We start from the raw sequence: 41,438 nt of genomic DNA on the forward strand, positions 1-41,438 counted from the left end.
ATAGAACGATCTGATACAGATGCTACAAATCGATTCGCTTCTATTTGTCGTATCTGATGTTCGTTAAAAATGATTTTACTCATGCTAATTTCTCCCGTTCTTAATTTCGTATATTTTAGTATAACGAGATTTTTTTGTGAAATGAACAAAAAACCCCGAATAGGGTCACTATTTAAAGTGTCCACTATTCGGGGTTCAGTTCATAATTTTGAGACAGGGCTTTCTTAAAACAACGAATTATTTTTTGTGCCCATGCTTTGAACATAAATCCTAATTTATATTGGGAATTAAAATTAAGTGGAATAGATCGAACTGATCTAGGATTAAATCTCCTTATATCTCAAAGAATTAATAATTTTGATACGGCCGAAAATAATACAACTTTTGTTGTTTGTGGTGGAAAACACTGGATAAACGAAATTGCTAATGCTTTAAAATAAAAAGTCACTTTAAAATGGCATCTGGAGTCAACATGTGTTTCGTTTGATACAGGTTTCCTGTTAGGTGTATCAATAATTGGAGTTGATATTGGCTTAACTTGATTTTTTTTAGCAGTGCTAACCCCACTGTTTAATGTTGTGAAAAAACCTTGGATAACCTCCATCATGTGAAACTCTTGCATGTTGTCTGCTCTTAATGTTGCATTTAACCCAGTAGGAGCGGTTAAGTTATGAAGCTATGTGGACGCTGTAACTCAAACTGAAATCTGAAAAATCCCAAGCTGCCGGTATGGGCCCAGTATGTAAGCGGAAATCGAAAGAAGAAGCGGCTGATGCGGAATTTAGGAAGATACAAATTACCATTTTCGATGTTGAGCTTACTGACGGGAGTGTGCTGAATGCAGGGACTATGCATAAATGCACCGGATAAGTCGAATCTTGTTGTAGGTGAAACATATTTCCTTTATCCGCATGGACCGGCATACCACGCTAGTCGCTTCTCGCGCCCAGGTTCACACTTCGGCACGTATCAAAAAAAATATTTTGAGATCGTCGCAGGAGTTGCCGTCGAAGCAGTGGAAGAATGGCCGCCGGAACCGGTACAACCAGCTGAGCCTCCTCGACTAGACAAAGGGAAAATATATGAAGCGGAACTGATATGGCGTCGTAATTCTTATGGCGCACAATTAGGAAATTATTTTATAACTGCTATCAATAATTGCTATTCATGTAAATCAGATTGCTACTTTTATGCTGCTGCAGCATTGCAACAACCACAGGGTCGTTACCCGCTTCATTGGTTTATCAACATCCGAGAGTACGGTATAGATGTAGCGGTAGAGCTCCCACAAGATCAGTGGCAGCAATTAAAATATATATGAGATTAGTTGAAAGATTTTGTGTACTAGGAGAATAATGCCTCTGACGGGATTCGAACCCGCACTCCTTTCGTAAGCATAGGCTAGGGGGAACACGCTTCCCTACGGACTTTCACCGGCTAGGAATTTCACCCGCCTCAGCTCATTTGCTTTTCGGTGCTTCTGAAACCCTTGCCTTGCGACCCGGCAGCTACAATGTTTTCCGGCGCTCTTCCCTTCTAAAGCTACAGAGGCTAAATATTATAATTTTATTATACAGATTTTATAAGATATTGAAATATTGAAAGAAATTGCGAAACAAAGGGAGAAAAAACGAACACCTTTAGATGTTCGTTAAAGAGTTATTATTTTTCAATTGCTGTATTCCCCATTGCAATAGAAATTCTATTCCAACTGTTGATTTGATTGATGATTAGAACAAGGTCAACATACTGTTTTTCGTTATAGTATTCACGTACTCGGTTATATAGGTCATCGGGAACTCTTTTATTAGGAATTAAAGTTATATGTTCAGATAATACTAGAGCAAGTTTCTCTTCAAGTGTATAAAAAGTACATTCATTCCAAGCATTTAAACAATAAATACGCTGTTCGGTTTCACCCATTTTACGAGCATCGGAAGTATGCATGTCTATGCAGAACGCACAGCCATTAATTTGAGAGACTCTAATTTTGATAAGTTCCCTAGTTGCTCGATTAATTGTAGACTTTTTAGTGTATTTCTCCATATCCATCATAATTTTCATAGCGTCAGGTGCAACATTATAGTAGTCAACTCTTTGACTCATAAGGCAAAACTCCTTTTGTTTTTAAGAATAAGATAATTATAGCAACATACGAACGTTTGTACTAGTTTTTAACTCTATAACATCTGAGTTATATGAAATTCATGATAAATATTGTGCAGGAAGGGTGAAAGAATTGCCAATCATAAAAAACAATGACAATACATTAACCGTTAGATTCGGTTTGGGTGACATTAACATTGGCTCTGGATTGACTAATAACGAGACAGAAGGGATTGTAACATTCCGTGAACAAGAGCCACATCCAATAGGGCATTTTGTGAAGAACGAGGAAAAACAAGTTGATTTAGTGGATTATCCAGTGCATTTAGTCTTTCAAAACGTAGCCAGTTTAGATGTTTTAATCGAGCGATTGCAAACTTCTAGAAAATATATGACAGGCGAATTAGATGTCTGGGAAGATTAATCGAAAGATATTGTTCAGAAGGAGGAGTTGCTGATTTGGAAAAAATATACATGTATAAAATCGTTTGATATAGAAATTTATGATGAACATGGTGCATCAACCGAATCTTACAAAACAATCAAAGTAGGTTCTGAATGGTATGTAGATGAAGATATTCAATACAATATGATCGCTGGAGCAGAGGCATTTCATCTAGTGGAATTAACAGGCGATCCAAACACTTTAAGCTGGATTGAAGTTTATGAGGACACAATTCAAGAGTATTTTGAAAAATTAGAGCCTTCTGCTATGGACTACTGGCATATGTTAGACCAAAAAGAACCGTTAGAAATACAAGAAGAACAAGGTGAAACCGAATGGTTAAAAGATGATATGTCTAATCTTTAATCGATAAATAGTGTTCAGAAAAATTATAGATCTTTTCGGGGTTTTATAAAGAATGAACTGAATACAACAGAAAGCCCAATAAAAATGAATATTATTGCAATAGATTTATTTGGAATAAATGAATTGTATTCGAGGGGACCAGATAATCTGCCTGTTCCGCTTACAAGCAAGAAGATACCTAAAATAAATATTATATATCCAATTTTAGAATGTGTACCGTCTGTTTTCATTGCATAACAACTCCTAATATATAGGTTAATAACTTATATAAGGATAACATAATTAGGGAATGTTTGAAAATATAGATTGATTCAATTACTGCACAATATGAGTATTAATCGAAAGATTTTGTGCAGAAAGGATGGTAATTTTGAAAGCCATTACGATAAAACAACCCTGGGCAACACTTATTGCATTAGGTGAAAAAAGATTTGAAACACGTAGCTGGCAGACAAAGTATAGCGGGCCTTTAGCAATTCATGCCGGGAAATCAGTGGATAAGGAGGCGTGTGAGGATTCATGGATTAAAGGTGTATTGAAAGAGCATGGAATTACTTCATACAAAGACCTTCCAACAGGCGTTGTACTTGCAACAACAGAATTATTAGATTGCTACAGAGTAGAGGCTACGCTAGGCTATGTATCCATACTAAGCAAAGGAAAAACAGTTGATGGTTTAGAAGTGGCATTCGGTGACTACACAGAAGGTCGTTATGCATGGGAATTAGGTAACTTGAAAGTATTAACCGAGCCAATAGCAGCTAAAGGACAACTAAGTTTATGGGAATGGAAAAATGAATAGTTGAAAAATATTGTGCAGTTGGGGAGGTAAATGAATGGATTTATTGCAACGTGCAAATGATTGGGTTCAGAAAGGTTATCAAATTAAGTATTTAATCCTTAATCAATTCGAGAATGGTTACGGTAAAGAAGTAATCGCAGGAGATATGCCTCATTTCACCTATTCTTTCGTTATTGATAAAGATGATGAAGAACTTTGGGATTATTCAGTTGATAGCTTAGAAGAAGGCTATTCGATGGCTATTGAATGGTTAGAAAATAATATTAACTGAACACGGTAATTCTTATTTGAAAGATATTGTGCAGCTAGGAGGGAAGTGAAAATGAAAACTATCGCTTGGTTTAGTGGTGGTGTAAGTAGCTTTATATCAATCTTTTTGTTGAAAGATCAAATAGACGAAATCTATTTCATTGATGTGAAAGAACAACACCCAGACACTTATAGATTTTTGAAAGATTGTGAGAAAGCAATTGGACGTAAATTCACAATAATAAAAAATGAAAAAACTCATAGTGCTGTGGAAGTTATACGAAAACGTAGATATATCAATGGACCATCTGGTGCTCCATGTACGAGTGAATTAAAGCGCAAAGTAAGACAACGGTGGGAGCAGACACAAGATGATTTATTGCGCTATGTATGGGGCTATGACAGTGAGGAAAAACATCGAGCAGAACGGCTATTACAAACAACACCAGAACATGAACATGTATTTCCTTTGATTGATGCCATGCTGACGAAAGATGAAGTACATGGGTTACTTGAACGATTGGGAATTAAACGACCTTTAATGTTGAGTTGGGCTTTCGTAATAATAACTGTGTCGGTTGTGTTAAAGGCGGTATGGGCTATTGGAATATGATTCGTAAACATTTCCCAGCAAGTTTTAACGAAATGGCTGCACTAGAAAGAGAAATAGGCGCTACGTGTATTAAAGGGATTTACTTAGACGAGTTAGACCCAGAACGAGGCAGAATTGAAGATGAAGTGATGGGAGAGTGCGGCATATTGTGCGAAATTGCTTATGCCAATGTAGTTTAGTAATCGATAAATATTGTCCAGGAGAAGGGGGATGGCAATGGCGAGAAATACTGTAAAAAAAGTGTATCAATAGCTGTTTAAACAATCTAAATCGGCCTATTAAATGCAAAACGAATGCACATAACTATAGGCATCCGTTTTTGTACCATTCAATTCTATTTTGACTTTATTTTTGCATTTTAACTACTGGAATATAGATGTCGCAAATTTTCCCTTCATCAGGCATACTACGGTCGTCGTATAGTTCAAAGTCATTACAATCTGGTGCGTACTCGTAACCAGACTTAGGAAACCATTCATTAAAAATGTAATTCCATGTGCCCTGAATTGCAGCAACAAAGTTCGGTGCATCGCTAGGTGGTGATGAAAATACTGCATAAGTTGCGGGTGGTACTTCGCAAACATGATATTCGCCAGGGATTTCTGTACCGTCTATCCGTTCAACGCCGATAACATACTCAAATTCTCCGGTCGTCGGGTCTTCCTGAAAGCATACACCGTATTCATCGTGCTTTTTGATAAAGTTTTCTGCGTGAAGTTTTTCCATCATTCCACCGCTCATATAGTCGTTCCAAAAAGCTGGGATTGTTTTGGAGTTTTCTCCAGCAGTTGAAGTCGTTTTGATGGCAAAGCCAGCAAGTTTTATAGAGGGTAGTGTAACAAATCTGGGTTCCATAATAATTCCTCCAATCAAGTATTTGTAAGTGCCGGGAAGACTTGGTGGGAACGGACGATCACAATGCGCATGTAAGCGGTAGGTTCCTGGTGAACAGCCGAAATAACGTCGAAAAGCTTTACTAAAACCAGAGTGAGTTTCAAACCCATATTCCATTGAGATATCGAGAATTCGCTTGCCAGAAGAAAGTTCATGTGCGGCAAAGGCAAGGCGGCGGTTCCGTACATAGGCCATCACCGAATATCCGGTACCCCATTGGAATACTCGGCAGAAATGCCAAGTTGAATACCCCGCGTGTGCAGCTAAAATATCTGGGTTTATATTGTCTGTAATATGTTCGTCAATAAATTCCAGAATATGTTGCAAAGTTTCCATTGTGTCCATTAAAATCCCTCCAACTGCATGGCAATTCTTGCAGTAAAACCAGTATATCAAAGTGTTAGAAAGATACTGTTCCAAAATTGCGATGTTTGGAAGTTAATTGAAGATGCTAAGAGAAGTTATTTGAGCTTTAATTTCTGAACAATATGAGCAAATCGCACGAAGTAAAGGAGTGAGAAAATGGGAGCGTTTATCGCGCAGCACCAAACGGATTATATTGTCGATTTTCAACTATTGTCGATACAGTAACACATTATAATATGACTCGTGAAGAATATTTAAACAATGTAACAGGTACAACGAAAAATCGAGCTGATGCAGAAGACACATTAGTGAATTACCTGCAGCCATTTAGTGAGGTAGTTGAGCGTTTTATTCCAAACAATATGTCACAAGAGGAATTTAATGAATTAGTGAAAATCATGAGTGGTTAGTGAACAATTTGAGTAAATTAAGGAGGAAGCCTTGAGTAAGTTTAGTAGTCGAGAGACTTACTCAAGGAATACCTAAAACAAAAGTAAACGCAATTACAGCTTAATATATTTTGATGGATATGTAAATAGAATGTTCAGATAACTTAAAAGTGTTTCAGTTTTTTGTTCCATCTTTTCTACTTCTAAATAGTAATAGTATGAATAATAAACTTGCTACCCAAAAGGAATAGAAGGTGTTTTCGAGTAAAGTCCAATTACCATTATTGAAATAATCCAAAGCCGTTGTAACTAAAAATAGTGTTACAAAAAAAGTAATATATAAGTATTTTCCGAATGTAGTCAATTAAAACACCTCAATATGCAGTGTGTACAAATTAAGGTTATTTATACATAAAAAAAGCCGCAGCGTGATCAGACGCTACAGCTGTCAAAAGTGCCTATTTGAACTTTTGCGGCTTTGCAACCTTAATTGAAGCTACTTCACCACAATTTTTACAAAAACTAAAAATGAATGGGGATCCTACAGCAAATACAGACCCTATAGGTCTAACATTACCTTGACTAGTTTCACCACCAACTTGACCGGTTGTAAAGGAATCACCACCACAAGCTTTACAAACTAGTTTAACGTTTTCCATGAAATCACCTCAATATGTGATTTGTGTAAATTGTAACATAAAAAAGCTGCAGCGTGTGGAGACGCTACAGCCTAGATTGATTTATGCCCTTTGATGGTGCATTGACAACATCATTATATCATAGGGGGCAAAACTATGAATAGACAAGGGCAAGTATTAACATTTACGCAAGATAAGTTAGATTCAATGATTACCGACTACCATTGGATGGTTAACGCCATCAAAGAAATGCGAGCAGAAATGGTCGTTGGGGCAAAAACGGCTCAGTATGGAATCGAGGCTACACTACCAAAAGCAGTAGGTGGTGTAGGCGATCCGATTATGCAGGAGGCTATTAGACGTTCGAAAAATATTAAACGTGTTGCAGATTATGAGAAGAAACTGTTAGAGGTTCAGAAGCTACTAGATAAGGTTACTGGTGCTAGAGAAGTACAAGTGTTGAACTGGATGTTAGACGGTAAATCCCAGCGCTGGATAGGTCAGCACATGGCTTTATCGGCAACTAGTATTAAACGTATTAAAGATAACATTGTAAAGCAGATTGTGGCAATAAATAAGCTTTCTATTAGGTATCTGTTAAACCTTCACGCAAATTAATAATCATTTCTAATCTGGTTTATATTGATCGTCCTCAAATACCTGTTTTATATTTAAAAATAATTTTTTCTTTTTCAAAAATAGAAGTATTCTGTTCATATTTTTTTGGATTAGATAACTTTTCAAGCTCTTGTATCAACATATCCTCTAAATCTATGGACTCTTTCATGTTTTCTTGGGTTTGTTTAACCTCCCTAACAAGTAATCTAACTAATTTTTGTCCATTCGATTTCACAAGATATGTACGTATATAACCATCTTCATATCTGGTTTCGAATTTAGGTTTGATTTTTTCCTCGTTTTCGTCTTTGTCTTTGTCTTTATGTATATTTTTAATTCCAAATAAATCTAAGAGACTTTCATTTTTTATATTTTTATTTACCTCTGTTTTCAAATAATTTAATGTATTACTGGTTTGAATTTTCATCAATAACTCTCCTTAATTACAAAATATTTCAAATCAAACACTTTAGTTAAATTTGAAATAGGTTTAATTTAGTATTTTTTATACTTTATTATAACCTTTAAAGTTAATAAATGGATATTTTATTATGAAAACTCGTTTAGTACTTTTAACATCAGTTTGCAGATCCACAAGCATTTAGTAGCATTAATGATTACACATATTGGACATGTTACAAATGTGACAGATGTTACAAACGTTATATACGTTACACATTAGGTATTTAAAAATTCATCTTGTAAACTAAAGGGGAGGTCGGACAGGTAAATGTTTCTTCCCTTGGTATTTATGAAAATACTAATTATTAGGGAAAGACAGACCGACGACCGACCAGCGCCGAGCAAGTTCGTTCGGAGCATGACATACATGGCCGGCCTATATTTTAAAAAGATTAGGTATCTTAATTAATATAAAAGGCTAAAAACAGGAAAATTGGAGTGATTTGATTTGACTAAATTTACACCCTTGCAAGAAGGTCATGCCTTCGCAGAAGCGTTTCTACTACCTACTGAGCAGTCATCTTTAAAACATCCTTATATGAAGGATAAAGGTCGATATCCTCGAGTGCGAAAATTTATCCAAAACTATTTATTAAATGGTTCAAGTGAAACATTCAATTCTTCTCCAATTCAACAAGGTGTTGGACAATTAATGATGTTCTGTGCTCAGTTCGCCCAACAAAAGGCTCAAGCTGGAGAACGTGATGCAGTTTACAAGGAAATTGTTAATACTATTATTCCAAAACTTATCGATAAAGCTTTTAATTTTCCAACGAATCCAATTGATCAACTAGCAGGCTTAATTTATCTTGGTGCAGCAATGCTTAAGAAGTTAGATGAATCTCAGAGCGATGTATCATTTTCTAATCTTGATGCATTGTTAGAGCAATACCGAGATCATTTTGCTAATGAAGTATTAAGCTCCAAAGAATACCATATTTTAATGCATTATCGAACTCCGTCTGCTTGGACATACGATGATTCAGAAAAATCGTACCGTTTTGCTACTGGTCCTTATTCCGGTCAAATTGGATACTGGATAGTTACAGCAGATTTATCAACTGATCCTCAGAAAAAATACTTAGACAACCCAACGGTTCTTGATGATTCGGGAAAAGTTACGTTTGCGGGTATTCAATCAGGTACAAGTGGTAAAGATTATATAAATCATCACGCATATTTTAATACTAAAAACGAACGATTTATTCTTAATTCTTCACTGAACGCTGTTGCTTGTTGGATGGCAGCGCATGTATATGATGTAAAGGTTAATGAGACTGAAGCTTCATTAGATCCTGCACATAACCTGAAAAATGCAATCCGAGATGTTCTTAGCTATACTCAATGGGGTTCTAATACTTCCGTGGCTAATGCTTCTAAAGGATGTTTCCAGCAAGAGCCCTATAATGATTCATTATCTGCGAAAAGAGTTCTTCCGGTTCATGGGTTTTCGGATGTAAACCTGACAAATAATATGCTACGTGCTCGATTTGATTCTCCAGCATATAATGCATTTGCAATAACATTCTTGCAAATTTATGCAAGTTTAATTGAAAATCCAACAGCATCATCATGGCACAGCCTTGTTCCGAATATAGATTCGGATTCTGGAGTAATGGTTACTCAGTTAATTAATACCTACAAGGATATTTTTGATAACTATTCAACTATTAATAATACCTTAGTTAGTAATTCGTTTAGCCAAGCTAAATATTGGGGAATGTACATTCCGGAGAATGCCATGTTAGGTTCAGCCGAGTTAATTAAAAATCCGTGGCAAATGCCTAATAAAGGTGAGGGAATTAATCAAGCTATGGTTGGATTGTTTAATGTTTACCCTGGAATTACAGGGCAAGGTTTAGCAAGTATGGATAATAAAGTATCAAAAGCAATTAAACATCAACTTGATGTTGGTCAAGCATTACATGGTCAAAGTAAGTTTCCATCGCACGGTCGTTCTGGCTTATGGGATTTAGCCCGCTTAGATATATTAGCCGATGCTTCAAATACAAGTGGAACGGTTGATTCTGCTACAGATCTTACTACTACCGATAAAGAATCTCCTAACTGTGCTGGAGCTCGTCGAGCATTCTACGCTTTAGCTATGGCGTTAGCAGTTGATGGTTCTAGGGGATTTGCATTAGATTAATAGGAACTTAGGTTGTTCTTTCAAACTTCAACGACCTGAAGAGTGAGCTATCGGCAGTTTTACCACAATAGAATAATAGACGAAAAAAGCCTTACACCTAGCACGGTAAGGCTTTTTCTTGTGCTTTGAAAACTGCATCAAATCAATGCAGAGCCCAGTACGCCATGACCTATTAAGCGAGCGACAGCTTTTTAGCCAAAGTGGCGACGACCGTATTGTACTTGGTGTGGTTTTGAGAGCAAAAAGTTAACTCCTTAAGATGATGTGGTAATATAATGTAGTTTGCTAATATTATCGAAAGTAGGGGTTATATGGAAAGCGAAAGAATTCAAATAAAAAAGGAATTTAAATTAAAAGACGCTATTACAGTGTTCACTTCATTTTCGCTTATTTGCTTAGCTGTAATTTTTATTCTTACTGTTTATGAAGTAGTAACATTTCAAGATTTTTTATCATTCGATCAACCATTGAATATGATAATGAATGTAATTATCACATCACTTGCTTTACTTTTATTTGGTGTAGTTTTAACGAAATTTACTCCCTCAAATTACATAGACGATACGAATAAGACTTATCAAAACTACTCATTTTTTAATATTTTTGTTTTTATGTTTTTAGGTGCTTTATTTGAGGAACTATTATTTAGAGGGATTATTCAAAACTTGATTTTTATTTTTATTGAAAATCAATGGTTGTCTATTATCGTAACTACTTTATTATTTTTAGCGTTTCACATTCAATACTTTAAGAAGCCTTTAATGTTGTTCAATATTAGTATTCCAAGTTTGATTTTTGGCTGGGTGTATTTTGAAACAAATAATATTCTTGTGCCTATTGTTGTTCATTTTGTTATGAATTTTGGAATAACACTATTTTTTAAATACAATATTATAAGTGTCAAATGAATGGAAAGTTAGGTTGTATTTAGATCAAGATTATCAATATGTTTAACACCCTTTTTGGGTGTTTTTATTTTGCCCTGAAAAGTGAGCATCGGTGGTCTACCCCTTACCACGAACGAACGGTGCTTGCTTTCGAGAGTGAAATAATACCTAAAATTTATAATGATGAATAGTGAGTTTTGTGCTATTTTGTTAATGGGGTGATTTTATGGCAAAAGATATTACAATAGAATTGACAAATCTCGCGAATAGAACATCGCATAGTGAGAATCTTAGACTTAACAACAGTAAAGCCATGAGCAGTACAAAAATCACTAAAGATTGTGTTGATCGATTGATTGAAGATATTGATAAAACATTGAAGGCGTCCAAGTGACGTCTTTTTTATATCAAAAACTTATTGAGGTTTTGTATAGTCTCCTTGCTCTATGATGGAGTGGGAGGTGAGGATTATGGAGTTTAAAGTGAGGATAGTTTTTAATGTAGGTCCAGCACATGATATATATGTTTCTGGTGCTAGTGAAAATGATGTTATTGAAAAAATAGGAAACATGATGAAAAATGGAGAGGTTTTTTGTTCAAACGAAGGACGTAAGAAGTGGTGCTTTAACATGGCACAAGTAATACAATTCAGTGTTTTATAAAATTAAAAGTTTTGAAGCATCCACTTAATGTGGGTGTTTTATTTTGCCCTGAAAAGTAAACATCGTGCAGTTTCCCCCTCTACTTCAGAACGACCGGTGCTTACTTTTGAGAGTGAAAGGTAATGATTAAGTTATATTTTAATGGTAAAATTAAACTGTTATCCAAAGGGGGTGTAATGATTGGAGTTTTTTATTGTAATTATATTTTTGGTCATGATGGTGGGGATTTTGACTACTTTGAAAAAGACAAGAAGTAATAACTATAGTTCTTCAAACCGAAGCCGTTCTAACTATTCGGGTAATAATACAACTGATTTTATTTCAACAGGTTCAGTATTTTCGCTACAAGACACAGACAGAAATGATTGTTCGGACACCACTTCGAGTGACAGTGATTCTGGAGGTTCTTCGTGTGATTGAGCTATTAAGTCGTTTCCGAATCGGAGATGACTTTTTTTATTTTTACAAAGCTATTAGCATAATGGGGGTAATTACAAAACAAACAAATGATGGAGGTGGTGGTTATGAGATATGGCTAGACCGAGGAATCCGAAACGTGATGAAGCGTTTCAAATGTGGCTTAAAAGCAAAGGGCAAATGTTATTGAAGGACATTTCCGAGCAACTGGAGTTATCCGATTCGCAGATACGTAAGTGGAAGAACCAAGATAAATGGGATGACCATTTGAAAGGTAACGTTACTAAATCCAATGGTAACGTTACTAAACGAAGTCGAGGGGCTCAGACTGGCAACAGCAACGCTAAGGGGCATGGAGCACCTAAGCAAAATCAGAATGTAGTAACTCATGGTTTCTTTGCTAAGTTTCTACCCGAAGAAACACTTGAAATCATGGAAGCGATGAACGAACGTTCCCCAGCTGATTTAATCTGGGATCAAATACAGATTCAGTATGCTGCTATTATTCGAGCTCAACGAATTATGCATGTTACCGATAAAGGTGAAATGATTAAGGAGCTCAAAAAAGCGAAATACGAATACTCCCCACGTTCTTAAGAAGAGGGTGGTGGCATGGAGCAAGCTACAATCGAAGAAGAATACAACTTCCAATTCGCATGGGAACGTCAGGCGCAACTACTCACTGCTCAATCAAGAGCAATTGGGGAGTTGCGTTCTTCTATTCGTCAGTTTGTTGAGATGGCGGATGCTGATGACGAGCGTCGTTTGAAATTGGAGAAAATGCAACTCGACATGGAGAAAACCAAAACAGACATCGAGCTATCTAAAATTGCTATTCGTAAAGAAAATAGCGACGATGAAGACGAGTTTGAGGATGATGGCTTCTTAGAGGCGTTGAAAGGAACGGAAGTGAATTGGAATGAGTAAGCGAAAGAAACCTGCTCTATTCAACTTCAAACCTTTTAGTCAAAAACAACTCAAAGTACTTAAATGGTGGCAAGATGATTCACCGCATAAGGACAAGGATGGTCTTATTTGCGACGGTTCTGTTCGTGCTGGTAAAACAGTTGTTATGTCACTGTCATTCGTTATATGGGGAATGGAAACGTTCGAGGATGAAAACTTGGGGATGGCCGGTAAAACAATCGGCTCATTCAGACGTAACGCGTATTTTAAATCCTGATTTGAAGTATTTGAAGGACAACAAACTGAATGGTAGCGTGTTTACGCAAACGGTCAGACGCAAGAAAAAAAGAAGAACTATTTCGAAAGGGCAGTAGGTTATGGCGTTTACTGTTGAGGAAGTAAAGAAGAGACTGCAAATTTGGCTCAATGCGGAGGAGGCTATTGCCAAAGGGCAGAGCTATTCAATTGATAATCAGCGTTTAGAACGAGCCAATCTTGCCCAAGTGCGTGAGCAGATTAAGTTTTGGCAAAGGGAGTTAGTCAAGGTAGAGGCGTCTGCAAGCGGTAGAGGGCGACGAAGAGTGACAAGAATTGTTCCGAGGGATTTATAGAATGGTGGTGAGCTAAGTTGAATGCAATTGATAAGGTAATTGCTATTGTTTCGCCAGAGCGTGCGCTAAAGCGTATTGGTGCACGTAAACGACTAGATATTTTGGATACTGGTTACTCATATAGCGGTGCTAGTAAACGTAAAAAATCCATGATTGGATGGAGCTTTAAAGGTGGCAGCACAAAAGAAAACATAGACGACAACCTCCCTACATTGCGAGAGCGTTCACGCGATCTCTACATGAATACGCCACTAGCAACAGGTTCCATAAAAACAATGAGGACCAATATTGTAGGTGAAGGATTGAAGCTAAATGCACAAATAGATTATGAATTTTTAGGGATGTCTGACGAGGAAGCGGACGAGTGGGAAACAAAAGCGGAACGTGAATTTGCATTATGGGCAGATTCACTAATGTGTGATGCGATGCAGATGCATAACTTTTATGAATTGCAGCAGCTTGCTTTTCTATCCTTTTTAATGAGCGGTGAGGTATTTACATTATTACCTTATCGTAGGCACAAACAGCATCTGTATGGTTTACGTGTTCAATTGATTGAAGCGGATCGTATCTCTTCTCCAACTGGTGCCAAAGACGACATTATTAATGGAGTGGAACTTGGGCGCTTTGGAGAGGTAGCAGCGTATCATATTGCAAAGCATCATCCACTTGGAAAATCTTCAGGTACAAAAGAATGGGCTAGGATAGAAAAGTTTGGTGCCAAGACGGGGCGGAAAAATGTTTTGCATCTAATGGAGTCCGAGCGACCTGAGCAACGTCGAGGTGTTCCAATTCTAGCGCCCGTTATAGAAAGTCTAAAGCAACTTGATCGTTATACAGAAGCGGAGTTAACAGCTGCACTTGTATCATCACTGTTCACAGTATTTATAGAATCGGCAGGTGAGAGTAACGAGAGACCGTTTGGCGAGGTCATTGCTGATGAAGATAGAGTAGATGATGAGGATGATTCAAGTTACGAACTTGCCCCGGGTGCTATTGTGGCTTTGGCAGAAGGAGAAAAAGCAAATACAACGAATCCAGGAAGAAACAATGCTGCATTTGATCCGTTTGTCGTTTCAATTTGCAGACAAATCGTTGCGGCTCTTGAATTACTGTATGAATTGTTATTGAAGCACTTTACTTCCTCATATTCTGCTTCTGCTTCAAGGGGGCACTGTTGGAGGCATGGAAGATGTTTAAGATGCGTCGTACATGGTTAGCAACCCGATTCTGTCAGCCAATATATGAAGAATTTCTAACAGAAGCAATTTTACTCGGTCGCATTGATGCACCGGGTTTTTTAGATGATCCGTTAATTCGCAAAGCTTATGCAACTGCTGAATGGAATGGACCAGCGCAAGGATTACTAAATCCTCTAAATGAGGTCAATGTGGCGATTAAGCGAGTTGATAACGGATTTAGTACACGTGCGAAAGAAACTGTTGAAATGAATGGCGGAGACTACTGGCGTAATCATCCCCAACGTGTGCGTGAGGAGCAAGCACTAGGTACAACTAATCGTAAAAGATGAAACGAAGGAGGCTACTATTGTAGCAAATACAAACTGGAATCCAGGATCACCTGCAATGCAAACGGCAGCGGAGGCATTTTTATCTCAAGCAGTACATGAGAATCTAATTCAAGAGACACATTTGAATGACTTGAAAAATCGTAGGATGACAACAGACCGTTTACTAGGTTTGTATATTACTATTCAACAACGACGAGCTACTAAATAAACAAAAGGGCCAGATTTCTCTCAAAAGGGGAAATCTGGCCCTTTTTTGTTTTGTGTAACGAGTGTTAAACAAGCATTTTCCGTTACACAAAAAAGTCACCAAAATCACGAAAAAGTCACATTTCTCCCGAAAAGGGGTAAAAACAAGCGAAAGTCGTGTCTTTGTACATTCGTGAAAAACCTTGCTATAATAGGCTCTGCGAATACATACGAAAAGGGGTAAATAGATGAACGCTTACGATGAATACATGAGACAGGTAGTTAAACCGATGCGTGAGGAGTTAGTGGAGGCTGGGTTTAGTGAGCTAACAACTGTGGATGCGGTGAATGAATTTATGGCGGAGGCTAAGGGAACGTCACTAGTTGTCATCAACTCCGTGTGTGGCTGTGCGGCAGGTCTTGCGCGTCCAGCAGCGCGTGAAGCGGTAGCAACTGTGAAACCTGATCATTTAGTAACAGTTTTTGCAGGACAAGATCCGGAAGCAACTGTTGCAATGCGCGGTTTCTTTAGCGAGGTGCCACCAAGCTCTCCATCAATGGCAATTTTAAAAGATGGCGAGTTAGCGTATTTCATTCCTCGTGAGCAAATTGAGGGCTTCCCAGTGGAGCAAATTACAGCGCATTTAACGGGCGTTTTAGAGCAAACATGCGCGAAGTAACTACGATTGTCACTACAGCGGGCAGACCAGACGACTTGTCGATGGCGCTCGCTGCTTTTGCGTGTAAACAATTGGATGCACTATTCGAGCCTAGAAAAAAGCGTTCGGTACGAAAAATATCGGAGAGCTTGCATGCAAATGTTATTGTTGCTGGGAAAAATCGTTTTGAATATTATGCATTTGGAGCGAATGAGCCGTTTTTCTTCCATCCGAATTCTGCTGCATTTCGGTTAAAGCGTGTGGCAAGAGGGGAAGCGGAGCCGTTTTTAGAGGCAACGCAACTGCAAAAGGGTGATTCCATATTAGATTGTACACTTGGACTTGCGGCGGATGCGATGCTTGCTGCATTTACGGTTGGTGGGCAGGGGAGAGTCGTTGGGATTGAAGCGAACCCAAATGTGGCGTTTATTGTGACACAGGGAATGCAAACCTATGATACGACGGAGCTACCATTAACAGCTTGTATGCGGCAAATTGAAGTTGTACAGGCTGAAGCAGTTTCGTATTTGAAATCGTTGTCAGACAATGCATTTGATGTCGTGTATATGGATCCGATGTTCGAGGAAGTCATTGAAGAGGCGACTAATTTTGAGGCGTTACGATTAGCTGGTGCGCATGTAGCGTTAACTGATGAGTGGGTGCAAGAAGCTAAACGTGTGGCGAAAGAGCGTGTTGTCTTGAAGGCACATTTCCGTTCTGAATGGTTCGACATGTACGGCTTTACACGGCTTACACGCGTAACTTCGAAGTTCCATTATGGCGTTTATGAAAAAGTATAAACGTATTAATATGAAGAAGCTGTCCAACAAGAAATTTTTTAATCTCTGGGCAGTTTTTTCATTTTTCTTCTTAATTGAAGAGATTGGATGAAGAAATGAAATAACATTATATTGAAACAAATGTAAATTCGACAAAGGATAAGAAATTTCACGATAATCTATGAAAAAACTATTGTTTTTAAACGCTATGCTTGGTACTATAAAATGCATTATAGATAAAATATTATTATATTCAAATAATTTACTATAGTCAAAACATCATGAAGGAGCATCAATTATGCAAAATAAAATACCTTTTTCTACGTATGCAGTCATTGGCACGATGCTATTTGGTCTGTTTTTTGGCGCTGGGAATTTAATCTTCCCGATTCAGCTTGGACAATTGGCAGGGACAAACTTCTGGTTTGCATTGCTTGGCTTTTTAATAACAGCGATTGGTTTGCCGTTCCTTGGAATTTTAGCGATTGGCTTATCTGGTAGTAATGGTTTACGCGATTTAGCGAGCCGCGTTCACCCAGTATATGGCGTTGTCTTCTCGTTAGCACTTTATTTGACAATTGGTCCGTTTTTTGCGATTCCACGTACAGCTACAGTGCCTTTTACTGTAGGCTTTGAACCATATATCCAACCAGAAAATCTAACGATATTTTTGGCTCTATTTAGCTTTGTTTTCTTTGCAATTGTTTATTATTTCTCATTAAACCCAGCGAAAATTATGGATTATATCGGCAAATATTTAACGCCTGCCTTTTTAATATTTTTATTTGTATTAATTGCCATAAGTATTTTTTCTCCTATGGGAGATTTCCAACAGCCTATGGGGGCATATGTGGACTCTTCATTCATGACTGGATTTAAAGAGGGGTATAATACAATGGATGCCCTCGCGTCATTAGCATTTGGGATTGTTGTTATTAATGCAATTAAAAGATCTGGCATTACAGATCGCAAGGAAATCGCAAAAGCAACTTGGAAATCGGGTATTTTTGCGATGGCGTTGATGATGCTTATTTACACTTTAATTACGTACATGGGTGCTTCAAGTATTGAAGCAATTGGCACGTATGATAATGGCGGATTAATTTTTGCGGCGGTTGCCAAACATTACTTCGGATCATTCGGAGGAATTCTACTAGCGATTATTATCGTCCTTGCTTGTTTAAAAACGAGTATAGGTTTAATCACATCTTGTAGTGAGTTTTTCCATGAAGTTTTCCCGAAAGTAAGTTATAAATGGTTTGTCTTTATTCTTTGCCTTGTTTCTTTTACAATCGCAAACTTTGGATTAACGAATATTATTAAATTTGCGATTCCAGTATTAATGTTCCTATATCCACTAGCGATTGTATTAATTTTACTAGCACTATGTTCGCCACTATTCAAAAACAAGCAAAGCGTATTTGCGACAGCTATGTTCTTTACTTTCTTTATTAGTATTATCGACGGTTACAAAGCGTTAGTAGACAGTGTGCCTGCAGCAGAGTTCGCTCTATTTGAGGCCATTGAGAAGTTTTACTCGAATATACTACCTTTATATGACATCGGCTTAGGTTGGGTGCTACCTGCTATCATTGGTACATTAATCGGCTATGCAATACCAACACGAAAAACAATAAAGTAATCTTTTAGGTTCATCACCAAGAGGTGGGGATGACATTTGGTAAAAACGCATCACAATGAAAGAATGCTCATGGATTGAAGCGATTCATCGGACTCCCCGCCTATCCGGAAAAAATTGCCCCAAAGTCATGGTGATAACTCTCTTTTTAACAGTTAATAAATCAATTATTTTACTTTCAACTAGAACTATGTTATATTGTTTTGGTGCTATTTTAGGTAGCTAATTTCTGTAATCTGGCATTCTGCTTTTTGTTTTTTAGGATACTTATTCACACTGGCGCATGCTTTGGGGCTGCAAGGACGCAAAAGAAGGTTGGGTTTGCGTTGCTTAAGTTAGAAGGCACACAGTGGAATTTTACCGCGGTAATGAAACAAATGTGTTTCAAGATATTATTCCCCAGATGATTGGGTTGAGACTTTATAAATTACAAAAATGTTACCTATTAAATACTAAAGGGGTGGCTTCGCGAAAGCGGGGTCACCCCTTGTCTAATTTTATAGCAAAAAACTCACATACCCTACTACAAATTTATTGGATATAATTACCGTTTACACTTTAGGTAAAATAAGTAATAATTAGTGATGTCAGTTATAAACCCAATAAATTCAATCTGACTCAAGAATTGTTTTTTCTGTCAATTCAATGCTTTGGCTTGGGACTTTAAACTTAATGACGTTCTAAGCATTTCTTACATTTGGCATATGGAATCGGGCTAGACGGACACTAAAATTTGTATATAGGGGTGTGGAAATTACGATGAAAAACGTAAATACTATTTCAACAAGTGTATCAGATCAATTAATCAATGTAGCTACAAAAAATGGTGAAAATTTAGATGTGTTTGCACACTATTATATCCAAGAAAGGTGGCTATACCGATTATCAATCTCTGCCTACCAAGAGAGATTTTTACTAAAAGGAGACCATTTATTATTTGCATTGACAAATGGATCAATAAAACGGTCTACAAAAATTGCTTTATCAGCAAAACAAATGACAGATGATATAAACAAGTTACAACATGTATTTGAAGAAATTTGTGCGATAGAAGTACCAGTAGATGGTGTTAGCTTTAACTTGGACGAATTAAAGATCACGGCAAAAAAAGAAGAGGTTCATATAGTTATTCCCGTTATATTTGATCAAAGGAAAACATACATAGAAATACAAGTTAGCTATAGGGATAATCATATTCTAGCACCTAAAACGGTAACAATGCCGACTCTACTTGACATGGAATCACCCAAGATATTAGGGAGCTCAACAGAGACTATACTTGCAGAAAGATTCGACGCGATGATACGTCTAGAAGACATAGAAAATAGAATGAAAGATTTTTACGAAGTATATTTGCTGTTAGAGACTCAGAATATTGAAGGAAGAGTATTGCAGGAGGCTGTGTTGGAAGTTTTTGATCTACGTAGAACACGTATAGAAAAGGATCAACTAGTGCTTTCGAAAGAATTTTATTTAAATCCGCAAAGAAATAAACAATGGAATACTTTTATAAGCGATAAGTCTTTAACTTTTGAAAAAACTATTAAGCGCTTACAGAAAGCATTTTTACCAATTTACGAAGTGATTTTGACAGAGGATGAATTCTTTGGAAATTGGGATTGCCAACTTAGGGATTGGAAATAATAGAAAAGGAAAAGCCCGCGAATCATTGTGAAATCGCGGGCTTTTTGAATAATAGAATTAGTCCGTGAAGCATAAAGATGATAAATAACCTAACATTAATAAAAATCCAATACCAAATGCTGTTGACATGCTTTGTTCCTCCTTTTTAAAAAAACACCACATTTATACAATAATATTGTACAATGAATTATAGAAATTTGAAACCTTTTAATTGGTTTGCACGTATATATTGATAGAAGTATTACTAATTTGTACATAAAGAGAAGGTGATCATTCATGAAGAAATGGATTCAAAAAAGTATAGTCATTACGGTTGCGTTTTTAACATTAGGATTAATTACCCCAACACATGAAATATGGGACGCATTCGACCAAAATCAATCGAATCGTTCTGCCATTGATCCTTTTAGTGCAAACACAGCAAGCGCCGCAGAACCAGAAGTAATAGAGGAAACTGAAATACAGCAAGAAGCAATTGACTATAGTTCCTTACTAGTCGATGCCGCTAAAGAACAATCTTACATAAAGTTCGGTACGAAAATAGGCCCGAGAATTAGCAATGAGTTCGACACAATCATCTTTCCGAAAATGGAAGAGGCTATTGCCATGACTGTGGCTAGCTTAGACAATGAGTCGCTTGCTTCATTAACAATCACAGAAAAGCCAAGTGGCAACTACGGCGAAAAGATCTTCAACATTACGAGTAGTGAAACTGGCAATGATTTAATTCGCTTCCATGTACGCACAGAAAAACGCCCACAGGAAGGCTATTATTACAATTTCCACTACCACAGTGCCGAGGACGACTTCTTGACGCACTACAACCTTGGTGATATCTACTGGGAAAAAAACACACCACCTAAGTGGATGTCATGATATATAAGGGTTTAGGGGCTGTCTCTTAGAGATTAGCCCCACTTTTAGCCCCAATTTCAATAGCGCGGTCAAAAGTGTCGATAATTTTATCTTCCATTTCCCTCAATACATGCCCGTATGTTGTATGAATCATTTCAGGCGTGTTCCCCAAACGTTCGGCAATCGCCCTTACTGGTACACCATCGTTCATTAATATAGTTGCATGAGAGTGTCTAAGAGAATGGAGTGTGCACTCTTTTAATCCGGCACGTTGAATAATCCTTTTAAATCCTTTGTGTAACGTTGTTAATGGCATTGGTATCATACTTTCCAAAGAGTGAAATACATAATCATCATCTTCTAGTTTTTTCCCGTATGATAGTAATTTTTCTTTGATTACTTTTTGATAACGATTTAACTGATCAATTACATTCGTACCAACTTTGATTTTACGTTCACTATTTTTTGTTTTAGTTGACCCCGTACCATATCTTGTTCGATTCCGCATAATACTAATTGTTTGCGTTTCAAAGTCAATATCCTTCCATTGGAGGCCTAACGCTTCACCTTTACGCATTCCTGTATAAGATAGTAACAGTAAAATTGAATAGTAAGTTTCATCTTCATGCTCTTTTGTGTATACGAGCATTGTTCGTAGTTGATCAGATGTAAGAACCGATAACTCAGCTTCTTTGTTTCGAGTAGAAGGTAAGCTTACCCCTCTAAATTTATTCCGAAGAAGTATCTCTTCTTCAACTGCTGCGTTAATAGCGATTAAAAAGATTGAGTGTATTAGTCGAATTGAGCTAGGTTCATATTTCTTTTCTAAGGCATTAATTAAACTTTTTTGGTATGTTAATCTGTCTAGTTTTTGTAACTTAAAATGGCCAATGAACGGTTTTATATTAAGCCTTAAAATGATTTCACGTTGTGTTATTGTTCCAGGTTTCCATTTCCGTTTATTGGATTCAAACCAAATATCTAGCCATTGTGTTACAGTTAGGTTATCATTTTCTATATGTTTTGTTTCACCTCGCAGCGTTGCGCCCTTAACTTCCAGGAGGGCTTTCAATGCTGCTTTTTCTGTTTTAAAACCACTTTTTTTCTTCTCTTTTCGCTTCCCAGTAGCGTCATAATACTTATGTCGAAACATCCATAGTTTTTCACCGTTTGCATTGAAATAGTGATATATTTCAGGTTCTTTTGCCGATTTATATAACTTCACCTTTACCATTCCTTTCATGCTTGGCGGCGTGTGTACAGGAATAGGTGAGTGTTATCTAGTCTTGATACTCAAATTCATCTGCTATTTCATTAATTTTTGCAAGAATTTTTTGTTTATCTGTTGGTGACAATATTCGTCCTCTATAGTTGAGCTGAATTTCTGAAAAGTTTAACAAGTATTCAATGTCAGGACTATCTTCCCATAGATTCGGTAGTGCTTTTAATTGTAATAATAGATCAATTTTATTAGCAAAAATAAATGAATTATAGATTTCCTTAGCGGAATCTATTCCAATCATCGAACCGTTTGTTAATCTCATTTTTGACTCATAAAAATCTTCAAAAGTCATTAAATTAACACATTTTACATCACTAGCTCGAAGTGGACGTAGTTGTATCAATGCATTATTTTTATGATTATCTTCAAACAATGTATCACCTTTACCTGATAATAAATATAGATAAGCAAAAGTAACATCTAAAGCTTTAGCAAGTGCCATTAATTGAACATCTGAAAGTTGAATATGTTCATCATTTTCTATCTGTTCAAGTATAGATTGCGGAATATTTGTTTCTTTAGATATATCAGATAATGTAATATTCAATTGATTACCATTAACATCATAAAAATCTTCTCTAGCCTCTCGTATAGCCTCTCCTAGTGTAGGAATCGTAGGTGGTTTTTTAAAATTATCTTCAATCATTGCCCCAAACTCTTGGAAATATCCAGCTGATATTAAAAGTTCACCTAAAGGTATATCTAATTCATTTCCTAATATTCCTAAAATCTCTGCTGGTGGCTTATTTTTTCCTAATTCCCACATTCTAACTGTACTTTCGACTTTACCTAGTTTTTGGGCTAGTTGTTTTTGTGTTAATTTTTTAGCTTTTCTAGCATCTCTAATTATTTCGCCAATTTTATTCGTGTTCAAAATCTCACCTCTGAGTAAACAGTATTAATCCAATTAAAACACCATTTTTAGAAATATACAACAAAAACAGCATTATAGATGCTTGACAGCATCTTAAATGCTGTGTTAATTTATAAGCATGTTAAATGTTGGGAGGTGCATAATTTATGGGAGTACAACTAAAGCCACTAAAGGAATTTAGACAAGGGGTAAAACTAACGCAACAAGAGATGGCAAAAAATATTGGTGTATCTATATCTATGTATGAAAAAGTAGAACGCGGTACTATCAAGGCTTCTAGAAATTTTATAGAGTCTGTTAAAAGTAAGTACCCTCACATAGATATTGATTATATTTTTTTTAATTATTAACAGCATTTTCAGTGCTGTTCGAAAGGAAGGACGGTATGTTAGAAACAAAAATTGAGTTACAACTAGATAAGCGATCTATCCAGCAACATATAGAAAAGCAGTTAGATGAAGCTATTCAATCGCAGCTATGGCTAGTTTCGGTGGAGCGGCTTGTGCAGTTAACTGACATGTCTAAACGTTGGTTAGAGGATGAAATACTTTGCGATCCGCGCATGAGGGCCATTGAACGGAAAAAGAATCGTAAACGTTGGTATTTGGCGCAACAGGCTTTTGAAGTAATTAACGAAATCACCGCAGAATGGTGAACGAATAAAACGCTTGGCGGCGTGTGTAAGGGAGTATGTATGTGAGTTTGGGAGGTGAATGTAACGACAGCTTCTGTGGAACGAAAGGAGGTTTAGTTATATGGCATTCGGTGCCTTTTTAATAAGTAGGGAGATATTCGGAAACGATGTATGGACGGATATCCCTAAGTTTAGATTATTTTTCTGCATTTTAGGTAATGCGGTATTTGCTGAAGATGGTGTTAAGAAAGGCAATATACACATCCAGCGTGGTCAATACCTAAGGTCATTAAGAAACTTGAGGGAAGATTTAGTCTACTACGAAAATAACAGTGAGAAAATGTATAGCCTTTCAACGCTTAACAGGAAGATAAGCGAGTTGGTAGAGGAAGAAAGAATTACGATTGAAAATACTAAGCTTGGAACTCTTTTTACAGTTGTTAACTACGCTAAATATCAAGGGTTTGACCATTATAAGGGTGGTAACTTGGAACAGAGTGAGAATACTGTTAGAACACCTTTGGAACACCAAAAGAACAGTAACGAAACACCAAAAGAACAGCAAGAGAACGCAGATGGAACAGTGACAGAACGGAATGAGAACAGCATTGGAACAGTAAAAGAACAGCGTTGGAACAATAATAATAAAGATAATAAAGCTATTAAGGTTAATCAAGTTAAGAAAGGGATTAATAATAATCAAGTTATTAATATTAATAATGAAAATAATTCTAATAATGCAATTAAAGAAAAGACCGACAACTCTTTTAAAGACTCTTTACCCACCTCTAGTATTACTAATAGCGTAGATAGAGAAAAAGAAGAAAAGAAAAAAGAAAAAACAGTCGTCGGTCTGTCGGTCCATTCTCTTAATGATTCTTTTGAAAATGAAAAACCGTTCGTAAACGAGGTGCTTTCTGTTCCTCAACAAATAATGGAAGTGGAAAAAGAGGTACAACGCACATTCACAAACGATAGAGATCAACTAGAGTCGATTTATAAAAATATTTCACCATGGTTAGAAGTTTATAAATTTGATTACAGACTTATAAACAGGATTTTAAAAAGTATACGTGTTCAAGAAGTAAAGCCTGAAAAACCAGTGAGTCATGTTACAGACGAATTATTTAAATGGCATAACGATGGTATAGACACACTGGAACAACTAGAAGCACACGAAAGATTACAGCGAAGAGAGCCAGTAGAAAGTGCATAGCATTTACACACGAAAGGAAGTTGCACGTGGATAAAGTGAAACTAAGCCAAAAACAGGCATCAATGCTAGAAGTAGCAAAGAGTTGGTATAGTACTGGAAAAATAATGGAGCTATACATTACCCCACAGATAAGACCAATAGGTATGAGGTTTTTAAGAGAATTAGATATTGATACTCTTGTTGCTGCTTTGATTCATGGATACGAAATTCAACTATCGGCAGAAGAAAAAGCGGTTAAGTACTACGAGGACTTAACAAAAAAATTGGAAGATGAATCTTTACCTCTTCAGGAAAAAGAATGGGCAATGATGCAAAGAATAGCAGTTAGTGAATTGCTTAATTTACTTGAAATTAAAATAAAAGGTATTAACGGATAATATTCTCAGAGCACAGCAATGCCGTAGACATGTCTTATTATTCAATTCGATAGTTTATATGGTTGGGGTCAAAACCGCTTCTACGGCTCTTAAAACAACTTTAGGAGGGATGAATATTCAAGCCATTTACAAATACACAGAAACAGAACTAAAAGCCTTATTAGCTTCTATGGTGGTGCTAGTGGATACCAGAGAACAAGAAGCTTCTCATATCACCAATTATTTTGAAAAGCAGAAAATAGCGTGGAAAAGTGCCAAACAAGACACAGGAGATTATGCTGCAATGATCCCGAAAAATGATGTGTTAGGAATACAAAGGGATACATATTTTCCTTTCATTGTTGAACGTAAGAACAGCATTGATGAATTGGCAAGCAGCATAAAAGAGGAACGGTTTGAACACGAGCTGATTAGATCGCAAAAGTCACACTTCACTCTTTTAATAGAAGGTAGTTACTACGACTTGGTTCATGGTAACTACAGGAGTCAGTACAACGCCAAAGCATTACTAGCACGAATTAAGACGTTTGAAGCACGTTACGGCTTTTCCACTACATTCATGGATAAGCAACTAAGCGGCAACTGGATATATTGGCATCTTTATTACAACGTGAGAACGGCGTTAAAGGGATAGTGTTTTATTCCCTCTAAAATACAACAACGTTCAAAAACCTTGATACTTGTAGGGTTCAAGTGAACTAAACAAAAGAACAGCCCCACTATCCAGCCCCAATGAAAGGAGGTGAAAGTATGAAACATGTACAGGCATTGCATAACGAATTTTTGGAAACGATACGACCGATCTTACAAGCTTCTGGACGAAACAACGTGTACAAAGTGGCACAGTTTGTTATTCGTAATGTTAGAGGCGGTATTGACGAGATTGAACTAGCTAATCGTATTTCTAATATGTGTGCGAAATCACGAACGATAGCTTTACAAATTTGGATCAGTGATTTAAAGAAAATTCATCAAGAACATACTCACTACCAAATTATTTTGCTGATTAAGTTTTATAAAAAGCGCGCTGCTTTAACGGAACTTGAGAAGGCTTATTATGAGCAGTTACGAAAATCAGAAGTAGAACTTAATGGTGCATAAAAAAGATAACTACAGGAGGTTAGGAAAATGGTTATTCAAACAAAAAAAGTAGCAGGAAATACAATTGTTTGGGACGACGGTTTAGTAAATATTGGGGATGCTCATTCATTCATCGAAGATGCAAAAGTAGAGTTAAATCGCGTCAAGAAAGAAGTAGTTCGTGAACATCAAGTGAAACATATTCAAGAATTGTCGAATCAAGTAAAAATGGTTGTGGCGGATTGGGATAAACAACTCGAAGCGCAGACAGCAGAAGCTAAAGCGCAGCTTAAAGTTATCCAAGAAGAAGAGGATGCTGAACGAAAAGGTGTACGTAATCTATTAGCGGATGAAGTGAGCGTACTAGCTTACCAAGCAAATATATTGAGATCAAAAATGACTCTTGTAACATCACAATTCGAATTTAAGATTTTTATCGATGAGTTATTAGGTGCCCCAGAACAAGTTCGACAAGCATTTTTAGATAATGCAACTGATATTGTCCGTATGTACGATCCTAAAATAGAGATTGCGGAGATTAAAAGTATTATGCAAAGAGTTTCGCTCTCTTTATTAAGTGAGAATGAAAAAATCATAGCAAGTGAACGAAATGAACGGAAGAGAGCGGCTGAGAATCATATCATAAGTGTTGGTGTAAAAGAACTTGCACTTAAAAAATCGATTCAGAATCTAGTTACTAATATTGACTGGGAGCTTATAGCAGCTGATCAGGCGGAGTAAAAGAATTTAATGATTTTATTGCAAGTTTTGTACTCATAAATAGGCTGTAGTCGTTGATACAACAGCATTCTTAACAGGGGGGTGGGGGTACGTGGCAAAAAGAATCAGTAAGCCGCAGCATATCCGACAAGTTTTAGGACAACAAATCAATGGATTGCTCGAAATTGAACCAGGAACCACGAAAGAGCGCATTGATATAGCTCGCGCAATAGCGTATTTAAGTAGCGTAGCGTTAACTGCTATTAACGATGGTGAGATGGAGGAACGCATTGCTGCATTGGAAGCGATGGAAGAAGAACGACACCAAATACATTGATAGGGGGGGATATTATTAAAAATTTTTTATCGAGATTAAAACAATTAGAGAAACGGTCTTTTGAGCGTGATGGGGAATGCTATATGTATTTCCCATCGTTGGATAAGGAGTATACGTTTTCAGAAAATAGATTTCATGAAATGTTTGAAAGTGCTATGAAGGACAAGCCTAATAAAGATGCGTTATTGATGCTTCAACATTTTAAAGATGGCCATGAAGATCACGCTGGATTAGTACATTTATTGAATGTAAGTTCCGAGGGTTTGTGGGGTGAAAACGATGTTTAAGAAAAGAATCCTAAAAATTGAGCAAGCGGCACGTGAACGAATGGGCAACTATAAACCAGTATTGATTTTAGACTTAGAACAGTACCAAGAAATTCAAACACAAATTGATGATCTTAAATATGATGCTCGTGGGTGTGCCGAAATTATACTTACAGATGGTTCCAAAAGATTAGTACACCGAACAACTGTTTACATCATTGATGACATACCAGAACACGAAGAAGTGCTTTATATGTAAGTTGTATGTCATAAAAATAATAATCACAAAAGTGAAATAATACTAAAGGAAGTGAAAAATATGGCAGTAAATACAACAATGACATTAACTGACCGTGTTACAAATACGCTCAATAAAATGATGAAATCCATGAACAGTACTATTCGTGCGATGGAACAGATGCATACAGCTTCTAGTAGCAGTATGGATATGCGTAGTTTACAGCGTGCTAGGCGTGACATTGAAAGTGCGAATGCTAGCTTCGATAGATTGCGAGCAAGTGCTCGCCAAGCCGGTAGTGAAGGGCAAAACGTTGGTAATCGTCTTAGGAGTGGTTTTAGTGGTGCAAGCGCAGGGGCTGATGCAGCCACCAGTAGCGTACGACGGCTACTTGTAAGTTTCACAGGTTTTGCAGCTGCGTACTTGTCAATTCAAGGTATTGCTAACGGATTTAATAAGTTTACTCAAGCGTCGGACAATTATTCTAATTCAAATGCCCGTTTAAACAATGTTAATGATGGACTACAAACACAGGCACAACTACAAGATAAAATATATAAAGCTTCACAGCGTAGTTTGAGTTCTTATAACGATACGGCCGCTAGTGTCGCGAAACTAAATCTTTTAGCTAAAGATGCTTTCGGGAGTAATGACGAAGCCATTCGCTTTACAGAGTTAATGAACAAGTCGTTTTCAGTGTCTGGTGCTTCAACACAAGAAAAGCAAGCAGGTATGTATCAATTGACGCAAGCGATGGCGGCTGGTCGACTCCAAGGTGATGAATTCCGTTCTATTATGGAGAATGCGCCATTATTAGCCCAAGCAATTGCTGATTCAACTGGGGTTGGTATGGATGGACTCAAAAAGATGAGTTCTGAAGGTACTATAACAGCAAATATTATCAAGTCAGCACTATTTGGTGCCGCAAAAGATATTGAAGACAAATTTAATAGTATGCCATTAACATTTGCAGATGCCATGACAGTTTTTAATAACTGGGCACAAAAAGCGTTTGAACCGATGTTTATTCGATTCAGACAATTTGTTAACTCGGATGCGTTTGGGGTACTTGCAGGACATGCAATGATTTTTGTGAATCTATTTATTTCAGGCCTATCATTAGTGTTTGATACTTTAGAAAAAGTTTATAACGGAGTTGCTTCTTTTGGGGATATGTTACAAAATACATGGGCTTTGATAGGTCCTGTTATTCTGACCGCGACAGCAGCATTAAGCTCCTATTTGGCAATTTTATTGGTATATAGAGGAGTAATGATGGTAGTAGCAGCTTACGAAGCAGCTAGAACTTTCGCGTTAGGTGTAATGGCTGCGGCTTCAATGCTCGCTACAGGTGCAACATTAGCTCAAACGGCAGCTGTCTGGGGGTTAAATATGGCATTGCTAGCCTTTCCAGGCACATGGATTTTAATAGCTTTTATTGCAGTGATAGCGATAGTTGTGAATGCGATGATTATGTGGGAAGAACAAACTGCTGAGGTTATAGGTGCTATTGTAGGCGGTATTTCTTGGCTCGGCGCAGCCTTCTACAATGTTTTGATTGGTGTAGCTAACTTAGCTATTACTGTGGCTGAATGGTTCGTTAACACGTGGAATCAAGCTATTTATTTTGCACAATTAGCATGGATTGCATTTAACTTGATGGTTAGAATCGTATTGGATGCTATAGGGAATAAGGTAATCACTACCGCTGAATGGATTGCAAATACCTTCAATGATGCAGTGTACGGCGTGCAGATGGCGTTCTATACGATGGGTACCATGGTGCTAAAAGTTGTGGGTGGAATAGCAGATGGAATTTTCAATACCATAAATAGTGCGCTAGGAGGAATATCAGATCTCATTAATGGCGCAATCGGTGGTGTGAATTCATTCATTGGTTTACTTAACGGTGTATTGGATACGGATCTTTCTACAATCGGTACAGTAGATTTAAAGATGAGCAATGGCGCCTCAAATTTTGCTGACAAATTTCAGAATCTAATTGATGCACCGACAAGAGCTAACAAAGTGGTTTTAGATCGAATGAATACAGCACAAGATTATATGAATAGCATAACAATGCCTTCTGCTCCAGTAAAAAAGCAATTTGAACGCTTAGAATATGAAAACTTAGGTGATGTGTATGCCAAGGGTAATAAAGCAGGACAATCGCTTTCAATGGCAGGTAGTGAAAAATTAGGCAAGTTGGTTGATAAAGCTAAAAATTTGTTTGGATTAGGAGAAAAAAGGGAGAAGAAAATCCTTTTAGTGATAAAGCTAGTTTAATGGATAACGTTATGAACACAGCACCGTCAGAGTCAGGTCTAGCTGCAGCTGGTGATCCAAATAAGGGTAAATTAAAGGGTGGTAAGTTGGATACGGTTGGAAAGATTGAAGATAAGATAAATCTAGCCGACGAATATCTAGAGCTATTCAAAGATATCGCAGAAGGTAAGGCGATTAACAACATCGTGTCACTAACACCGAATTTACAAGTTAACAACACCTTTGAGGACACTGCAGGTAGTGTGTTGAGTAAAGTTCTGAATAAGATTGGTGACTTATCAAATGTCGGGGGCTATGCAGCAAAGTTAAACGACTATGTTTCACAATCATTGAATGCACTATCTAGACATGATGTTGTTGTATCAAAAGAGGTACGCGAGAAGGTTTCAGCTTCACCTATTATGAATAGTAGTAAAACGGTTGTACAACATATTAAGAGTGAGCCAAAGTTCTACTTCACAGGCGATATAAATGAAAAAGTGGACGTTGATGATGTAATCAAAGAAATTACTCGAAGTTTAAAGAATGATCAACAATTTAGAGTGGATGGTGTTTATGGATGACAGTAAATAAAATTATTATAGAAGCACATTCCAATCCTAAAGGACTGTATCAAGTGCGTTGGCAGGTAAAAGGTATGCCGGACGGAGTAAGTGATGAAATGCTTGATATGGGGCTATTTGAAGCTTATCACGCAGCGCAAGCAGTAAAGGAGAACTTGAAAATGAAGCACAATATTGTTTTGAAACCAAAAAACATTATAGTAATAATCAATGATGTAAAGAAGCTTGCTCATCGAGATAATAACAGTATGATTTGGCTTACAGAAAAAGGGTGTATTTAGCGTATTTAAATAAAAGAAGCAGTTATATTACAAACAAATCTAGCTGCTTCTTAATTCAGTTGAAGTAGTTATGCTGAAATCGCATTAAAATAGCTGCGGTGTTTACAGCACCACATCCTAGGAATTTCCATGTACACGATAAATAAATTATAGCATATTTTACCTACCCTAAAATACAGCGAACACAAAATGTGTAGAATTATCAACGGTTTAACGAGGGTACAAAATGGACTAGCCCCACTAGGTAGCCCCAAAGAGATGAAAATTACCCATAAAACGTAGGTACTTTCATCATTTATTAAGTAACTACATTATAGTATAAGGGCTCAAAACGTTTGACAATTAATAACAACACAATAAAAAACAGTAGATAGGAGCAAAGAACATGGCAAAAACAAAAGTAGAATTCAGTTTAACAGATACAGTAGATGCATTAGCGGATATCCGAGAGATTTTAGAAAAGGCTCACTATACTCAACAGCTAGTCGAAGAAAAATTTTTCGGTCGCTACGATGTTAAAGAAGATAAGTCGGTACAAGCAGGTATCATTCATGATTACCACCGCTACTGCGTTTTCAATAGCATAGTGAGTGACAACCTTTATCATGCCGAATCGCTACTAAAAGACTTATTGCATACAGTTAAAATATCTTTGCAAGATAGCTGATTCATAACACTTTTTAAATCAGGAGAGGGGAATTGGATATGATTAAGAGTTTATTTGAAGGTGTAAAAAACGTTAAATATGTAGGTGAAGCGGAATACGACATAGTTGGCCAAAATGTAAAAATGAAAACAGTTGTTTTAGAGGAGCTTTATAAGGATCGTTGGAACTCACTGGCGGAACGCACAAATACCGCTTCATTCATTCGTATGACAGGCAAACAACCAAAAGACTATGCGGAGGTGCAAGAGTGGGTTAAGAGTTTAACTTCAGGAAAAGAAAAAAGCCGTCGCGGGAACGACAGCTTCACAATTTCAGTCGGCTAACTGAATTAATTATGGTGAAATTATAACACAAAAATAGAGGTTGTCCATAATTGGACAGCCTTTCAATTCATTATGTAGGTACTATATCCACTTGTTAAGTAACTACAGCGAAAGGAGCTATTACAATGTTTTGTGTCATTCAGAAAATACAAAAGAAAAAGCCTGATGAATACGGTTTTCCAAAGGAATTGTTAGTTGATATGGACGTTTATACAGTTGATGGCGAAGAGATAACGGTATACACCCACCACTTTGGAGAGGAACGCTTTGAACGTCCTATACTGGATGCCTACAAGATTAGTATTCATCATTCATATAGAGAAAATGGCAAGGTTAAAAAGAAACAATGGGCGATCTGTACAATGAGTTATTATGAGTTGATTGAATATAGCGTTGAGGATAAAATCATTCATTCAAAACTTGAAGCAAAAGTTTCAGAAATGGGCATTTCAAGAGGCAAGCTATTTAAAATGATTTACGATAAATTAAATCCCATTGAGGAAGCAATAAGAGCAGAGTACGGACAAGCAGAAGAATACAAGGTACACCAAGAACACATGGCTATTCTAAGTACGCATAGAAATGTTAGGAATGAGTTTGAAAAGATATATGGAAGCGGTACTTACAACCGAATTTATGATGTGTTTGGCGATGTAAGAAACAAAGAGTACCTTGAGCAGTTGATAGCTGATAAAGGTGCAGCTGATGAAGCAAGGAAGGCCCAAGAGGATTATAAAAGACGTAGCGAGGAAGAATTCTTTAAAAGATTCAATCGCGATTATGGAGGTTCTAGTAGTAGTTACTCAACAGCTTCTAATAGTAACTACAACGAAAATGAAAAAACTATGTTAAAAGAAATCTATCGCATGGCATCCAAGAAGTTTCATCCTGATGCTTGTGGCGATGATGGCAGCAAGATGAAATTTCTTACAAAGCTAAAGAATCAGTGGGGATTATAACTGGAAGGCACTTTCTACGATGTGAGTGCTTTTTTCTGTGTAAATAATTTATTTTCATGTCATAGTTGGGAGCGAAAAGCTCATGGATGTTTTATTGAAAATCGATTCTAATTTCTGTGTACTTAATGGCTACTTTGCTAAGAATGAGGTGTTTTTATATACCCAAATTTCTGTCAAGGAACATAACGTGTACCAATCATATCTTATAGTGTCAAGCTTTTGACGTGATTATTTGGGTGCGAAGTTTGAGTTAGTATTAATACTGTTCTGATTTTTAGTACTAAATTTAACAAATAGCTTATCGGTGTTTTATTAGACTTTCTCACGTTCTATATATTAAAAAAACTCATAATATTGTCGGTAACCGACAGGGATATTGTCGGTAACCGACAGGGATATTGTCGGTAACCGACAGGAATATTGTCGGTAGCCGACAGGAATATTGTCGGTTGAAATGTCGGATATTGGAAAGGTAATATTAAATTAACTCGAGTGCAAGTGTGCTATAGCAGATTTAAAGTAATAAAAATCTTTTTACACTCAACACAAAAATCTGTTCTTTCATCAAATGTCATCCACGACTTTTAGTGATGGACCACAATTTAAATATCGGTACCGGTTGCGCAAGTATAAGTAAGGTTGTTCATCTTAATTATATTAATAAACAATAAAATATATTAAAGGGGTTGTTCTAATGTTTCGAAAAACAGTTGCCATGTCGTTATTAGTAGGTTTATTATCTTCAGGTGTAGCTATAAATAATGCTTCCGCAGATTCGGATGTTATTGGACCAAGTGGAGACTCTATGGATGATGTATATATTCCGCTTGAAGAACAAAGACAAAACCTACTTAAAGATGCCACTTCTAAAGAAGATGAAATTAGAATTAATGAACGTTTTGATGAACATGAAGCTCTTGTAAAGAGAATTGAAAGCGGTATATCTTTATTTGGTTCAAATACTGAATCGGGTTCACATAGTGTGCCTTACTTTAAACAGGCGTATAGTTATTATTGCGGACCAGCGACAGTAAAACAAACACTTCAATTCATTAATGGTTCTTCAAATACCCAGGATACTATTGCTTCAGGAATAGGAACAACTACAGACGGAAGTAACCTTGCTAACATGGTAACCTATATTAATAAAAATCAGAGCAAACATTCCTATATGGTTCATAGTAGTCCGGATGAGGATCTCATTCGAGGCATTCCTGAATATGCAGTTAGAAATGGTTCTCCTGCAATTCTTAGATTAAAAATTGCTAAAGGTGGTAACTGGACATATACATCAAGTGGGCATTACATGAATATGTCAGGTTATAGTAATTATGGTAAGAGCATCCGGGTGACAGATCCCTACATTGGATGGGTTAACGCATCTAGCACTGGATCTTACTGGGTAACAAGTAATGAAATTTATACAGCTACTAATAATCACTTCGCAAAACAAATCGCATACTAGTAATTATTTGCTTTTCAAAACTAAAGAGGTCGAGCTAACTCTACTTCTTTAGTTTCTTATGTTTACTACTTAAAAGTTGCAGTGAAGAATGGAGTTTTCTTATGAAAAAAATATGCCATTTAGGAATCCTAATTTTGATATCATTTTTGCTGTCTGCGTGTTCTTCAGACAGACCTATGGATTCTACAACCGAAAGCACCGTCTTAAATATTCCGCTGAAAATAGACAACGATGCTGAAATAGTTTTTTTTAATAATGAAAATTTATATTATTTCACCGATGAAACTAATGACGAAAAACCAGACTTGGCAAAAAAGATTCTTCATGAATATAGCTTTGCAGATCAGAAGAGTAATATATTAAGTTCATATAATGATGTTTCAATTTATTCTGGCAGTAAAGTTTTAAATGGTAATAATTTATATCTATCACTTACTCAGAATAACAATAATATACTAGCAGAAATCAACTTAAAAAATAAAAGTTCTAAAATAATAAAAAAGTGGATTACTAATCCATCACTTGCTTATGTTTATACGTTGAAAAATAATGTAATTCTATTCGGTCCGAACTCATTGGATGAATCAAGCATTGAATATTCTATTGATGCATTTAATCCTGTTAATGGAAAAGAAGAAAACGTAGTAAAGAAGGAAATAAAAGACCAAAAAGGAGAGATACTTCCTAGTTTAGATGTTGACGGAGATTATATATATGCATTTTCTATTACAGCAAATGATGATGAACATGAATATAATATTATTAAATATGACTTAACTGGAAAACAAGTTAGTATTTATCCTTTTGATCTAAAGGCTTTTTTAAAGCCATCTAAAACTTTAGTTGATCAAGATGATGCTATTTTTAAAATATATAAAGAAAAAGAGTATTTTATTTTAAATACACTAAATGGAAGAGTATTCATTTTCAAACTGATTAATAATAAATTACAGCCAGTTGAGATACCAGATGCTTTTTATAAAGAAAATCCGTCAGGGTTTCGTTTTATAGAATATTATGAAGGTGAAAGTGATTTTGCATATTTTTATAATACTTTTGAAAATAATAATGTAATTACTGTTTTTAACTATCTGTCAGAAGAAATTACCACATTGAAATTCCCAAAAGAAAATAGTATTTATAATTATTTTAGAAATGCTACAGGGGATTTAATAGTTAATAAAAGAACGGAGCAAGGTTTGAATAAATTTAATTACTATGATTTTGAAACTTTATTAAAAAATTATGAAGTAGTACATTAAAGAGTGTTTTCTTGTACGACCAAGTTGTATGAGGACAATGAGGACATTTTATTCTAATTTTGGCCCTACTCCAAAATCGGTTCTTGCTAAAAAAGAATACAAAAAAACATTTGTATCGTAAGCCTTAATCAAATAATAGGTGCACCTTCTCAGTACATACGATGAATGGTCATCTATCTGAAATTTTTTCAGATAAACGGCTATTCGTTGTGCGTACCAAAAAGGTGCGCTTTTTTATATTTCGGGCTTACTGTTTATGGGGAGGCTACTTAAACTAAAGCGAAAAAAGTAAATATTTAATGAGTGATGAGTTTGAACTAGAAGAAATAACTTTGCTTTAAGTGGTGAGTTGGAAGAAGATACTTGTAAGGTACTTCGGTTTAGAAGAACCTTTAATATGATGTAGTAACCAGAATGGTGCTGACACTAAAATAAGAATGATAAAAAATTCCTCACCCATTCCTGTACACACGCTCGCCATATTTTATGTGTTTCTAACAGCCCCAACTTAGCCCCAACTCGCCCCAAATTAATACTTTATTATGCGTTGTCTTGCGTATTTGAAAAATAAACTAAACCTAATTAAACGTTGATATATTAATGTTTAACACTTCTTTTAAACTGTAGTATGCAACCTCATTAATTTACTGGGAAAAAAATACGCCGCCTAAATGGTTATCCTAATATTCACGAAACACTCATGTTAAATATGAGTGTTTTTTTATTTACAAACATTGATATATCAACGTTTGTAGCAGGTTATCTAGTCGGAATATTTACATGCCATTCTGACGGAGAAGGGTAGAGAAAAGCATGTACCCAAAAATGTACCCCAAATTCATCTTTTTTAAATTTCCTAGTATTCTTGAAATGAACTTAAAGTAATGATTTCATCCACTAAATTAGATGCTTGTATTTCATCTTTTTCAAATGAGTGTGCGTAAACTTTATAAATTGTTTCAGGCATATTACCAACCAAAGCTGCAAATGTCGAAACAGGAATGTTATTTGATAGCTGTATCGTAACAAATGTGTGCCGTAAGTAGTGAGGGGTAAAGTGTGTTATATTTTCTCGCTCACACAGTAAGTCTATGATGCGTTTCAAATAGCGTTCACCAATTGGCTCACCTACATACGTAACAATTACATATCCGTTTGGATTACGAAATTTATAAGCTTCCATGGTTTTGTCATACCACTCTTTATAATTCATTAAAATACTTTTGATATTTTCATGTATTGGGAATTTTTTGACGATATCATTTTTTTTATGATGAATTCGGCACACATTCAGTGCTTATTTTTCTTCTGCTTTTTCAAAATAAACGATTTCACGCAATCTTATGTGATGTAATTTTCCGTTTACAAGAAGAGTAACGTGATCGATAAAAACATTATCTAGAGTACCTATCAATTTGCCGACAGTTGTCGTGATGACAATCATTAACCCTTTGTGTTGAATCAAATGCTCAGTAAATTTAGGCTCAACAGCTGTCGTGAACATAACATTTTCAGGCATTACCAGAATTTCATTACTCTTTACGACTTCATTCCAATAATAATACGGGGGTGGAAATGAGACATAGGTTTGCGGATAGCCATAGAACACAAATCTATTCATATGTTGCATACTCCTTTGTCATAAGTAGAAAATCATTTTTTTAACATATGACAAATACCTATGCGGTGTTCCAGAACTAATGGATTAAATTATGTGGACTAATCGAGGGGAATTGGACAGTAAATGATGGTGAATAAGATAAATGTATTTCCAAGAGGGACTGTGAGCCAGCTAAGTAAATTGGATAAATTTTGTGCAGTGAATAGGTGATTAAGTGATCAAATTGTTATTCCTTTTCGGAGGGATTGGTGCTGATATCAAAGCCTTGAAAAATCTAGGTGTAGAAGTAAAAACGATTGATTATGTTGAGTGGAAACATAATCGAGTAAAAGCTTATATCGCAATGAATCCATTCAGATACAATCCACCAGATGTAAGAGGCTGAGACTTGAAGCCCGACATTTTAGTGCATGGCACACCTTGCAAAGATAATAGCGCAGCAAACTTAAATGATGATAAAGGCTGTTCTGAACTGATGCTCCAAACAATTCGTATTATTCGAGAAATGGGCGAATGGAGACCAAAAGTAGATATCTGGGAAAATGTGCGTTGCGCGTTATTTAAAAAGAAACGTCCGATTTTTAATGATTATTTACGTGATATGTAAGCGTTAGGATATACAAATTCTTATCAGGTATCTAATGCAATGGATAGAGGTATTCCACAAACGAGAGAACGGGTATTATGTATAAGCATACTAGGGAATAACGTTTTCGATTTCAGCAAAGTTAAAAAGAAAACGTTGAGACCAATGAGTGATTTTAAGCAGCCTGATGATGAAATTAAGAATATTGAAAAGTACGTTGTTTATATTCCATCGATGTTAAGTCGTTTAGAAGATTTAGCTACACCAGAAGAAATTGAACGTAATAAATCAAAGTTCCGTTATATAAAAACAATCACTGATGTTTGTAACACCATTACAGAACGTACAGATCGTTGCCCTAGTGTTGGTGTATTTAAAATGACTGATGGTCGTTATAGATATCCAACAGAACGAGAGTGGTGGAGATTGATGGGATTCGATGATGTGGATTATGATTTAATGCTTAAAGAGTTTCCGCAAAAAGAAAATTGTCGTAGCGCTACGCTATATGCATTGGCTGGTAACAACTTTGTTGTACAAGAGTTAGAGACAATATTTGAAGTAATCATAAATGAGGATTACGCAAAGGACTTAATTGCAGATACAACAGGGTAGCTACAGATGATTTATTAATCGATAAATATTGTTCAGTAAAGAAAGGAGAAATGAAGATGTTAAAAATGGACGACAAAGTAGAGTACGAAGGTGCTATAACAACGTGCTTAGGAGACGAATTTAAGTTTATGGGTATTGGTCCAGTAGTTGTTGAATTAGAGGGTTTTGAAAGATGGGTAAATGTAAAACTTCCTAAAATCATAATTAAATTAGAAATTTTAAATAGTATTCCAGTGCTTGATTATGACAATGATAGAGATGACCTTTATACAGTAACATGCATAGATAACAACGAAAACCGAGAAAAGATAATGCACTTAGGTTACAAAGATGAAGATGTTGACAGGTTTGTTGCAGAAGAAGGCTCTATTGAAATGACACACTTTGCATGGAAAGTTGCCAACTATGCTCAGTTAGGTGACAGCTTTAATGGTTAATCTGTAACTGAGTAATACACATCTTGAGGAACGTGTCAGATAAAATTGTGCAGTAAAAGGGGAAGATAAATGGAATTGGCTAGAACATTGCCCAATGAGAAAGTAATAATGCTATGTATCCATTGTGACCATGTTTCTCATACGTATAACTTTAAATGCCCTTGTTGTGGAGGAATAAAAGAGTACCATTTCTGAAAGAGAATAGTTTTTACAGATTTTGATGAAGTATTGTGATAGAAGTTGATTGTTCATAAAAAACAGCACCTTTACCAAGATGCCGCATGATGTACTGTAAAAACTAATCTATTATTTCAACAAATTCAAGTATGTTTTGTTCAATATATTCATTGATTTTTCTAACTGTCAGCGGAACTGTAGTTTCAAAAATGAAATGAAGTGGAGGAATAGAAGCTTGAAGTTCAATGTCTTTGTCTAGGCCCTCACGTGTGATCGTAAAGTTTTCTAATGTAATCGGATAATTATGTTGTCTAAATACGAGTTCAATCTTTTCAAATAGAGAAAGCAAGGATTCATCCTTAAAATATTTAGCACTTGATTTAAGAGCTAACCAACTTTTAGGTTGAGCATAGTAATAAGCACTCCACCAATAAAATTCAATAAGAGATTTACTTGCATGATTAAAATAGGTAGAGAATATAAATAATGCTCTTTGACCTTTAGATAATTGCTCGTAAAATTGTTCTTTAAATTGATTAAGATTCGTTTCTTTTGATATTCCGCTTTTATAAAAATCAATAAGTGGTTCAAAGCATTTTTGACTAAGATCGGGCAACGTTAACGAGTTAATATCTTGCTTTTTAAATTTCACCAGTAAAATAATATCACACTCCTTTCTTAATTATATTACATCTGGAATTAACATATGTAATTTTTAATCCATTAAGTCACAGTTCTATGGAAAAGAGAAGTAGGAGGACAAATAATGAACTAAATGTTTATTTGAGTCTTATATTATAAAATAGTTACATTCTCAACTTTCAATCAACATAAAAAATGAAATGCAAAGGCATAACGTAAAAGTTACTGAACAATATTTATCAAAATGTGTAGTTGTAAAACGAAAATTAGAAGTGAATCCAGATGTGATAGCTGATTTTGTATTGGGTCCCTTCACTTATAAAGAAGGGACCCCGTAGATATTAGTCTGCTTCTATTCGAATAGCTTGAATATCCTGACAGTCAACGATAATTGTTGAACCAGGTTCTGTCGTTGGATCATTAAAGAATGCACAACAATCTTTTGGGTCAAAGGTAATAAAAACAACATCTTCTATAACCTGACCTCCAAATAAGAAGAGATCAACTTCAGTTTGAGTTTGCAAGCGTCTTAATTGATTACAAACACAACCTTTACAGCGATTGCTGGATTGTTTTCCATGTTTATCACAGCAACCAGAATTAGGTCTATTATTTATAGTATTGCCCATAATGAATACCTCCTTTTCCATTTTATTAAGGTAACGTTTACCTTACTTTATTAATATATGAATAGAAAAAGAAATTCGATTGGTAATTTGTCTATTAAGTAATGATTTAATTTTACAAAAAAAGAAAATGGTTACTAGTCCATTTTAAGATTTCATTAATGTACGTTAGATAAAAAATGTGCAATAAAAAGAACAGCTAACAATTAAGTTAACAGTTCAAAGGGTTCTTTAGGAAGTAGCTTATTCTTATTATTTGGCGTCCATATCAACACTTTTTACTTGATAATCTTCTTCGGAAGTATCTACAACAGCAGATATTTTCTTATTCTCATTACCAACAACATGACCTTCTAAATATACTTCATGTCTTGCTAATTCACCTGAAGAGCTAACTTCATCTATTGTAACATCACTATTGTTTTCGTTTTTAATATGCTCGATAGTAACTTGTATTGCTTTTTCTTTAGTTTTTGGCCAATCTTCTTCGCTAAATTCTTTTGGTATACCACAAGCTGATAGAGCTAGGACAATAATTGCAATACCACCAAAAATAGATAAAAATTTAAATCGTTTGTCTTTCATTAAAATTCTTCCTCAATTCATGTTTCTTTTTGTTTTTCAACAATAGCAATTCTATAACTCAATATTAGTATTAACAATTGAATTTGGATTACATGAAACTTATAATTTTGTAAGTTTTGGTATTAATAATATGCAAGTAATTACTGAACGATTTGAGGATTGTCTGTAGAAAGATTTTTTGCAAAAAAAAAATGCGGTAATTGTAATCTACCGCATTAAATTCTCTTTAAATTTTATTGCTTCATTCGCAATTCCCTTACGATATAAACTTGGATTAGAAATTATTTTTTCTACAATTTCGGAGTTTTCTTTTTGATTATGAGTAAATTCTATATTTTTTATTTTAAATTCAATTGAGTTGATTTCATAATTCCGATCCCTTCGGTATCAAGGGCTTTCAAACAATAAAAAAAGGGCACCTCCCCATTTTGGTATAATTTAAGCGA

General features: G+C 35.9%; 57 protein-coding genes and 2 pseudogenes. 46 read left to right on the plus strand and 13 right to left on the minus strand.

All coding sequences use genetic code 11. From position 1 onward, the window contains the following. Positions 1-340 precede the first annotated feature (340 nt). Positions 341-622 (minus strand): hypothetical protein, encoded by a 282-nt coding sequence (locus ACIQZG_RS20735; protein WP_402757437.1) that lies wholly within the window; start codon positions 620-622, stop codon positions 341-343. A 216-nt stretch (positions 623-838) separates the two neighbouring features. On the opposite strand from ACIQZG_RS20735, the gene ACIQZG_RS20740 reads away from it, so the two are divergent. After that, positions 839-1,321, plus strand: a complete 483-nt coding sequence (locus tag ACIQZG_RS20740; RefSeq protein WP_402757439.1) for a hypothetical protein — start codon at positions 839-841, stop codon at positions 1,319-1,321. Positions 1,322-1,662: 341 nt separating this feature from the next. Here ACIQZG_RS20740 and ACIQZG_RS20745 read toward each other — a convergent pair whose 3' ends face one another. Then, positions 1,663-2,106 carry a carboxymuconolactone decarboxylase family protein gene (locus ACIQZG_RS20745; protein WP_402757441.1) on the minus strand — a complete coding sequence of 148 codons (444 nt, stop codon included), beginning with the start codon at positions 2,104-2,106 and terminating at the stop codon, positions 1,663-1,665. Positions 2,107-2,239: 133 nt separating this feature from the next. Between ACIQZG_RS20745 and ACIQZG_RS20750 the strand changes: the two genes are divergently transcribed. Beyond that, the gene (locus ACIQZG_RS20750; protein ID WP_402757443.1) at positions 2,240-2,530 is read left to right on the plus strand and encodes a hypothetical protein; all 291 of its coding nucleotides are present in this window, start codon (positions 2,240-2,242) and stop codon (positions 2,528-2,530) included. Between the two features lie 27 nt (positions 2,531-2,557). Then, on the plus strand, positions 2,558-2,917 hold the full coding sequence (locus tag ACIQZG_RS20755) for a hypothetical protein (protein ID WP_402757445.1): 360 nt from the start codon (positions 2,558-2,560) through the stop codon (positions 2,915-2,917). 23 nt (positions 2,918-2,940) lie between these two features. Here ACIQZG_RS20755 and ACIQZG_RS20760 read toward each other — a convergent pair whose 3' ends face one another. Beyond that, positions 2,941-3,147, minus strand: a complete 207-nt coding sequence (locus ACIQZG_RS20760; RefSeq protein ID WP_402757447.1) for a hypothetical protein — start codon at positions 3,145-3,147, stop codon at positions 2,941-2,943. 131 nt (positions 3,148-3,278) lie between these two features. Between ACIQZG_RS20760 and ACIQZG_RS20765 the strand changes: the two genes are divergently transcribed. The 4 genes from ACIQZG_RS20765 to ACIQZG_RS20780 are packed head-to-tail and all read left to right on the plus strand — an operon-like array spanning position 3,279 to position 4,760. Next, a complete protein-coding gene (locus tag ACIQZG_RS20765) occupies positions 3,279-3,719 on the plus strand; it encodes an ASCH domain-containing protein (protein WP_402757449.1) in 441 nt (146 codons plus the stop codon). A 34-nt stretch (positions 3,720-3,753) separates the two neighbouring features. Continuing rightward, positions 3,754-3,990 carry a hypothetical protein gene (locus ACIQZG_RS20770; protein ID WP_402757451.1) on the plus strand — a complete coding sequence of 79 codons (237 nt, stop codon included), beginning with the start codon at positions 3,754-3,756 and terminating at the stop codon, positions 3,988-3,990. Between the two features lie 51 nt (positions 3,991-4,041). Continuing rightward, positions 4,042-4,581: a phosphoadenosine phosphosulfate reductase domain-containing protein gene (locus tag ACIQZG_RS20775; RefSeq protein ID WP_402757452.1), complete on the plus strand. Its 540-nt coding sequence runs from the start codon at positions 4,042-4,044 to the stop codon at positions 4,579-4,581. Further along, positions 4,578-4,760 carry a hypothetical protein gene (locus ACIQZG_RS20780; protein ID WP_402757454.1) on the plus strand — a complete coding sequence of 61 codons (183 nt, stop codon included), beginning with the start codon at positions 4,578-4,580 and terminating at the stop codon, positions 4,758-4,760. The genes ACIQZG_RS20775 and ACIQZG_RS20780 overlap by 4 nt, the downstream gene beginning before the upstream one ends. A gap of 166 nt (positions 4,761-4,926) precedes the next feature. On the opposite strand, the gene ACIQZG_RS20785 is transcribed toward ACIQZG_RS20780, so the two are convergent. Continuing rightward, entirely contained in the window at positions 4,927-5,820 is an 894-nt protein-coding gene (locus tag ACIQZG_RS20785) for an AraC family transcriptional regulator (RefSeq protein WP_402757456.1), read from the minus strand. A 257-nt stretch (positions 5,821-6,077) separates the two neighbouring features. Here ACIQZG_RS20785 and ACIQZG_RS20790 point away from each other — a divergent pair, with 257 nt between their 5' ends. Beyond that, on the plus strand, positions 6,078-6,251 hold the full coding sequence (locus ACIQZG_RS20790; protein ID WP_402757458.1) for a hypothetical protein: 174 nt from the start codon (positions 6,078-6,080) through the stop codon (positions 6,249-6,251). Positions 6,252-6,688: 437 nt separating this feature from the next. Here the strand turns inward: ACIQZG_RS20790 and ACIQZG_RS20795 are convergent, their stop codons facing one another. Next, positions 6,689-6,889: a hypothetical protein gene (locus tag ACIQZG_RS20795; RefSeq protein ID WP_402757460.1), complete on the minus strand. Its 201-nt coding sequence runs from the start codon at positions 6,887-6,889 to the stop codon at positions 6,689-6,691. Between the two features lie 135 nt (positions 6,890-7,024). On the opposite strand from ACIQZG_RS20795, the gene ACIQZG_RS20800 reads away from it, so the two are divergent. Continuing rightward, positions 7,025-7,486 (plus strand): LuxR C-terminal-related transcriptional regulator, encoded by a 462-nt coding sequence (locus tag ACIQZG_RS20800; protein ID WP_402757462.1) that lies wholly within the window; start codon positions 7,025-7,027, stop codon positions 7,484-7,486. Between the two features lie 34 nt (positions 7,487-7,520). On the opposite strand, the gene ACIQZG_RS20805 is transcribed toward ACIQZG_RS20800, so the two are convergent. Then, entirely contained in the window at positions 7,521-7,913 is a 393-nt protein-coding gene (locus tag ACIQZG_RS20805) for a hypothetical protein (RefSeq protein WP_402757464.1), read from the minus strand. 483 nt (positions 7,914-8,396) lie between these two features. Between ACIQZG_RS20805 and ACIQZG_RS20810 the strand changes: the two genes are divergently transcribed. The 16 genes and pseudogenes from ACIQZG_RS20810 to ACIQZG_RS20885 all read left to right on the plus strand — a co-directional run bounded on the left by ACIQZG_RS20810 (position 8,397) and on the right by ACIQZG_RS20885 (position 20,894). Beyond that, on the plus strand, positions 8,397-10,097 hold the full coding sequence (locus ACIQZG_RS20810; protein ID WP_402757466.1) for a hypothetical protein: 1,701 nt from the start codon (positions 8,397-8,399) through the stop codon (positions 10,095-10,097). A gap of 311 nt (positions 10,098-10,408) precedes the next feature. Next, positions 10,409-11,005: a CPBP family intramembrane glutamic endopeptidase gene (locus ACIQZG_RS20815; protein WP_402757468.1), complete on the plus strand. Its 597-nt coding sequence runs from the start codon at positions 10,409-10,411 to the stop codon at positions 11,003-11,005. Between the two features lie 449 nt (positions 11,006-11,454). Continuing rightward, positions 11,455-11,646: a hypothetical protein gene (locus ACIQZG_RS20820; protein ID WP_402757470.1), complete on the plus strand. Its 192-nt coding sequence runs from the start codon at positions 11,455-11,457 to the stop codon at positions 11,644-11,646. 180 nt (positions 11,647-11,826) lie between these two features. Beyond that, positions 11,827-12,066, plus strand: a complete 240-nt coding sequence (locus ACIQZG_RS20825) for a hypothetical protein (protein ID WP_402757472.1) — start codon at positions 11,827-11,829, stop codon at positions 12,064-12,066. Between the two features lie 111 nt (positions 12,067-12,177). Continuing rightward, a complete protein-coding gene (gene terS / locus ACIQZG_RS20830) occupies positions 12,178-12,660 on the plus strand; it encodes a phage terminase small subunit (RefSeq protein ID WP_402757474.1) in 483 nt (160 codons plus the stop codon). Positions 12,661-12,675: 15 nt separating this feature from the next. Then, a complete protein-coding gene (locus tag ACIQZG_RS20835; protein ID WP_402757476.1) occupies positions 12,676-12,990 on the plus strand; it encodes a hypothetical protein in 315 nt (104 codons plus the stop codon). After that, positions 12,983-13,228: pseudogene (locus tag ACIQZG_RS20840) on the plus strand (PBSX family phage terminase large subunit); the annotation flags it as partial. The gene ACIQZG_RS20835 and the pseudogene ACIQZG_RS20840, both read left to right, overlap by 8 nt. 118 nt (positions 13,229-13,346) lie before the next feature. Continuing rightward, positions 13,347-13,580 carry a DUF6148 family protein gene (locus tag ACIQZG_RS20845; RefSeq protein ID WP_402757478.1) on the plus strand — a complete coding sequence of 78 codons (234 nt, stop codon included), beginning with the start codon at positions 13,347-13,349 and terminating at the stop codon, positions 13,578-13,580. A gap of 17 nt (positions 13,581-13,597) precedes the next feature. Continuing rightward, positions 13,598-14,800, plus strand: a complete 1,203-nt coding sequence (locus ACIQZG_RS20850) for a phage portal protein (protein WP_402757480.1) — start codon at positions 13,598-13,600, stop codon at positions 14,798-14,800. Then, positions 14,773-15,111, plus strand: a complete 339-nt coding sequence (locus ACIQZG_RS20855; RefSeq protein WP_402757482.1) for a hypothetical protein — start codon at positions 14,773-14,775, stop codon at positions 15,109-15,111. The genes ACIQZG_RS20850 and ACIQZG_RS20855 overlap by 28 nt, the downstream gene beginning before the upstream one ends. Before the next feature lie 55 nt (positions 15,112-15,166). After that, a complete protein-coding gene (locus ACIQZG_RS20860) occupies positions 15,167-15,319 on the plus strand; it encodes a hypothetical protein (RefSeq protein ID WP_402757483.1) in 153 nt (50 codons plus the stop codon). Positions 15,320-15,545: 226 nt separating this feature from the next. Next, the gene (locus ACIQZG_RS20865) at positions 15,546-15,977 is read left to right on the plus strand and encodes a BrxA/BrxB family bacilliredoxin (protein ID WP_402757485.1); all 432 of its coding nucleotides are present in this window, start codon (positions 15,546-15,548) and stop codon (positions 15,975-15,977) included. Then, positions 15,965-16,756, plus strand: a complete 792-nt coding sequence (locus tag ACIQZG_RS20870) for a class I SAM-dependent methyltransferase (protein ID WP_402757487.1) — start codon at positions 15,965-15,967, stop codon at positions 16,754-16,756. Before ACIQZG_RS20865 ends, ACIQZG_RS20870 begins: the two co-directional genes overlap by 13 nt. Before the next feature lie 277 nt (positions 16,757-17,033). Then, on the plus strand, positions 17,034-18,377 hold the full coding sequence (gene brnQ / locus ACIQZG_RS20875; protein ID WP_402757489.1) for a branched-chain amino acid transport system II carrier protein: 1,344 nt from the start codon (positions 17,034-17,036) through the stop codon (positions 18,375-18,377). A 756-nt stretch (positions 18,378-19,133) separates the two neighbouring features. Next, positions 19,134-20,018, plus strand: a complete 885-nt coding sequence (locus ACIQZG_RS20880) for a nucleotidyl transferase AbiEii/AbiGii toxin family protein (protein WP_402757491.1) — start codon at positions 19,134-19,136, stop codon at positions 20,016-20,018. 276 nt (positions 20,019-20,294) lie between these two features. After that, positions 20,295-20,894 (plus strand): YpjP family protein, encoded by a 600-nt coding sequence (locus ACIQZG_RS20885; protein WP_402757493.1) that lies wholly within the window; start codon positions 20,295-20,297, stop codon positions 20,892-20,894. Between the two features lie 25 nt (positions 20,895-20,919). On the opposite strand, the gene ACIQZG_RS20890 is transcribed toward ACIQZG_RS20885, so the two are convergent. After that, a complete protein-coding gene (locus ACIQZG_RS20890; RefSeq protein WP_483869795.1) occupies positions 20,920-22,098 on the minus strand; it encodes a site-specific integrase in 1,179 nt (392 codons plus the stop codon). Between the two features lie 55 nt (positions 22,099-22,153). Further along, the gene (locus ACIQZG_RS20895) at positions 22,154-23,029 is read right to left on the minus strand and encodes a helix-turn-helix domain-containing protein (RefSeq protein ID WP_402757495.1); all 876 of its coding nucleotides are present in this window, start codon (positions 23,027-23,029) and stop codon (positions 22,154-22,156) included. Between the two features lie 146 nt (positions 23,030-23,175). Between ACIQZG_RS20895 and ACIQZG_RS20900 the strand changes: the two genes are divergently transcribed. The 18 genes from ACIQZG_RS20900 (at position 23,176) to ACIQZG_RS20985 (ending at position 35,703) form a co-directional block, all read left to right on the plus strand. Then, complete coding sequence (locus ACIQZG_RS20900) at positions 23,176-23,379, plus strand: helix-turn-helix domain-containing protein (protein WP_402757497.1); 204 nt, start codon at positions 23,176-23,178, stop codon at positions 23,377-23,379. 11 nt (positions 23,380-23,390) lie between these two features. Further along, positions 23,391-23,684 carry a hypothetical protein gene (locus ACIQZG_RS20905; protein ID WP_402757499.1) on the plus strand — a complete coding sequence of 98 codons (294 nt, stop codon included), beginning with the start codon at positions 23,391-23,393 and terminating at the stop codon, positions 23,682-23,684. Positions 23,685-23,784: 100 nt separating this feature from the next. Continuing rightward, positions 23,785-24,879: a DnaD domain protein gene (locus tag ACIQZG_RS20910; RefSeq protein WP_402757501.1), complete on the plus strand. Its 1,095-nt coding sequence runs from the start codon at positions 23,785-23,787 to the stop codon at positions 24,877-24,879. Positions 24,880-24,905: 26 nt separating this feature from the next. Further along, a complete protein-coding gene (locus tag ACIQZG_RS20915) occupies positions 24,906-25,256 on the plus strand; it encodes a hypothetical protein (RefSeq protein ID WP_402757503.1) in 351 nt (116 codons plus the stop codon). Between the two features lie 109 nt (positions 25,257-25,365). Beyond that, positions 25,366-25,890 carry an ERCC4 domain-containing protein gene (locus ACIQZG_RS20920; protein WP_402757505.1) on the plus strand — a complete coding sequence of 175 codons (525 nt, stop codon included), beginning with the start codon at positions 25,366-25,368 and terminating at the stop codon, positions 25,888-25,890. A gap of 116 nt (positions 25,891-26,006) precedes the next feature. Beyond that, positions 26,007-26,357, plus strand: a complete 351-nt coding sequence (locus tag ACIQZG_RS20925; RefSeq protein ID WP_402757507.1) for a hypothetical protein — start codon at positions 26,007-26,009, stop codon at positions 26,355-26,357. A 27-nt stretch (positions 26,358-26,384) separates the two neighbouring features. Beyond that, positions 26,385-27,077 carry a hypothetical protein gene (locus ACIQZG_RS20930; protein ID WP_402757509.1) on the plus strand — a complete coding sequence of 231 codons (693 nt, stop codon included), beginning with the start codon at positions 26,385-26,387 and terminating at the stop codon, positions 27,075-27,077. A gap of 91 nt (positions 27,078-27,168) precedes the next feature. Continuing rightward, positions 27,169-27,393: a hypothetical protein gene (locus ACIQZG_RS20935; protein WP_402757510.1), complete on the plus strand. Its 225-nt coding sequence runs from the start codon at positions 27,169-27,171 to the stop codon at positions 27,391-27,393. 83 nt (positions 27,394-27,476) lie between these two features. Continuing rightward, positions 27,477-27,680: a hypothetical protein gene (locus tag ACIQZG_RS20940; protein ID WP_402757511.1), complete on the plus strand. Its 204-nt coding sequence runs from the start codon at positions 27,477-27,479 to the stop codon at positions 27,678-27,680. Continuing rightward, positions 27,673-27,918, plus strand: a complete 246-nt coding sequence (locus tag ACIQZG_RS20945) for a hypothetical protein (protein ID WP_402757513.1) — start codon at positions 27,673-27,675, stop codon at positions 27,916-27,918. Before ACIQZG_RS20940 ends, ACIQZG_RS20945 begins: the two co-directional genes overlap by 8 nt. A gap of 60 nt (positions 27,919-27,978) precedes the next feature. Next, a complete protein-coding gene (locus ACIQZG_RS20950) occupies positions 27,979-30,183 on the plus strand; it encodes a tape measure protein (protein ID WP_402757514.1) in 2,205 nt (734 codons plus the stop codon). Further along, complete coding sequence (locus ACIQZG_RS20955) at positions 30,183-30,746, plus strand: hypothetical protein (protein WP_402757516.1); 564 nt, start codon at positions 30,183-30,185, stop codon at positions 30,744-30,746. The genes ACIQZG_RS20950 and ACIQZG_RS20955 overlap by 1 nt, the downstream gene beginning before the upstream one ends. Then, complete coding sequence (locus ACIQZG_RS20960) at positions 30,743-31,027, plus strand: hypothetical protein (RefSeq protein ID WP_402757518.1); 285 nt, start codon at positions 30,743-30,745, stop codon at positions 31,025-31,027. The genes ACIQZG_RS20955 and ACIQZG_RS20960 overlap by 4 nt, the downstream gene beginning before the upstream one ends. Before the next feature lie 385 nt (positions 31,028-31,412). Further along, positions 31,413-31,694 carry a hypothetical protein gene (locus ACIQZG_RS20965; RefSeq protein WP_402757520.1) on the plus strand — a complete coding sequence of 94 codons (282 nt, stop codon included), beginning with the start codon at positions 31,413-31,415 and terminating at the stop codon, positions 31,692-31,694. 38 nt (positions 31,695-31,732) lie between these two features. After that, a complete protein-coding gene (locus tag ACIQZG_RS20970; RefSeq protein ID WP_402757521.1) occupies positions 31,733-32,017 on the plus strand; it encodes a hypothetical protein in 285 nt (94 codons plus the stop codon). A 125-nt stretch (positions 32,018-32,142) separates the two neighbouring features. Further along, positions 32,143-32,976 carry a hypothetical protein gene (locus tag ACIQZG_RS20975; protein WP_402757523.1) on the plus strand — a complete coding sequence of 278 codons (834 nt, stop codon included), beginning with the start codon at positions 32,143-32,145 and terminating at the stop codon, positions 32,974-32,976. A gap of 694 nt (positions 32,977-33,670) precedes the next feature. Then, entirely contained in the window at positions 33,671-34,441 is a 771-nt protein-coding gene (locus ACIQZG_RS20980) for a C39 family peptidase (protein ID WP_402757524.1), read from the plus strand. 101 nt (positions 34,442-34,542) lie between these two features. After that, complete coding sequence (locus tag ACIQZG_RS20985) at positions 34,543-35,703, plus strand: hypothetical protein (RefSeq protein WP_402757526.1); 1,161 nt, start codon at positions 34,543-34,545, stop codon at positions 35,701-35,703. A gap of 856 nt (positions 35,704-36,559) precedes the next feature. On the opposite strand, the gene ACIQZG_RS20990 is transcribed toward ACIQZG_RS20985, so the two are convergent. Beyond that, positions 36,560-36,991 (minus strand): tyrosine-type recombinase/integrase, encoded by a 432-nt coding sequence (locus tag ACIQZG_RS20990; RefSeq protein ID WP_402757528.1) that lies wholly within the window; start codon positions 36,989-36,991, stop codon positions 36,560-36,562. 9 nt (positions 36,992-37,000) lie between these two features. After that, complete coding sequence (locus ACIQZG_RS20995) at positions 37,001-37,324, minus strand: DUF2642 domain-containing protein (protein WP_402757530.1); 324 nt, start codon at positions 37,322-37,324, stop codon at positions 37,001-37,003. Positions 37,325-37,538: 214 nt separating this feature from the next. Here ACIQZG_RS20995 and ACIQZG_RS21000 point away from each other — a divergent pair, with 214 nt between their 5' ends. From ACIQZG_RS21000 to ACIQZG_RS21010, 3 genes and pseudogenes are all read left to right on the plus strand, one after another. Then, on the plus strand, positions 37,539-37,709 hold the full coding sequence (locus tag ACIQZG_RS21000; protein WP_402757532.1) for a hypothetical protein: 171 nt from the start codon (positions 37,539-37,541) through the stop codon (positions 37,707-37,709). Positions 37,710-37,730: 21 nt separating this feature from the next. Further along, positions 37,731-38,525, plus strand: a pseudogene (locus ACIQZG_RS21005) (DNA cytosine methyltransferase). A gap of 56 nt (positions 38,526-38,581) precedes the next feature. Next, entirely contained in the window at positions 38,582-38,962 is a 381-nt protein-coding gene (locus tag ACIQZG_RS21010; protein WP_402757534.1) for a hypothetical protein, read from the plus strand. Between the two features lie 298 nt (positions 38,963-39,260). Here ACIQZG_RS21010 and ACIQZG_RS21015 read toward each other — a convergent pair whose 3' ends face one another. The 3 genes from ACIQZG_RS21015 to ACIQZG_RS21025 all read right to left on the minus strand — a co-directional run bounded on the left by ACIQZG_RS21015 (position 39,261) and on the right by ACIQZG_RS21025 (position 40,992). Next, positions 39,261-39,791, minus strand: a complete 531-nt coding sequence (locus ACIQZG_RS21015) for a hypothetical protein (RefSeq protein ID WP_402757536.1) — start codon at positions 39,789-39,791, stop codon at positions 39,261-39,263. Between the two features lie 331 nt (positions 39,792-40,122). Next, positions 40,123-40,410 carry a hydrolase gene (locus tag ACIQZG_RS21020; protein WP_402756964.1) on the minus strand — a complete coding sequence of 96 codons (288 nt, stop codon included), beginning with the start codon at positions 40,408-40,410 and terminating at the stop codon, positions 40,123-40,125. A gap of 249 nt (positions 40,411-40,659) precedes the next feature. Further along, entirely contained in the window at positions 40,660-40,992 is a 333-nt protein-coding gene (locus tag ACIQZG_RS21025) for a phosphoglycolate phosphatase (protein ID WP_402757538.1), read from the minus strand. Positions 40,993-41,438 lie beyond the last annotated feature (446 nt).

The sequence above is a fragment of the Lysinibacillus sp. NPDC096418 genome, from assembly GCF_044762775.1.
Lineage (GTDB): Bacteria > Bacillota > Bacilli > Bacillales_A > Planococcaceae > Lysinibacillus.

Bases quoted from the DNA above. Each gene is read 5' to 3' on its own strand.
- ACIQZG_RS20835 (WP_402757476.1), top strand. From the start codon at position 12,676: ATGGAGCAAGCTACAATCGAAGAAGAATACAACTTCCAATTCGCATGG.
- ACIQZG_RS20995 (WP_402757530.1), bottom strand. From the start codon at position 37,324: ATGAATAGATTTGTGTTCTATGGCTATCCGCAAACCTATGTCTCATTT.
- ACIQZG_RS20950 (WP_402757514.1), top strand. From the start codon at position 27,979: ATGGCAGTAAATACAACAATGACATTAACTGACCGTGTTACAAATACG.
- ACIQZG_RS20900 (WP_402757497.1), top strand. From the start codon at position 23,176: ATGGGAGTACAACTAAAGCCACTAAAGGAATTTAGACAAGGGGTAAAA.
- ACIQZG_RS20745 (WP_402757441.1), bottom strand. From the start codon at position 2,106: ATGAGTCAAAGAGTTGACTACTATAATGTTGCACCTGACGCTATGAAA.
- ACIQZG_RS20960 (WP_402757518.1), top strand. From the start codon at position 30,743: ATGACAGTAAATAAAATTATTATAGAAGCACATTCCAATCCTAAAGGA.
- brnQ (WP_402757489.1), top strand. From the start codon at position 17,034: ATGCAAAATAAAATACCTTTTTCTACGTATGCAGTCATTGGCACGATG.
- ACIQZG_RS21010 (WP_402757534.1), top strand. From the start codon at position 38,582: ATGTTAAAAATGGACGACAAAGTAGAGTACGAAGGTGCTATAACAACG.
- ACIQZG_RS20795 (WP_402757460.1), bottom strand. From the start codon at position 6,889: ATGGAAAACGTTAAACTAGTTTGTAAAGCTTGTGGTGGTGATTCCTTT.
- ACIQZG_RS20930 (WP_402757509.1), top strand. From the start codon at position 26,385: ATGGTTATTCAAACAAAAAAAGTAGCAGGAAATACAATTGTTTGGGAC.
- ACIQZG_RS20880 (WP_402757491.1), top strand. From the start codon at position 19,134: ATGAAAAACGTAAATACTATTTCAACAAGTGTATCAGATCAATTAATC.
- ACIQZG_RS20860 (WP_402757483.1), top strand. From the start codon at position 15,167: ATGCAAACGGCAGCGGAGGCATTTTTATCTCAAGCAGTACATGAGAAT.
- terS (WP_402757474.1), top strand. From the start codon at position 12,178: ATGGCTAGACCGAGGAATCCGAAACGTGATGAAGCGTTTCAAATGTGG.
- ACIQZG_RS20845 (WP_402757478.1), top strand. From the start codon at position 13,347: ATGGCGTTTACTGTTGAGGAAGTAAAGAAGAGACTGCAAATTTGGCTC.
- ACIQZG_RS20815 (WP_402757468.1), top strand. From the start codon at position 10,409: ATGGAAAGCGAAAGAATTCAAATAAAAAAGGAATTTAAATTAAAAGAC.
- ACIQZG_RS20775 (WP_402757452.1), top strand. From the start codon at position 4,042: ATGAAAACTATCGCTTGGTTTAGTGGTGGTGTAAGTAGCTTTATATCA.
- ACIQZG_RS20970 (WP_402757521.1), top strand. From the start codon at position 31,733: ATGATTAAGAGTTTATTTGAAGGTGTAAAAAACGTTAAATATGTAGGT.
- ACIQZG_RS20800 (WP_402757462.1), top strand. From the start codon at position 7,025: ATGAATAGACAAGGGCAAGTATTAACATTTACGCAAGATAAGTTAGAT.
- ACIQZG_RS20760 (WP_402757447.1), bottom strand. From the start codon at position 3,147: ATGAAAACAGACGGTACACATTCTAAAATTGGATATATAATATTTATT.
- ACIQZG_RS20820 (WP_402757470.1), top strand. From the start codon at position 11,455: ATGGAGTTTAAAGTGAGGATAGTTTTTAATGTAGGTCCAGCACATGAT.
- ACIQZG_RS20780 (WP_402757454.1), top strand. From the start codon at position 4,578: ATGATTCGTAAACATTTCCCAGCAAGTTTTAACGAAATGGCTGCACTA.
- ACIQZG_RS20805 (WP_402757464.1), bottom strand. From the start codon at position 7,913: ATGAAAATTCAAACCAGTAATACATTAAATTATTTGAAAACAGAGGTA.
- ACIQZG_RS20885 (WP_402757493.1), top strand. From the start codon at position 20,295: ATGAAGAAATGGATTCAAAAAAGTATAGTCATTACGGTTGCGTTTTTA.
- ACIQZG_RS20975 (WP_402757523.1), top strand. From the start codon at position 32,143: ATGTTTTGTGTCATTCAGAAAATACAAAAGAAAAAGCCTGATGAATAC.
- ACIQZG_RS20955 (WP_402757516.1), top strand. From the start codon at position 30,183: ATGGATAACGTTATGAACACAGCACCGTCAGAGTCAGGTCTAGCTGCA.
- ACIQZG_RS20910 (WP_402757501.1), top strand. From the start codon at position 23,785: ATGGCATTCGGTGCCTTTTTAATAAGTAGGGAGATATTCGGAAACGAT.
- ACIQZG_RS20735 (WP_402757437.1), bottom strand. From the start codon at position 622: ATGCAAGAGTTTCACATGATGGAGGTTATCCAAGGTTTTTTCACAACA.
- ACIQZG_RS20870 (WP_402757487.1), top strand. From the start codon at position 15,965: ATGCGCGAAGTAACTACGATTGTCACTACAGCGGGCAGACCAGACGAC.
- ACIQZG_RS20980 (WP_402757524.1), top strand. From the start codon at position 33,671: ATGTTTCGAAAAACAGTTGCCATGTCGTTATTAGTAGGTTTATTATCT.
- ACIQZG_RS20940 (WP_402757511.1), top strand. From the start codon at position 27,477: ATGTATTTCCCATCGTTGGATAAGGAGTATACGTTTTCAGAAAATAGA.
- ACIQZG_RS20790 (WP_402757458.1), top strand. From the start codon at position 6,078: ATGACTCGTGAAGAATATTTAAACAATGTAACAGGTACAACGAAAAAT.
- ACIQZG_RS20765 (WP_402757449.1), top strand. From the start codon at position 3,279: ATGGTAATTTTGAAAGCCATTACGATAAAACAACCCTGGGCAACACTT.
- ACIQZG_RS20785 (WP_402757456.1), bottom strand. From the start codon at position 5,820: ATGGACACAATGGAAACTTTGCAACATATTCTGGAATTTATTGACGAA.
- ACIQZG_RS20740 (WP_402757439.1), top strand. From the start codon at position 839: ATGCAGGGACTATGCATAAATGCACCGGATAAGTCGAATCTTGTTGTA.
- ACIQZG_RS21020 (WP_402756964.1), bottom strand. From the start codon at position 40,410: ATGGGCAATACTATAAATAATAGACCTAATTCTGGTTGCTGTGATAAA.
- ACIQZG_RS20965 (WP_402757520.1), top strand. From the start codon at position 31,413: ATGGCAAAAACAAAAGTAGAATTCAGTTTAACAGATACAGTAGATGCA.
- ACIQZG_RS20985 (WP_402757526.1), top strand. From the start codon at position 34,543: ATGAAAAAAATATGCCATTTAGGAATCCTAATTTTGATATCATTTTTG.
- ACIQZG_RS20925 (WP_402757507.1), top strand. From the start codon at position 26,007: ATGAAACATGTACAGGCATTGCATAACGAATTTTTGGAAACGATACGA.
- ACIQZG_RS20865 (WP_402757485.1), top strand. From the start codon at position 15,546: ATGAACGCTTACGATGAATACATGAGACAGGTAGTTAAACCGATGCGT.
- ACIQZG_RS20945 (WP_402757513.1), top strand. From the start codon at position 27,673: ATGTTTAAGAAAAGAATCCTAAAAATTGAGCAAGCGGCACGTGAACGA.
- ACIQZG_RS20770 (WP_402757451.1), top strand. From the start codon at position 3,754: ATGGATTTATTGCAACGTGCAAATGATTGGGTTCAGAAAGGTTATCAA.
- ACIQZG_RS21025 (WP_402757538.1), bottom strand. From the start codon at position 40,992: ATGAAAGACAAACGATTTAAATTTTTATCTATTTTTGGTGGTATTGCA.
- ACIQZG_RS20920 (WP_402757505.1), top strand. From the start codon at position 25,366: ATGAATATTCAAGCCATTTACAAATACACAGAAACAGAACTAAAAGCC.
- ACIQZG_RS20855 (WP_402757482.1), top strand. From the start codon at position 14,773: ATGTTTAAGATGCGTCGTACATGGTTAGCAACCCGATTCTGTCAGCCA.